50 protein-coding genes and 1 pseudogene (1 of these 51 running past the window's edge) are annotated in these 57,671 nt (G+C 72.6%); 38 read left to right on the top strand and 13 right to left on the bottom strand.

The features are described from left to right. From nuoN to ABD352_RS57915, 5 genes are all read left to right on the top strand, one after another. A protein-coding gene (gene nuoN, locus ABD352_RS48515; protein ID WP_344619433.1) for an NADH-quinone oxidoreductase subunit NuoN crosses the window boundary here: on the top strand, nt 1-1,086 show its 3' portion. Its footprint begins 450 nt before the window's first position; the window shows 1,086 of its 1,536 coding nt (coding positions 451-1,536); the start codon falls outside the window, past its left edge; the stop codon is at nt 1,084-1,086. 99 nt (nt 1,087-1,185) lie between these two features. Beyond that, nucleotides 1,186-2,208 (top strand): polyprenyl synthetase family protein, encoded by a 1,023-nt coding sequence (locus tag ABD352_RS48510; RefSeq protein ID WP_425553947.1) that lies wholly within the window; start codon nt 1,186-1,188, stop codon nt 2,206-2,208. 436 nt (nt 2,209-2,644) lie between these two features. Continuing rightward, nucleotides 2,645-3,421, top strand: coding sequence for an IclR family transcriptional regulator (locus ABD352_RS48505; protein WP_344619432.1), 777 nt, complete (start codon nt 2,645-2,647; stop codon nt 3,419-3,421). A 441-nt stretch (nt 3,422-3,862) separates the two neighbouring features. Next, entirely contained in the window at nt 3,863-4,378 is a 516-nt protein-coding gene (locus tag ABD352_RS48500; protein WP_344619431.1) for a sigma-70 family RNA polymerase sigma factor, read from the top strand. Then, nucleotides 4,375-5,445, top strand: a complete 1,071-nt coding sequence (locus tag ABD352_RS57915) for an anti-sigma factor family protein (RefSeq protein WP_425553946.1) — start codon at nt 4,375-4,377, stop codon at nt 5,443-5,445. Before ABD352_RS48500 ends, ABD352_RS57915 begins: the two co-directional genes overlap by 4 nt. Before the next feature lie 205 nt (nt 5,446-5,650). Here the strand turns inward: ABD352_RS57915 and rarD are convergent, their stop codons facing one another. The 3 genes and pseudogenes from rarD to eccE all read right to left on the bottom strand — a co-directional run bounded on the left by rarD (nt 5,651) and on the right by eccE (nt 9,844). Next, nucleotides 5,651-6,637 (bottom strand): EamA family transporter RarD, encoded by a 987-nt coding sequence (rarD, locus tag ABD352_RS48490; protein ID WP_344619430.1) that lies wholly within the window; start codon nt 6,635-6,637, stop codon nt 5,651-5,653. 176 nt (nt 6,638-6,813) lie between these two features. Further along, nucleotides 6,814-7,173: pseudogene (locus ABD352_RS48485) on the bottom strand (phage holin family protein); the annotation flags it as partial. Nucleotides 7,174-7,816: 643 nt separating this feature from the next. Next, the gene (gene eccE, locus ABD352_RS48480; protein WP_344619429.1) at nt 7,817-9,844 is read right to left on the bottom strand and encodes a type VII secretion protein EccE; all 2,028 of its coding nucleotides are present in this window, start codon (nt 9,842-9,844) and stop codon (nt 7,817-7,819) included. 67 nt (nt 9,845-9,911) lie between these two features. Between eccE and eccB the strand changes: the two genes are divergently transcribed. Further along, the gene (gene eccB / locus ABD352_RS48475) at nt 9,912-11,258 is read left to right on the top strand and encodes a type VII secretion protein EccB (RefSeq protein ID WP_344619428.1); all 1,347 of its coding nucleotides are present in this window, start codon (nt 9,912-9,914) and stop codon (nt 11,256-11,258) included. Here eccB and ABD352_RS48470 read toward each other — a convergent pair. Further along, complete coding sequence (locus tag ABD352_RS48470) at nt 11,252-12,049, bottom strand: DNA adenine methylase (RefSeq protein ID WP_344619427.1); 798 nt, start codon at nt 12,047-12,049, stop codon at nt 11,252-11,254. The genes eccB and ABD352_RS48470 overlap by 7 nt on opposite strands. A 133-nt stretch (nt 12,050-12,182) precedes the next feature. Between ABD352_RS48470 and ABD352_RS48465 the strand changes: the two genes are divergently transcribed. Together ABD352_RS48465 and ABD352_RS48460 are read left to right on the top strand one after the other, a co-directional pair. After that, the gene (locus tag ABD352_RS48465; RefSeq protein WP_344619426.1) at nt 12,183-12,506 is read left to right on the top strand and encodes a WXG100 family type VII secretion target; all 324 of its coding nucleotides are present in this window, start codon (nt 12,183-12,185) and stop codon (nt 12,504-12,506) included. 12 nt (nt 12,507-12,518) lie between these two features. Next, entirely contained in the window at nt 12,519-12,818 is a 300-nt protein-coding gene (locus tag ABD352_RS48460) for a WXG100 family type VII secretion target (RefSeq protein ID WP_344619425.1), read from the top strand. A 67-nt stretch (nt 12,819-12,885) separates the two neighbouring features. On the opposite strand, the gene mycP is transcribed toward ABD352_RS48460, so the two are convergent. Further along, entirely contained in the window at nt 12,886-14,130 is a 1,245-nt protein-coding gene (gene mycP / locus ABD352_RS48455) for a type VII secretion-associated serine protease mycosin (RefSeq protein WP_344619424.1), read from the bottom strand. 213 nt (nt 14,131-14,343) lie between these two features. Between mycP and ABD352_RS48450 the strand changes: the two genes are divergently transcribed. Together ABD352_RS48450 and ABD352_RS48445 are read left to right on the top strand one after the other, a co-directional pair. Next, nucleotides 14,344-18,630: an SseB family protein gene (locus ABD352_RS48450; RefSeq protein ID WP_344619423.1), complete on the top strand. Its 4,287-nt coding sequence runs from the start codon at nt 14,344-14,346 to the stop codon at nt 18,628-18,630. Continuing rightward, nucleotides 18,627-18,992: a hypothetical protein gene (locus ABD352_RS48445; RefSeq protein ID WP_344619422.1), complete on the top strand. Its 366-nt coding sequence runs from the start codon at nt 18,627-18,629 to the stop codon at nt 18,990-18,992. The genes ABD352_RS48450 and ABD352_RS48445 overlap by 4 nt, the downstream gene beginning before the upstream one ends. A gap of 157 nt (nt 18,993-19,149) precedes the next feature. Here the strand turns inward: ABD352_RS48445 and ABD352_RS48440 are convergent, their stop codons facing one another. Further along, complete coding sequence (locus ABD352_RS48440) at nt 19,150-20,073, bottom strand: alpha/beta fold hydrolase (protein WP_344619421.1); 924 nt, start codon at nt 20,071-20,073, stop codon at nt 19,150-19,152. 38 nt (nt 20,074-20,111) lie between these two features. Between ABD352_RS48440 and ABD352_RS48435 the strand changes: the two genes are divergently transcribed. The 3 genes from ABD352_RS48435 to ABD352_RS48425 all read left to right on the top strand — a co-directional run bounded on the left by ABD352_RS48435 (nt 20,112) and on the right by ABD352_RS48425 (nt 24,887). Continuing rightward, nucleotides 20,112-21,230 carry a C45 family autoproteolytic acyltransferase/hydrolase gene (locus tag ABD352_RS48435; RefSeq protein ID WP_344619420.1) on the top strand — a complete coding sequence of 373 codons (1,119 nt, stop codon included), beginning with the start codon at nt 20,112-20,114 and terminating at the stop codon, nt 21,228-21,230. Nucleotides 21,231-21,487: 257 nt separating this feature from the next. Further along, the gene (locus tag ABD352_RS48430; RefSeq protein ID WP_344619419.1) at nt 21,488-23,491 is read left to right on the top strand and encodes a DUF1800 domain-containing protein; all 2,004 of its coding nucleotides are present in this window, start codon (nt 21,488-21,490) and stop codon (nt 23,489-23,491) included. 22 nt (nt 23,492-23,513) lie between these two features. Beyond that, nucleotides 23,514-24,887 (top strand): DUF1501 domain-containing protein, encoded by a 1,374-nt coding sequence (locus ABD352_RS48425; protein WP_344619418.1) that lies wholly within the window; start codon nt 23,514-23,516, stop codon nt 24,885-24,887. 431 nt (nt 24,888-25,318) lie between these two features. On the opposite strand, the gene acs is transcribed toward ABD352_RS48425, so the two are convergent. Next, nucleotides 25,319-27,283, bottom strand: coding sequence for an acetate--CoA ligase (acs, locus tag ABD352_RS48420; RefSeq protein WP_344619417.1), 1,965 nt, complete (start codon nt 27,281-27,283; stop codon nt 25,319-25,321). Between the two features lie 120 nt (nt 27,284-27,403). On the opposite strand from acs, the gene ABD352_RS48415 reads away from it, so the two are divergent. Then, nucleotides 27,404-28,141 carry a Fic family protein gene (locus ABD352_RS48415; RefSeq protein ID WP_344619416.1) on the top strand — a complete coding sequence of 246 codons (738 nt, stop codon included), beginning with the start codon at nt 27,404-27,406 and terminating at the stop codon, nt 28,139-28,141. Between the two features lie 263 nt (nt 28,142-28,404). Here ABD352_RS48415 and ABD352_RS48410 read toward each other — a convergent pair whose 3' ends face one another. Then, nucleotides 28,405-29,238 carry an HAD family hydrolase gene (locus tag ABD352_RS48410; RefSeq protein ID WP_344619415.1) on the bottom strand — a complete coding sequence of 278 codons (834 nt, stop codon included), beginning with the start codon at nt 29,236-29,238 and terminating at the stop codon, nt 28,405-28,407. Between the two features lie 690 nt (nt 29,239-29,928). Between ABD352_RS48410 and ssd the strand changes: the two genes are divergently transcribed. Genes ssd through ABD352_RS48380 form a run of 6 tightly spaced genes read left to right on the top strand, consistent with a single transcriptional unit; the run spans nt 29,929 to nt 34,386 of the window. Further along, the gene (ssd, locus tag ABD352_RS48405; protein ID WP_344619414.1) at nt 29,929-31,011 is read left to right on the top strand and encodes a septum site-determining protein Ssd; all 1,083 of its coding nucleotides are present in this window, start codon (nt 29,929-29,931) and stop codon (nt 31,009-31,011) included. Then, on the top strand, nt 31,008-32,435 hold the full coding sequence (locus ABD352_RS48400) for a TadA family conjugal transfer-associated ATPase (RefSeq protein WP_344619413.1): 1,428 nt from the start codon (nt 31,008-31,010) through the stop codon (nt 32,433-32,435). Before ssd ends, ABD352_RS48400 begins: the two co-directional genes overlap by 4 nt. Continuing rightward, nucleotides 32,432-33,268, top strand: a complete 837-nt coding sequence (locus tag ABD352_RS48395) for a hypothetical protein (protein WP_344619412.1) — start codon at nt 32,432-32,434, stop codon at nt 33,266-33,268. The genes ABD352_RS48400 and ABD352_RS48395 overlap by 4 nt, the downstream gene beginning before the upstream one ends. Continuing rightward, on the top strand, nt 33,268-33,477 hold the full coding sequence (locus tag ABD352_RS48390; RefSeq protein ID WP_344619411.1) for a hypothetical protein: 210 nt from the start codon (nt 33,268-33,270) through the stop codon (nt 33,475-33,477). Before ABD352_RS48395 ends, ABD352_RS48390 begins: the two co-directional genes overlap by 1 nt. Continuing rightward, complete coding sequence (locus ABD352_RS48385; RefSeq protein ID WP_344619410.1) at nt 33,474-34,175, top strand: type II secretion system F family protein; 702 nt, start codon at nt 33,474-33,476, stop codon at nt 34,173-34,175. Before ABD352_RS48390 ends, ABD352_RS48385 begins: the two co-directional genes overlap by 4 nt. 31 nt (nt 34,176-34,206) lie before the next feature. Further along, complete coding sequence (locus ABD352_RS48380; protein WP_344619409.1) at nt 34,207-34,386, top strand: DUF4244 domain-containing protein; 180 nt, start codon at nt 34,207-34,209, stop codon at nt 34,384-34,386. Nucleotides 34,387-34,393: 7 nt separating this feature from the next. Here ABD352_RS48380 and ABD352_RS48375 read toward each other — a convergent pair whose 3' ends face one another. Then, the gene (locus ABD352_RS48375) at nt 34,394-34,579 is read right to left on the bottom strand and encodes a hypothetical protein (RefSeq protein WP_344619474.1); all 186 of its coding nucleotides are present in this window, start codon (nt 34,577-34,579) and stop codon (nt 34,394-34,396) included. A 151-nt stretch (nt 34,580-34,730) separates the two neighbouring features. Here ABD352_RS48375 and ABD352_RS58035 point away from each other — a divergent pair, with 151 nt between their 5' ends. Together ABD352_RS58035 and ABD352_RS48365 are read left to right on the top strand one after the other, a co-directional pair. After that, nucleotides 34,731-35,015, top strand: coding sequence for a TadE family type IV pilus minor pilin (locus tag ABD352_RS58035; RefSeq protein ID WP_486303857.1), 285 nt, complete (start codon nt 34,731-34,733; stop codon nt 35,013-35,015). Then, nucleotides 35,012-35,359, top strand: coding sequence for an Rv3654c family TadE-like protein (locus ABD352_RS48365; RefSeq protein WP_344619408.1), 348 nt, complete (start codon nt 35,012-35,014; stop codon nt 35,357-35,359). Before ABD352_RS58035 ends, ABD352_RS48365 begins: the two co-directional genes overlap by 4 nt. Before the next feature lie 605 nt (nt 35,360-35,964). Here ABD352_RS48365 and ABD352_RS48360 read toward each other — a convergent pair. Continuing rightward, entirely contained in the window at nt 35,965-38,367 is a 2,403-nt protein-coding gene (locus ABD352_RS48360; protein ID WP_425553945.1) for a DEAD/DEAH box helicase, read from the bottom strand. Between ABD352_RS48360 and ABD352_RS48355 the strand changes: the two genes are divergently transcribed. The 5 genes from ABD352_RS48355 (at nt 38,329) to ABD352_RS48335 (ending at nt 43,265) form a co-directional block, all read left to right on the top strand. After that, nucleotides 38,329-38,691, top strand: a complete 363-nt coding sequence (locus tag ABD352_RS48355; RefSeq protein WP_344619406.1) for an STAS domain-containing protein — start codon at nt 38,329-38,331, stop codon at nt 38,689-38,691. The two genes, ABD352_RS48360 and ABD352_RS48355, sit on opposite strands and share 39 nt — an antisense overlap. A 4-nt stretch (nt 38,692-38,695) precedes the next feature. Continuing rightward, nucleotides 38,696-39,181, top strand: coding sequence for an ATP-binding protein (locus ABD352_RS48350; RefSeq protein ID WP_344619405.1), 486 nt, complete (start codon nt 38,696-38,698; stop codon nt 39,179-39,181). Nucleotides 39,182-39,382: 201 nt separating this feature from the next. Further along, entirely contained in the window at nt 39,383-41,746 is a 2,364-nt protein-coding gene (locus ABD352_RS48345) for a sodium-translocating pyrophosphatase (RefSeq protein WP_344619404.1), read from the top strand. A gap of 89 nt (nt 41,747-41,835) precedes the next feature. Next, nucleotides 41,836-42,360, top strand: a complete 525-nt coding sequence (locus ABD352_RS48340) for a hypothetical protein (protein ID WP_344619403.1) — start codon at nt 41,836-41,838, stop codon at nt 42,358-42,360. Beyond that, on the top strand, nt 42,351-43,265 hold the full coding sequence (locus tag ABD352_RS48335; protein ID WP_344619402.1) for a hypothetical protein: 915 nt from the start codon (nt 42,351-42,353) through the stop codon (nt 43,263-43,265). Before ABD352_RS48340 ends, ABD352_RS48335 begins: the two co-directional genes overlap by 10 nt. A 30-nt stretch (nt 43,266-43,295) precedes the next feature. Here ABD352_RS48335 and ABD352_RS48330 read toward each other — a convergent pair whose 3' ends face one another. Continuing rightward, on the bottom strand, nt 43,296-43,433 hold the full coding sequence (locus ABD352_RS48330; RefSeq protein WP_344619401.1) for a hypothetical protein: 138 nt from the start codon (nt 43,431-43,433) through the stop codon (nt 43,296-43,298). A gap of 119 nt (nt 43,434-43,552) precedes the next feature. On the opposite strand from ABD352_RS48330, the gene topA reads away from it, so the two are divergent. Further along, nucleotides 43,553-46,351, top strand: a complete 2,799-nt coding sequence (gene topA, locus ABD352_RS48325; protein WP_344619400.1) for a type I DNA topoisomerase — start codon at nt 43,553-43,555, stop codon at nt 46,349-46,351. Between the two features lie 3 nt (nt 46,352-46,354). Here topA and ABD352_RS48320 read toward each other — a convergent pair whose 3' ends face one another. Continuing rightward, the gene (locus ABD352_RS48320; RefSeq protein ID WP_344619399.1) at nt 46,355-47,644 is read right to left on the bottom strand and encodes a D-arabinono-1,4-lactone oxidase; all 1,290 of its coding nucleotides are present in this window, start codon (nt 47,642-47,644) and stop codon (nt 46,355-46,357) included. Between the two features lie 242 nt (nt 47,645-47,886). Between ABD352_RS48320 and ABD352_RS48315 the strand changes: the two genes are divergently transcribed. From ABD352_RS48315 to ABD352_RS48275, 9 genes are all read left to right on the top strand, one after another. Further along, nucleotides 47,887-48,432, top strand: a complete 546-nt coding sequence (locus ABD352_RS48315; protein ID WP_344619465.1) for a TetR/AcrR family transcriptional regulator — start codon at nt 47,887-47,889, stop codon at nt 48,430-48,432. Between the two features lie 91 nt (nt 48,433-48,523). After that, a complete protein-coding gene (locus ABD352_RS48310) occupies nt 48,524-49,420 on the top strand; it encodes a Rossmann-like and DUF2520 domain-containing protein (protein ID WP_425553951.1) in 897 nt (298 codons plus the stop codon). Beyond that, on the top strand, nt 49,417-50,193 hold the full coding sequence (panC, locus tag ABD352_RS48305; RefSeq protein WP_344619397.1) for a pantoate--beta-alanine ligase: 777 nt from the start codon (nt 49,417-49,419) through the stop codon (nt 50,191-50,193). The genes ABD352_RS48310 and panC overlap by 4 nt, the downstream gene beginning before the upstream one ends. Further along, nucleotides 50,190-50,612: an aspartate 1-decarboxylase gene (panD, locus tag ABD352_RS48300; protein ID WP_344619396.1), complete on the top strand. Its 423-nt coding sequence runs from the start codon at nt 50,190-50,192 to the stop codon at nt 50,610-50,612. The genes panC and panD overlap by 4 nt, the downstream gene beginning before the upstream one ends. A 58-nt stretch (nt 50,613-50,670) precedes the next feature. After that, nucleotides 50,671-51,576, top strand: coding sequence for a septum formation family protein (locus ABD352_RS48295; protein WP_344619395.1), 906 nt, complete (start codon nt 50,671-50,673; stop codon nt 51,574-51,576). A gap of 50 nt (nt 51,577-51,626) precedes the next feature. Beyond that, complete coding sequence (locus ABD352_RS48290) at nt 51,627-52,496, top strand: septum formation family protein (protein ID WP_344619394.1); 870 nt, start codon at nt 51,627-51,629, stop codon at nt 52,494-52,496. A gap of 79 nt (nt 52,497-52,575) precedes the next feature. After that, nucleotides 52,576-54,201: an L-aspartate oxidase gene (locus ABD352_RS48285; protein WP_344619393.1), complete on the top strand. Its 1,626-nt coding sequence runs from the start codon at nt 52,576-52,578 to the stop codon at nt 54,199-54,201. A 7-nt stretch (nt 54,202-54,208) separates the two neighbouring features. After that, nucleotides 54,209-55,087 carry a carboxylating nicotinate-nucleotide diphosphorylase gene (gene nadC, locus ABD352_RS48280; RefSeq protein ID WP_344619392.1) on the top strand — a complete coding sequence of 293 codons (879 nt, stop codon included), beginning with the start codon at nt 54,209-54,211 and terminating at the stop codon, nt 55,085-55,087. Nucleotides 55,088-55,116: 29 nt separating this feature from the next. Beyond that, the gene (locus tag ABD352_RS48275) at nt 55,117-55,878 is read left to right on the top strand and encodes a type III pantothenate kinase (protein ID WP_344619391.1); all 762 of its coding nucleotides are present in this window, start codon (nt 55,117-55,119) and stop codon (nt 55,876-55,878) included. Here the strand turns inward: ABD352_RS48275 and ABD352_RS48270 are convergent. Next, a complete protein-coding gene (locus ABD352_RS48270) occupies nt 55,875-56,597 on the bottom strand; it encodes a class I SAM-dependent methyltransferase (RefSeq protein ID WP_344619390.1) in 723 nt (240 codons plus the stop codon). The genes ABD352_RS48275 and ABD352_RS48270 overlap by 4 nt on opposite strands. Before the next feature lie 245 nt (nt 56,598-56,842). Between ABD352_RS48270 and ABD352_RS48265 the strand changes: the two genes are divergently transcribed. After that, a complete protein-coding gene (locus ABD352_RS48265) occupies nt 56,843-57,199 on the top strand; it encodes a histone-like nucleoid-structuring protein Lsr2 (RefSeq protein WP_344619389.1) in 357 nt (118 codons plus the stop codon). Nucleotides 57,200-57,671: the final 472 nt, after the last annotated feature.

Raw genomic sequence — 57,671 nt, 5'->3', positions numbered from 1 at the left:
ACGGCCAACGACCTGCTGACCATGTTCGTCGCGCTCGAGGTCTTCTCGCTGCCGCTGTACCTGCTGTGCGCGCTGGCTCGCCGCCGGCGGCTGCTGTCGCAGGAGGCCGCGATGAAGTACTTCCTCCTGGGCTCCTTCGCCTCGGCGTTCTTCCTATTCGGCATCGCGCTGGTCTACGGCTACGCCGGACAGGTCGACTTCAAGGCGATCTCGACGGCCGTGCACGCCGGGGGCAAGGACGACATCCTGCTGTACGTCGGCCTGGCCATGCTGGCGATCGGCCTGCTCTTCAAGGCGGCCGCCGTGCCGTTCCACGTGTGGACGCCCGACGTCTACCAGGGCGCCCCGACGCCGATCACGGCGCTCATGGCCGCCTGCACCAAGGTCGCCGCGTTCGGCGGGCTGCTGCGGCTGGTCTACGTCGGCTTCGAGGGCACCAAGTGGACGATCCAGCCGGTCCTCGGAACGATCGCGGTGCTCACCATGATCGTCGGGGCGATCCTTGCGGTCACCCAGACCGACATCAAGCGCCTCCTGGCCTACTCGTCGATCGCGAACGCCGGATACCTGCTCATCGGCGTCATCTCGCTCAACGACAAGGGCCTGTCCAGCTCGCTGTTCTACCTGGTGGCGTACGGCTTCACCGTGCTCGCCGCGTTCGGCGTGGTGACGCTGGTGCGCGACGCCGACGGGGAGGCCACCCACCTGTCGCGCTGGGCCGGGCTCGGGCGGCGCTCGCCGCTGTACGCCTCGCTCTTCACCTTCATCCTGCTGGCCTTCGCCGGCCTCCCGCTGACCAGCGGCTTCACCGCCAAGGTGGGCGTGTTCGCGGCGGCCGTGGACGGCAACCAGACCTGGCTGGTGATCGCCGGCGTGGTGAGTTCCGCCATCCTGGCCTTCCCTTACCTGCGGGTCGTCGTCATGATGTGGCTGTCCGAGCCGGGTGAGTCGACGCCGGCCGTGTCCATCCCGGGCGCCATGACGGCGGCCGCGCTGGTCATCGGCACGGTGGCGACGCTGGTGCTGGGCGTGGCGCCGGGCGCGCTGCTCGAAGTGACGCAGAACGCCGGTAGATTCCTCAGCTAGGTAGGCTCTCAGTACGACAGTGACGTCCCCCGTGGGTGCCCACGTGGGGACGTCCCTGTATCAGCAGTCGGAAGTTCGTATGGCATCGTTGGAGCTGTGGTGAGTACGGGAACCGTGCAGTCGAGCGCCTCGGTCGGGCTGACCCTTGCCGACCCGCAGCTGGAGGCCGGCATGGCCGCCTACCTGCGTGACGTCGAGGTGGTGCTGATCGACTCGGTCCACAGCGCCAACCCGCTGGTCACCGAGGCGGCCAGGCACCTGATGGACGCGGGCGGCAAGCGGGTGCGGCCGCTGCTGGTCGGTCTGGCCGCGCAGTTCGGCGACCCGACCGCCCGCGAGGTCGTGCTGGCCGGCGCCGTGGTCGAGCTGACCCACCTGGCCACGCTGTACCACGACGACGTCATGGACGAGGCCCCCGTGCGCCGCGGCGCGCCCAGCGCGAACTCCCGCTGGGGCAACGCGCTGGCCATCCTCGTCGGCGACTACCTCTTCTCGCGCGCCGCCGACCTCGCCGCCGAGCTCGGCGTGGAGGCCGTGAAGATCCAGGCGAGCACCTTCTCGCGGCTCGTGCACGGCCAGATCGACGAGACCGCCGGCCCGCTGGACGGCGAGGACGCGATCCGCCACTACCTGCGGGTCCTGGAGCACAAGACCGGCTCGCTGATCTCCACCAGCGCCCGCTTCGGCGCGATGTTCGGCGGCTGCCCGCCGGAGCAGGTGGACGCGCTGGCGACTTTTGCCGAGACCTTCGGCATCGCCTTCCAGCTCTCCGACGACCTCATCGACATCGCCAGCGACGCCACGGAGTCCGGCAAGACGCCCGGCACCGACCTGCGCGAGGGCGTGCCGACCCTGCCGGTGCTCTACGCGCTGGCCTCCTCGGACAACGACGCCGCGTCCGTGCGGCTGCGCGAGATCCTGGCCGCCGGCCCGGTCACCGACGAGGCCCTGCACGCCGAGGCTCTCGGCCTGCTGCGCGACTCGAGGGCCCTCAAGCAGGCCCGGGAGACCGTGCGCGGCTACGCCGACCGCGCCCGGGCCTCGCTGGCCGTGCTGCCGGAGGCCCCGGCCCGCGCGGCGCTGGAGTCGCTGTGCGACTTCATCGCCGACCGGACCAACTGACCTAAGGCCGATCGCCACCTTTCACATTGACCCATGTCGGTCAATGTTTTCACGATTCGGTACGTGATGTGCCGTTTTCTGCCGCCAGGGTGCACATTGCTCAATGCAAGGTGGGCAGATACCCGGACCGACGACGTGTCGCGATGGCGTGATGACGGGCCGTCTTGGCCCATGCGCACTTGCGCGCTAAGTACTCGTCGGGGATCCAATTACTTACTCAGGCTGGAAGACCCGTCGATACCGATTACTTATGTCACATGGCGTGTCGCAACAGGTGCGTCACGATCATGATGTCCAGTATGGTGCATTCATCGCTATGTGCTGAGGGTCGTAATCCCCCCACCTGGCGCCATAGCTGATCAGAATGTTCCCTCGACCCTCTCTAATTTCATATGGTGTGACTCCAGTTAGTGCTGCGGCTGGGGAGGGCGGCGGGGTGCGGGATCCACAAGCCGAACCCTCGGATCTCATCCGAAGCGTTTCGAGGGCCTTACGAGTGTTGGAGGCGGTCGGTCAGTCGCCCCGCGGTCTGACAGTCAAGCAGATCGCCAGGCGGTGTGACTTCACCGTCGCCACGACCTATCACCTCGTCCGGACGCTCGCGTACGAGGGCTACGTCATCCGCCGGGAGAACGGCACCTACGTCGTCGGCCTGGAGATCGCCGACCGCTACCGGGAGTTGGTGCTCGCCTTCCGGGGCCCGGGCGCGGTCATCGACCGGCTGCGCCGCGCCGCGGCCGAGACCGGGTACAGCCACTACCTGGGCCGCTTCGTCGCCGGCCGGGTCGCGGTCACCGCCATGGCGGAGGGCCCGCGCACGCCGCCCCTCGACGACCTCGTGCCCGGCTACGACGAGGCCGCGCACGCGACGGCGCTGGGCAAGGCGCTGCTGGCGACCCTGAGCCCGGACCAGCGGTTCCGGTTCCTCAAGGAGTACGGCATGCGCGCCTACACCTCGGCCACCCTCACCTCGCCGGAGGCGCTGGACTCGGACCTGGCGGCGGGGGAGCGGCGCGGCATGCAGATCGAGATCGGGCAGTTCCGCCAAGGCCTGGCGTGCGCCGCGGTGACCGTGGTGGCCGACCGGGACCCGGATCGGCGGGTCGTGCTGGCCTGCGCGCTGCCGCCGGCCGAGCTGATGTCGTCGGCCAAGGTGGTCCGGACCCGCCTGCTCGCCACTGCCCACCACCTGGCCGCGGTCCTCGCCGAGTAGCCGGCCCGCTCGTCCTCGGCCTCTTGCCGGTGTTCCGCCCGCTCGCCCTCTCGGCTTGCGTCCGTGGCTCGCCGCTCGCCTTCGGCCTCTTGCCGGTGGCTTGCCCGCTTGCCTCGGCTTCGTGCCCGTGGCTCGCCGCTCGCCTTCGGCCTCTTGCCGGTGGCTTGCCCGCTTGCCTCGGCTTCGTGCCCGTGGCTCGCCGCTTGCCCTCGGCTTTGTGCCCGTGGCTCGCCCGCTTGTCCTCGGCCTGCCCGCCGCCCTGCCTGCTTGCCGCTGGCCGATTTGTCCGTTCTTGGCTTCTTGCCGGGTGGCCGATCCGCCTGTCTCGGGCGCACCATCGGTTGAGATGCATGTCGCATCGCCGACATGTGCTCCCGGGCTGAACCTCTCTGCGTATAAGTGCGTAGAAGGTGGTGGAAGGGATCGGAAACATGTCCAGGCGTGAGTAGAGACGATGCTGACCTGCTGAAGGCGCTCCATGCGGAGCACGGAGACGCACTGTTCTCCCATGCCTTGCGACTGACCGGCGGCGACCGTCAACGGGCCGAGGACCTCGTGCAGGAGACCCTGCTGCGGGCCTGGCAGCACCCGGAGGCGCTCGACCCGGCCCGTGGCTCGGTCCGTGCCTGGCTCTTCACCACCGCCCGGAACCGCGCCATCGACGCGTGGCGGCGGCGCTCCGCGCGGGTGGGCGAGGTCTTCACCGACCAGATGCCGGAGGCGCCGGCGGTGGCCGACGAGACCGAGCGCGCGGTGGAGTCCTGGGTCATAGCCGAGGCGTTGACCCGCCTGTCCCGACCGCACCGCGAGGTCCTGGTCGAGTGCTTCTACCAGGGCCGCTCCGTCGCCGAGGCGGCCGAGCGCCTGGGCGTGCCGGCCGGCACGGTCAAGTCGCGCACCTACTACGCACTGCGTTCGCTGAAGGTTGTCCTGGAGGAGTTGGGGGTGACGCAATGAGGTGTGAGCGCCTCCATGACTCGGCCGTCTACGTGCTGGGGGCGTTGCCGCCGCCCGAGCGCGAGGCATACGAGCGGCATCTCGCCGATTGTGCGCAGTGCCGAGCGGAGGTGGCGGAGTTCTCCGACCTGCCGGGCCTGCTCGGCCGGCTGGATCCGGAGATCGCCGCGCAGCTAGCCCTGGCGTCCGACCTGCCCGACGAGCCGAACCCCGGCTGGGCCGGCCCAACGGCCGCCCCGCCCCCGCCCATCCCGCCCACCCAGCCCACCCCGGCGGCCTGGGCCTGCCCGACCGCCGCGCCGTCCCCGTCGACCCCGCTTTCCCCGGCCGCCTGGCCGGGCCCGGCCGCCGTGCCGACCCCGCCTTCCCCGAGCGCCGCGCCGACCCCGCCTTCCCCGAGCGCCGCGCCGACCCCGCCTTCCCCGAGCGCCGCGCCGACCCCGCCTTCCCCGAGCGCCGCGCCGACCCCGGCCTCCCCGGCCGCCGCGCCGACGCCGCCTGTCCCGGCCGCCTGGGCCGGCCCGACGGCGACCAACCCGACCCTCGACCCGTCCCTGGGCCGGCTGAACGGCTCGACGCCGGCGTCCGGCGACCCCCTGCTGCCACGGGTGCTCGACCGGGCCCGCAGCGCCCGGCGCACCGACCGCCGCCACCGTCGCTGGCGCACCGCCGGCACGGCGCTCGTGGCCGCCTTCCTGGGCGTCGTCGCGGTCATCGGCGTACGCGCCGCCGGCATCGGCCAGCCCGACTACGTGGCCATGCAGGAGGTGGCCGCCACGGTCCCGGTGACGGCGTCGCTGGCGCTGGACTCGGACTCGGACTCGGACGGCACCGTCGTACGGATGCGCTGCGCCTACAAGGCGGGCGAGGGCGACGAGTACGCCAAGTGGACCTACACGCTGGTCGTCGTACCGAAGTCCGGGGACCCCGAGGAGATCAACACCTGGACCGCCCGCTCCGGCGACGAGATGCAGCTGACCGCGCACAGCCACATCCAGCGCTCCAACATCCAGCGCATCGAGATCCGCAAGGGCGACGGCACACCCGTGCTGACCCTCGCCGCCTGACCAGGCGCCGCTCTACTCACACACCGGCTCGGCGGTCGTCCGCATCCCAGCGACGACCGCCGAGTCGCAGCTCCGGCAGCATCGAGCCAGCCGCGTCCCCAGCCGCTGCTCCCGGGTCGGGGCCTGCCGCGTCCACTGTGCTGGCCGCGCCGGCCTTTCTCCGGGCGGCCGGTGTCGACCTCAGCCACGGCTGCGGTGCCGGCGTTCACACCGCGGGCGTCGGGGCCTCGGCTTCGGTTGCCGCGGGGCTGGCCGTCGGCGCTGCCGCCCTCGGGCTGGTCGGCTCGGTGTCCCTGATCGCCGCGCGTTCGGCCCGGCTGCGGCGGGCGGCACGGAAGGCGTCCCAGCTGAAGATGGCCAGCGCGCACCAGACGATGGCGAAGCCGGCCAGCCGCGCGGGCGGGAGCGGCTCGCTGAACACCGCGACGCCGATGAGCAGCTGCAGCATCGGGGTCAGATACTGCAGCATGCCGAGGCCGGACAGCGGTACCCGGTTGGCGGCCTCCGCGAAGAGCAGCAGCGGCACGGCGGTGAGCACCCCGCTGCCGGCCAGCAGCAGCGAGTGCCCGGTCGAGACGGTGCCGAAGGTGGAGTGGCCGCTGACGGCGAGCCACGCGAGGTACCCGAGCGCCGGCAGCGTCAGCACGCCCGACTCCATGAACAGCCCCTCGGCCGCGGGCAGCCCGAGCCGCTTCTTGATCAGCCCGTACGAGCCGAACGACCCGGCCAGCGTGAGCGCGATCCATGGCAGCTGCCCGTAGTCGATGCTCAGCACGACCACCGCGACCGCACCGACGCCGAGCGCGACCCACTGCGCGGGCCGCAGCCGCTCGCGCAGCACGAGCACGCCGAGCAGGATGACGAAGAGGGGGTTGATGAAGTACCCCAGGGAGGCCTCGACGACCCGATCGGTGTTCACCGCGAAGATGTAGACGCCCCAGTTGACGGCGATGAACACTGCGGCGACTGCGATGCCCGCGACGAGCCGCCTGTTGCGCAGCAGCTCCCCGAGCCGGCGCCAGCGACGCACTACGGCGAGCAGTACCGCGATGCTGACGAGCGACCACACGATCCGGTGCGCGAGGACCTCGACCGCGCCGGCGGCCCGCAGCGCGTGGAAGTACAACGGAAAGATGCCCCACAGCACGTTGGCGGTGAGCGCGGACAGATATCCGCGGCGCAGTGGATCCACGCCCTACACCGTAAGGCCCCGATCGTAAGGGGCGGGTGGGATGCCCGCCCCTCACATCATGGCGTTCGTCACCGGTAGCCGCGGTAGTTCTGCTGGTACCCGCCCCCGTACTGCTGCCGAGGCGGCGCCGGCGGCCGACGGTCGTTGCGCTTGCGGTCCTTGTCCCCGCGGTCGGGGATGAGGAAGTTGAGGAGCCAGCTGACGATGCCGATGAACAGGGCCCCGAGCACGGCGGACGGCCAGAACTTGTCCACGTTGAACTGCAGGTCCAGCGCCCCAGCGATCTTGCTGGTGAGCAGCAGCAGCGCCCCGTTGACGACGAGGGACACGAGCCCCAGCGTGAGCACGTACGCCCAGCACCCGATCGTCTTGATAATGGGCCGCAGCACGGCGTTGATGACCCCGAAGATCGCCGCCACGACCACCAACGTGAGCACCTTGTGCCCGGTGTCGCCCCCAACGGTGATGCCCGAGATCACCAGCGTGGCCAGCCAGACCGTGAACGCACTCACAGCGAGCCGGATGAGGATTCCCATGTGGGTGATCGTGCCATGTCCTCGCCAGCCCGGGACACCCCGCCATCACCTCTTCTTCACCCGATCGCCCTAACCCACCTAGGACAAACGTCCACCCCCGAACGAGCGCAAGACACCCGGCTCGCAGAGGGCGTGCGAGATGGCGTCGTGCGGTGAGTAGCCGCGCGGTGCGTCGCCCAAGCAGGCAGAGGGCCTGCGGTGCGACGCCCGGCGGGAAGTGTGGTGCGGCGCGCGGGCGGCCGGCGAGCGGACAAGCGGCGTCCGAGCAGGCAGAGGGCCTGCGGTGCGACGCCCGGCGGGAAGTGTGGTGCGGCGCGCGGGCGGCCGGCGAGCGGACAAGCGGCGTCCGAGCAGGCAGACGGTGCGACGCCTGGCCGCCAAGGTCGCGGCGCGACGCGGGGGAGCCCGGCGATCGAGCAGGCGGCGCCGCCGTGCTCGGCAGCGCGCCGCGCCGCCCCGCTGGGACCCGGCGAGCTGCGCCGGAGCTCGTTGCTGCCGGCGGCGGAGCACCGCGGTCGTGGCGGCCATGTCGTGTTGCGGGTTCCCAGGCGAGGTGCGACTGCCGGGCGGCAGGGCGCCGCAGTCGTGGCGGACGTGACGTGCCGCCAAGCGGCGCGGCGGGTGGGCGGTGGCGGAGCGTGGGTCAGCGGGCGGGACCTCCCGTGAGCTGGAGTTCGAGCGGGGTCGTGGACAGCTGGGTCCAGCGGACGGTCTGGCGGTTGATCACGACGCCGAGCATCTCCGGGGAGATGCGGGTCAGCCAGCCGCGGGAGTCGCCCAGGCCCAGGGCGTCGCCGGCCAGGGTGGCCTCGTGCGGGGTCAGGGGCTGCAGCAGGGCCAGGTCGGAGCGGGTCAGCAGGTCGGTGTCGGCGGTGGTGAGGTCGTCGCGTACGTAGAGGATGGTGCGCCAGGCGCTCTCCTGGACGGGGGCGGCGCGGCCCGGGATGGCGCCGACGTCGAGGACCAGCAGCTGGGGGCGGGTGGCGGTGGCCGGCGGCGGGTCGCCCAGGCGGCCCGGGGGCACGACCGACAGGGGCTCGGCGGTGCCCAGGCCGCGCTGGAACGGCTCCCAGGCGTGCGGGCGGGCCGACTGGACCAGCACGCGGGCGCCCGTGGCCAGGGCGCGCATCACCACGACCTGGGCGCAGCGCACGCCGCCGATCAGGGTGGCCCGGGTCGGCTCCGGGCGGAACAGGCGGATCACCACCGGCTCGCCGCGGCGGTTGACGCCCAGCATGATGCCCTCGCCGCCGACCGGCGGGGCGACGGCGGACAGCCGCGGCGGCGTCACGGTGGCCGGGCGGGCGCCGCCCAGCGCGAGGCCCTCGTGGCCCGAGACCAGGCCGGCCAGGACCGCGTCCTCCATGGCGGCGCCGCCACCCAGCGGCAGCGTGGCGGCCAGGCCGTCGAGCTGGGCGCCGTCGAGCCGGGTGACCTTGGCGTCCAGGCTCTCCACCAGGCGACGCAGGGCGGTCGTGGCCTGGGCGAGGGTGGCCGCCGAGGGGGCCGCGAGGCGCACCACGAGCTCGGCCTGCACCGCAGGGCCTCCCGCCGGCCCGGCGTCGAACGGCAGGAAGTCGTCGACCGCCCGCCGCGGCGAGGGGATCGCCGCCCGCTGTCCCGGGTCGGCCTGCGGATGAGCGGCGGGCCCCACACCCGGGCCATACGCGGCCGCCGGGCCGGGAACGTAGGAGTAGACCGGGGACACCACGCCGTTGGCCGGAACTCCGAGCGGCGCCGAACCCGGCGGCGGGGCCGCCGCGGCGGCGCGGTCCGGGGCGGCCGCCGACGGGACGGGGGACTGGGCGGTCAGCGACAGGGTGGTGACCGACGTCGGCAGGGTCAGCAGGCGGCTCATCAGCGGGCCCTGCTCCGGCCAGCGGCGCAGGCGGAACGTCGCCTGGTGCAGGCCGCCGACCCGCACGCCCGTCCACGTCTCGCGGATCGGGTGGGACGGGTCGTGCTGGGCGGCCTCGGTCACCGCGGCCAAGGCCGACGTCGCCGACAGGGGCAGCGCGGGCAGGCCGGCCTTGGCGAGGAGGCGGCTGACGCGCCGTACCGCAACAACGAGCGACTCCTCCAGATCGGCCCGCCGGTAGCCGCCCGCCCGGCGCACCCGCACGGCGACGAGGACCCTCTGGTGCGCGAGCACCCGGCCGTCCGTGAGCTGCCGATATGAGGTGGCCGACGGCGTCGCCGAGGGCGACGGGGCGGTGACCGCGCTGACCAGCAGCTGGACCCGCACCTCCGGCACGTCTCGGGCCGGCGCCGGCAGCAGCGCGCTCAGCGGCGGCAGGGCCGGCAGGGCGGCACCGAGCAGGGTGGACAGGTCGCCCACGCGCACCACCGCGACCAGGCCGTCGGTGTCCTCGAGCACGCCGACGTCGGCGCCGTCGATGTCCAGCGTGGAGGTGGCCGCGCCCGGGCGGACCAGCGCGAGCAGGCCCGCGCCGCCGACGCCGGCGGGCACCGTGCGGCGCCGGCCGAGGTAGCGGAGGCCGTCGCCGATCCACCGTGCGAGCGGGCGGTGGCGCACCCGGCCGGCCGCGAGGAGCAGGACGAGCAGGGCGAGCGGCGCCGCGATCATCGCCCAGACCGGTCCCGCCGCCCAGGCCGCGACCACGAGCGCGATAGCCGCCTGGGCCAGCACTATCCGCGTCCGCGTCGCCATATCGCCCCCCGCCGATGAAGTTGACGGGCTTATCGTAGGGCGCCGGTGTGACATTTTTGGGGGGCGGATGGCGTCGCGGCAGGACCAGCTGCACTCGTACCAGTTCACGGTCCAGCGGGTGGTCTCGGCTCTGGTGACGCGGGACACCGATCCCGCGCAGCCCCCGTTTCGCCGGGTCGCCGGCGCGACCCTGGTCGGCGTGCTGCTCGCGGCGCTGGGCGTCGGCGGGGCGGCCGCGCTCGGGGCACTGCGCCCCGGGACGTCCGGCAAATGGCGCAACGACAAGGCGATCGTGGTCGAGCAGGAGTCGGGGGCCCTGTTCGTGTACCGCGACCAGGTCCTCCACCCCGTCCTGAACCAGGCATCGGCGCTGCTCATCCTCAACTCGGCCGGCGCGCCGACGGTGGTCGTGTCGCGGGCCGCCCTGGCCGACGCGCCGCGCGGCGAGACGCTCGGCATTCCCGGCGCGCCGAGCTCGCTGCCGCCCGCGTCCGGGCTGCGCAAGGCGGCGTGGACGGTCTGCTCCACCCCCGAGGGCTCGGTGCTGTTCGTCGGTGGGGGACCTTCCGGCGGTACCCCCCTGGGCGACAAAGGCGTGCTGGTGACCGGCCCCGGATCGCAGACCTACCTGGTCTGGCACGGGCACAAGCACCTGATCCGCGAGCCCGGTGCCGCGCTGGCCGCCCTGGTCTGGTCGGGCCGCCCGCAGGTGGCTGTCGCGCAGGCCCTGCTCCACGCGATCCCGTCCGGCACCGACCTGGTCACCCCGCCGGTGCCCGACCGCGGCAAGACGGTCCCGGCCGGCAAGATCGGGCAGCTGTACGGCGTGACCTCCGGCTCCCGCACCGACGCGTTCCTGGTCACCGGCGACGGCCTCGCCTCCGTCACGCCGATGCAGGCCGCGCTGCTGCTCACGGCGCCCGAGACCGCGGCCGTGCAGGGCGGCGGCCAGCTGCTGCCGCTCACCGCGGCCGAGTTCTCGGGGCTGGTGCAGGGCAAGCAGGTCAAGCCCTTCGCGCCCGACCCCGGCGGCGACGGCGCGCTGCCCGCGGCGCCGCCGGAGCTGCTCGACGGCCAGCCCGACGAGGTGTGCACCGCCGACGGGGTCACGGTCGGCTCGGCCCGCCCCGACCTGACCCGCGCGCTCAAGACCGCCTCGGCGACGGCGGAGGGCGCGGTGCTGGCCGACCGGATCGTGGTGCCCCCGGGCTCGGGCGCCCTCGTGCGGACCGAGACCGGCGTGCTGACGCTGGTCACCGACCTGGGTCGCCGGCACGCGCTGCCGGTGCCGGACGCCTTGGGAGCGCTGGGCTACGGCGGCCAGGAGCCGGTCGCGGTGCCCAGCCAGATGGTCGCGCTGCTGCCCGCCGGCCCGGCGCTGGACCCGGCGGCCGCGGCCCAGCCGGCTCAGTAGTTGGTGACGACCAGATCGAAGCTCGCCCGGGCGGCGGCGCGCAGGTTGATGTCGCGGCGCGTCGCCATCCGCGTGGTGCGGAAGCCGGCGTAGATGCGCCGCGTGGCCTCCGTGTCGCTGTTGGTCATGGTCAGCAGTACGCCCCGGGCCGACGCGTCGCGCATCTCGTCCGCCAGCCGTTGGTGGTCGTCGTCGCGGAACTGCCCGGCGGTGTACCGCTTGAAGTCCGCGAACCCACCCTCCGGCAGGTACGGCGGGTCGAGGAACACCCAGTCCCCGGCCGCCGCCTCGCGCAGCGCGTCGGCGAAGTCGCACTGCCGCAGGTCGACCCCCGCGAGCGCGCGCGAGGCATCCAGCAGCGTCTCGCGGCGATAGTACGGCCGGTCATAGGCGCCGTAGGGCGCGTTGAACGCCCCGCGGCGGTTGACCCGCCACAGCCCCCGGAACGCCGTCTTGTTCAGGTAGATGACCCGCGCGGCGCGGGCCACGTCGTCCAGCCCGGCCGGGTCCTGGCGGCGGACCAGCGCGAACTGCTCGGGAGTGTTGGGCATCGCGTCGAGGCGGCCCATCACCGCCTCCGGGTCGGCCGCGACCGCGCGGAAGCAGGCGACCAGCTCCGGATTGGCGTCCGACAGCACCGCCTTGGCCGGCCGGAGCTCGAAGAACACGGCGGCGCTGCCCATGAACGGCTCCCAGTAGCGCCCCGTGAACGACGGGGCAGCGGCGACGAGGGCGGCCGCGTAGCGTGTCTTGCCGCCGGCCCACTTGATGAATGACCGGCCCTCCGCCATGCCCGACATCATAAAGGCGAAATGCCGGAAGTTATCCACAGCGCGGGAATGGGTCTGGTGGTCGATCGGCATCTGCCGATACGGTCGGCCTGACCGCGACAACGTCCACTAACGAGAAACGGGGTGATCGCCGGTGGCTCAGACAACGCAGGCCCAACAGGCCGAACTCAATTCCGCGGCGCAGCGGTTCGAGCAGGTCAACGCGGAGCTGCAGAGCATGCTCAACACGCTGATGCGGGAATTGGAAGTGACGCGCGCGGGCTGGCAGGGCGCCGGCGGCCGCTCGTTCGAACAGGTCAAGGCCGCATTCAACAACGACCAGGGTGTGCTGAACCGCAACCTGATGGATACGGCCGAGGGGCTGCGCACGGCGGGCCAGAACTACAACGCCACCGACACCGAGGCGGCCAGCACGCTGCGCCGCACCGGCCACACCGACCTTTCCGCCCTCGGCTGACCGGAGGACCTCATGGACGACACGCTGGTAGTCGACTTCGGCGCGCTCGATCACGCGAGCGCCTCCATCCAGTCCGCGCTCAACACGCTGCACTCCCGCCTTGAGGAGGTCTCGTCGCTGGGCAAGCGATTGACCGCCAACTGGCAGGGCGACGCCAAGGACGCCTACGCGGTGCGCCAGGACAACTGGGAGCGCGCGGGCGCCGACCTGGCCCAGATGCTGCGCGACATCAAGGTGGGCGTCGAGGACTCCATGCAGCGCTACCGCGAGACCGAGGCACGCAACACGCACCTGTTCCCCGGCAGGGGCTGACCGGCCCGCCCACCTGGAACGCGCCGCGGCGCCCTGCCCACGCCTCGCGGGGCGGGGCGCCGCTCGCCTAGGAGCCGCCGAACGCGGGGGCCGCCGGGTCCCCGTCCGGGGGCGTGGGAGGCGGGAGCTCGCGCAGGCCGGGGCGCCAGCGGCGGCGACGGCCTGCCGGAAGTACCGCCGCGACCAGAAACGCGACGAGCACGATGGACAGCCCGCCCAGCGCGATGAGCACGGTCCGGCGGCGGGCGGTCGACTCCCGGGTGCCGGCCCGCGGATCGCGGGCGGGCTGGGCAAGGGCCTGCGCGGCCGGCCCGGGGGAGGCGCCGAGGCGCTCGGTCAGCGCGCGGTACGGGTTGAGCACGCCGGCGCCGTAGCCCGGCCCCGCGCGTCCACCGTCCGCCGTTGCCGTCAGCTGCGCGGCGACCTGGGCGGCGGTGAGATCTGGGCGGTACTGCCGGATGAGGGCCGCCGTCGCCGCGACGAACGGGGCGGCGAAGCTGGTGCCGTCCACGACCGCCAGGCCGCTCGGAGTTGTCGTCGTCACAACCTGCGCGCCCGGTGCGACGAGGTCCACGTACGGGCCGGTCTGCGACGAGGGGACCCGCTGGCCGTCCGGCGCGACGGCGCCGACGCCGATCACACCGTCGTACGCGGCCGGGTACGGCGTCCGGTTGCCCTGCTCGGCCCCGTTGCCCGCCGCCGCGACCACCACGACGTCGCTGCCCACGGCGGCCGCGACCGCGTCGCGAACGGCCGGGTCGTCGCGGTAGCTGACCAGGGAGAGGTTGATGACCTTGGCGTGCCGGGCCACGGCGTCGCGGATGGCGTTGGCCAGGCCGGCGGGGGTGCCCTGGCGGCCGGACGCGGTGCCGTTCTCGCCCTCGATCAGCTCGCTGACCCGCAGGGCCAGGATCGTCGCCCCCGGCGCCAGGCCCCGGAACGGGGAGTCCTTGGCCGGGCGGGCCGCGATGATGCCGGCCACACCGGTGCCGTGGCCGACGCAGTCGAGCACCGAGTTGCCGCCGTCGAGCTGGTCGGGGCCCGGCTGCACGGCGCCCTGCAGCTGCGGGTTGCGCCCGTCCACGCCCGAGTCGATCACCGCCACGACGATTCCGCGGCCGTCCGCGAGGGCGTTGAGCTTTGTCTGGTCGTACCGCTGCAGGGGCCACGGCGTGCCGGAAGGGACCGGCGCCGGCTGCCGGACCGGGCCGGGGCAGGCCGCGGGCGCCCGGGCCGAGGCGGGCACGCCGACGAGAAGACCCGCAAGGCTCACGAAAACCGCCAAAGCGGACATCACGTACCGGCGCGGCATGGGCATCATGCTAGGTGGAGGACCGATCGACGGGCTGCCCCGTGAATCCACCCCCGTGTGGGTGCCGCGAATGAGACAGCGCTGTCAGCGGACCGGCTTCGATCGCTATGCTGGCCGGAGCGCTTGCCCGCGTCGCACCCCTCGAATTGCCCTGGCCGTATAGGTTAGGTTTCGGCGACGCGGCGGTTTCCGAGCCCGAAGAGGGGGTGGCCGTTGAGCGAGTGGGAGCCGGCCACCGAGGCCGAGGTCGCCATGCGTGACGCGCTGCGCGCAAACGACCAGGAGCAGTACTTCCGCATCCTGGCGCGCACGGACGTCCTGCTGCCGATCTCCCCCGAGAGCTCACCGTCGAGCGACGGCGGATGGGGCACGTGGACGACCGAGGGTCGCACGCACGTGCTCGCGTTCACGTCGCCGTCGGCGCTGCACGAGTGCCTCGCGGGCCACCCGGGCACGCACCGCAGGGTGCCTTTCCAGGACCTCGCCGGCATCTGGCCCAACGTCGACTGGTGGCTCGCGGTCAACCCGGGACTGCCCATCGAGGGGTACCTCCCGTCGTGGTTCGTCACCCAGATCAGCCGCGGCGACGTGCGACTGCCGGGTCGCACCCTCGGCGCCCGGGCCCGCATCGAGCAGGCTTCGTCGCGCACCCGGGCGGTGGCCCAGGTGCCGCTGCGCAGCGTGCCGAACCAGCCCGCGCCCACGCCGATCGAGCGCCAGCGGATGCGATCCGACCAGGGCGGACCCTCCGGCCCCGGGCAGGGCGGATTCGCCGGCCCGGCCGTGCCGCCCCCGCCGGCCGTGCCCCCTTCCGCGATGCCCCCGGCCGGCACGCCGCCGTTCGCCGGCATCCCGCCGACTTCGAGTCCGCCCAGTTCGGTGCCGCCGTCGGCCGGGTCGCCGTACCCGGGGGCGGGCGGGTACCCCGGCTCCGGGCTGCCGTCCTCGCCCCTGCCGCCGTCGACCGTGCCGCCGCGCCGCGAGGTGCCGCCGCCCGATGTGGCGCCGCCCGGGGCGTTCCTGCCGACCCGCGCCGATCGTCCCGTGAACTTCGAGCGGACGATGGGCCGGTCGTCGTACGCGTCGCCCGCCACCCCGCCGGAGAACGGCGCGCCCACCTCGGGCGCCCCGACCTCGGGCGCGGGGGCCGCGCGCGGCCGGGCCTCGTTCCCGGGCGCCGGCCCGCGCGGGCTCTTCGACGACTCGGACCGCAAGTCGCTGGACGTGCCGGGCGAGCGCGAGCTCTTCTCCGGCGCGGAGCGCGGCGCCCCGGCGGCCCGCACTGACATGCCGCCCCGGCCGCAGAACCCGTTCCGCCAGCCGACCCCGCCGGTCGGCTCCTCCGGCCTGCCGTCCCGGCCGCTCGGCGGCGGCGGTGCACCGGACCTTCCCACCCGTCCCCAGGGCGGCTCGGATCTGCCCATGCGCCCGCAGCAGGGTGGCGCGGACCTGCCCATGCGCCCGCGGGGTGGTTCGGACCTCCCGGGCCGGCCGCAGGGCGGGTCGGACCTTCCGGGTTGGCCGCAGGGCGGGTCGGACCTTCCGGGTTGGCCGCAGGGCGGGTCGGACCTTCCGGGTCGGCCGCAGGGCGGGTCGCTAGGCGGCGCCGAGGACCCGAACGGCGACCCGCGCCGGTACTGGCCGCGCCGCGAACCGGCCCGCAGCCTGGGCGAGATCTACACCGAGCACGCCGAGCCGGTCATCCCCGCCGCGTGGCAGCCGCCGCCGGACCTGCCCCTGGCCTCGGGCCCGCCGCTGCCGACCCGTCAGCCGCAGGCCAGCCGCCCCGACGCCGACCCGCCGGCCTTCCGCCCGGGCGGCACCCTGCCCCAGCGCCCGCCCGGGGACGCGCTCCCGCAGCGCCCGGCCGGCGATGCCCTGCCCCAGCGCCCGGCCGCCGCCGAGCCGCCGTCCGCGTTCCTCGGAAGCGACTCGCTGCCCCAGCGTCCGGTCTCGGGCGATCCGTCCCCGTTCCGGCCGGTCGGCGAGTCCCTGCCGCAGCGTCCGGCGCAGGGCGAGCCCGCCGCGTACCGTCCCGCCGGGGATGCGCTCCCGCAGCGTCCCGTCTCGGGTGAGCCCTTCCCGCAGCGTCCGGTGTCGGGTGAGCCTGCCGCGTACCGTCCCGCCGTCGACGCGCTCCCGCAGCGCCCCGTCTCCGGTGAGCCCGCGCCCTTCTTCTCGCCCGGTCTCGACGAGGACACCCAGCCCGTCAACCCCGGCTGGACCGGCTCCGCCGACGTCCGCCCCGGCCGTCCCGGTCTGGCCGCCCGCAGCGGCGACCCGTTCCGCGACGACGACCCCGCCGCCCCGCTGCCCTTCGACCGCCCGGTCTTCGACCGTCCCGGCTTCAGCCGCCTCGACGTCGAACACCCCGAGGTGGACGAGACCCCGAAGCCCTTCGGCGGCGTCGCCGCGGGCGCCCGCAGCGCCGGCTTCGGCAAGGCCGACCTCGACGACCACCCCTTCTTCGCCGACGAGCCGGCCCCGTCCTACGACCCGTTCGCCCCGCGCCAGGAGCAGGAGTCGCCGCGCGATCCGTTCGCTCCGCGTCAGGAGCAGGAGCCGTCCCGCGACCCGTTTGCCCTGCGCGAGGAGCAGGCCCCGCCGCGCGACCCGTTCGCTCCGCGTCAGGAGCAGGAGCCGTCCCGCGACCCGTTTGCCCTGCGCGAGGAGCAGGCCCCGCCGCGCGACCCGTTCGCTCCGCGTCAGGAGCAGGAGTCGCCCCGCGACCTGTTCGCTCCGCGCCAGGAGCAGGAGCCGCCGCAGCCCGAGGTCCGCGAGAACAGGGAGCACCTGTTCAGTGGCAGGGCCGAGGTACAGTCCGCGTTCTTCCAGGAGACCGCGGAGCCGCAGCGATCCCTCTTCGGTGACCCCCGCGATCCCGAGCCGCCCCGCCGCGAGGAGGAGCAGCGCCCGTTCTTCGACGACGAGCCGGCGCTGCGCCCGTTCGACGCCTTCGACGCCTTCGCCGACTCCCGGCCGCCCGCCGCCGCGGAGCCGCAGCCCAGGGACCCCTACGCCGCCCTGGCCGACCTCGGCCCGGACGTGGCCGAGCGGAGGGACCCGTACGCCGCCCTGGCCGACCTGCGATCGGACGAGGCCGAAGAGGCACGGCAGGCCCCGGAGGCCCAGCCCGTCGCGGAAACCCAGCCGGTCGCGGAGGTCCCGCCCGCTGCGGAGATCGCGCTGGTTGTGGAGATCCCGCCCGCCGCGGAGGTCCCGCCGGCCCCGCCGGTCGAGGAAGAGGACTCCAAGGAGAACACGGGCTCGTTCTTCCTCATCGGCGCCCGCGAGGAGAAGCCGTCCACCCCGGACCCGTCCCCCGAGCTGCGCTCCTTCTTCGAGGACGGCGCCGCCGAACGCCCCGACTTCCAGCAGGCCGCCGCCGAGACGTCCTGGGAGTACGAGCCGGCGACGTACCACGTCGAGCCCACCAGGGAGCCGACCCGCGAGCCGGTCTACGAGCCGGAGGTCGTGGAGGAGACCCCGGTCCGGCTGCGCGAGGACATCGTCGACGCCGAGGTGGTCACCCCGGCCAAGGCCGCCGACTTCGCCCCGGCCAACAACGTGGAGCGGGACCTGTTCGAGGCGGTCCAGGCCAACAGCACCGACCGGTTCCTGTCGACGCTGCTGCTGGCCAAGGTCCTGATCCCGTTCTGGACCGGCGACGGCCCGGTCGAGCCGGCCAACTGGCGCACCGAGCACATGAACGGCCTGCCCCACCTGGTCGTCTTCACCTCGCCGGAGCGCATGCGGGAGCGGCTCGGCGAGGAGGCCGAGGGCAGCTGGATCAAGTTCACGCGGCTGATCCGGAACTGGCCGCCCGGCGACCAGCTGGCCTTCGCCATCAACCCGGAGTCCCCGGCCGGCGCCGTCCTGCCCGGCACCGAGGTCGTCCAGCTCGCCACCTGGGCCACCGAGCTCGGCCTCGGCGTCGATGACCCCGAGGACCAGCCGGTCGAGGCGCACCGCGAGGAGCCCAAGCCCGCGCCGCGCCCGACGTACGAGCCGCCGACGGACCGCGAGCAGGTTATGCAGAAGCCGATCTCGCCCGAGCAGCTCTCGCACTACCTCGAGCGCAACTACGACCGCGTCTCCGGCTTCGTGCACCGCGCCGGCGAGGTCGCCCACCTCGAGACGCCCGAGCAGCTGTACAACGCGCTCGGCCTCGGCTACGCCGGGTCGTCGTTCAAGCCCGACGCCGAAGAGGCCTACGTGCTGCGCTGGATCGCCTACCGCGGCGACCTCTACCGCATCCCCTACGGCGGCCAGTCGCACGACGCCATGCGGGCCATGGAGGGCTGGGTCATCGAGCGCCCGCCGTTCCGCGGCAACGGCTTCGCCCCGAGCGAGACCGGCGACGTGATCGCCGAGTTCAAGGTCGACAGCGCCCGCCTGCCGCACCACGCCGAGCTGTGGCGCGTGCGCCGCGACGGCCGGCAGGAGCTCATCGCCCGCCTCGACGCCGACGGCCCCCTCTGGCGAAAGAACAACTTGTGATCCGCGACGGCTACGCGGCCCGCTGGCACGGCGCCGAGTACGAGGCCAGCCCCGACGGCGACGACGTGCGCCTCTACCGCCCCGACGCGAGCGACGGCTTCGACGAGGTGCGCCCCGGGCGGTACCGCCGCATCGTCCACCGCACCGAGGTCGACGACCTCGTCTACGTGCGCACCACCTGCTTCTGGCGCGACCAGCCGTTCATCGTCCTGGGCGAGCACGACGGCTGGCTGCGCGTGGAGTACACCGGCGGCCGCGCTCCCGTCGCCGCCGAACTGGGCCTCGAAGAGTTCGACTACGGCGTCTACCAGGGCTGGGCGCCCCGCGCCGAAGTAAGTGAGCTGCGCGAATACCGAGTTTGAAGCCATGTATGGCTCCGGTCCGCGTCACTTGCGGACCGTTGCTCCCGTCAGCGCCTGGTCTGGGTCGATCAGAGCGAAGCCTTATCGAGCCAGACTGGGCGAATCGGTCGGCCCCTGGGGGCCTCCCTGCCAGCTTCGCGGTGCCAAGAACACACCGCTATCCGGCCTTGGCCCACCGGAGGATCTCGCCGGTGACCAGGTCCGGCTGCTCCAGGTGCGGGAAGTGCGCGGCGTTCGGCAGCAGCCGCCACTCGTACTCGGCCAGCACGTAGCGCCCCGAGCCCTGCGCGGTGCGTGGCAGTACCGCCGGGTCGAGCGCGCCGTGCAGCTGGAGCGTCGGCGCCGTCACGGGCTGCTGCAGGAGCTTCACGAAGCGGTACCCCTGCAGCCGCAGCGCCGAGCGCACCGCCCACCGGTACGTTTCCATCGCACAGAAAGCCGCCTGCGGGATCTGCATCGCCGCGCGGCAGCACCCCTCGTAGTCGCGGTACTCCTCGCGGGTGACCCAGTCCGGCGCCCCCCAGCGCCGCAGGTACCCGCCCACCAGCTCGGCGTCGTCCCGGGTCAGCACGTGCTCGAAGCGCGGCACCTGGAAGCGCAGCACGGGCTTGGCCGCGGCCAGCTGCCCGCGCGGGTCGGCGGCAAGGCCCGCCCGCAGCCGCAGCGGGTGCGCCGCGCCCATCACGACCAGCCGCCGGACCATCTTCGGGTGGAAGGCGGCGGTGGCCCAGCCGATCATCCCGCCGTACCCGCCGCCGACGAGGATCGCGCTGCGCTCGCCCAGCGCGCGGATCAGCCCGGCGACGTCGCCGGCCATCGTGTACCCATCGTAACCACGCGGTGGCTTGTCGCTGGCCCCATAGCCGCGCAGGTCCACGGCCACGGCTCGGAAACCGGCGTCGGCCACGGCCGGCAACTGGTTGTGCCAGGCGTACCAGAACTCGGGGAAACCGTGCAGGAACAGCACGAGCGGCCCGGTGCCCGCCTCCACCACGTGGAAGCGCGTGCCATTCGCGCTGACGAAGCGGTGCGACCACGGCCCGTCGATCATGACGCACGTGTCGTCAACCGAGCGGTTCATGTCGCTCAGCGTAGGGCTTTTGCCGTCGAATTCCCGCCATGCGACCGGCTAACGTTCAGCTCATGGCGCCGCCGATCCCCCTAATCGAGGTATCCGGTACTCCCCGTGACTGCGGCATCGCGTACGGTGCCGCCGCGGCCGGCCTCATCGCCGCCAATACGGTCAGTTATATGGCCCGCTTCGCCGCCGTCGCCGGCCTCGGCGCCGACCGCGTCCGCGAGTACGGAGCGTTGTTCCGCGCCGCCTCCCACCGTCACGCCCCACGGGTCGCCGAGATGCTCGACGGCGTGGCCGAGGGCGCCGGCGTCCCGGCCGAGGAGATCTACGCCCTCAACGGCCGCACCGAGCTGATCTACGGCGCCACCGGGGCCTCCGAGTGCACCGCCATCGGCGTGCTCGACGACCGCTCCGCCGACGGCCACACCACCCTCGCGCAGAACTGGGACTGGCACCCCGACCAGCGGCCCTTCGCGCTGCTGCTGGCCACCCGCGACGAGCTCGGCGCCGAGGTGCTCGCCCTGACCGAGGCCGGCATGCTGGCCAAGGCCGGGATCAACGACGCCGGCCTCGGGGTGTGCGTGAACATGCTCACGAGCGCCCAGGACCGTCGCGACGGCGGCGTGCCGTACCACGTCCTGCTCCGCGCCACCCTGGAGGCCCGCCACCTCGGCGCCGCCGTCAAGGTCGTCTGCGCCACGCCGCGCGGCGCGAGCATCAACCTGCTCGTCGGGCAGGCCTTCGGCGACGGCACCCCGGGCGAGGTGATCGACTTCGAGGTCGCCCCGGACGACGTCGGCTTCCGGTACCCGGTCGACGGCATCCTCACGCACACCAACCACTTCGAGGAGCCGGCGCTGGCCGCGATCGACACCCTGCGCGCGATCGGCGGCTCGTCGTTCTTCCGCGCCGCCCGGGCCCGCCGGCTGCTCGGCCCCGGCCCGATCGACGAGGCCCGGCTGCACGCCGTGCTGCGCGACCACGGCGGCCACCCGCAGTCGATCTGCCGCCACGACGAGCCGGGCGCCGCCGAGGCGGACCGCACCGAGACCCTGTTCTCGCTCGTGCTCGACCTGGACGAACGCCGTATGTCGATCGCCGCCGGGCCGCCGTGCGGCGGGGCGCCGTACCACGACCTCTGGGTCGGCAAAACCGGCTGAATCGGGGCGCGTCGGCAACTGCAACGCAGCCTTAAATGTATCTGTGCTGATGTCTGCCCCCGGGCCTGTTGTTACAAATGTTTCAGCAGTTCAATGACGGCTTACACGCTTCGGCGCAGACACTGGTGACCTTGGGTCACCGGCCGAGTCTTAAGTCTCGATCAGCGCGCTTCAGTCATGGGTTGAAGGCCTCCTGAGCAGCCACTACCTTCCGGTGACGACACCGCCCGCCCCCTTGCGCTGATCGGGACCTGTAGATGAACGAGCGTTACGACCCGTACGTCGACTCGTACTACGAGGCCGGCTACGAGGACCAGACCGGTCGCTACGACCGGCGGGGCCAGGGTGACCCCCGCACCGGCGATCCCCGCTCCACGGGCGGCCCGCGCGGCTACGGCGCGATGCCGGCCGACCGCGGCGGCTCCGGTCCGCACTTCTACGACCCCAGCGCGATGCCCCGCGGCCGCGGCGGCCTGCCCGACCTCGACGATGACGACGACTACGACGACGAGCCGTCGAACTGGCGCCGCCGCACCGCGATGATCGCCATCGGCGGCGGCGCGGCCGCGCTGATCGGCGGCGGCGCCTACGCCGTCACCCAGTTCTTCGGCAAGGGCGCCCACCCGGCCGGCACCAGCGCCGACGCCGCCGACGCGGTCGCCGACAACACCGTGCCGGCGTACGTCGACCAGAACCAGAGCCTCATGAACGGCAACGCCGGCCTGGGCATCCGCAAGAACACCCCGACCACCGGCTCCTCGTTCGGCACCCCGTCCGACGCGGCCAAGAACGCCACGGTCAAGGCCAACACCGTGCTGCCGAAGAAGGACCCGGCCCGCCACCTGGCCAGCCGGCTCACGTTCGGGCCGAACACCAAGGTCATCAGCGATATCAACAAGCTGGGCATCAACGGCTGGATCGACAAGCAGCTCAAGCCGGAGACGATCCCGCTGACCCGGGGCGAGCAGAAGGCCGACGCCGAGCTCGTCACCTACAAGCTGAGCTACGACCAGCTCAAGGCGCAGCGCGATGACCTCGACAAGAAGGGCATCCACGCCGACGACGAGAACGTCCGGTACACCATCGCCAAGCAGCTGTTCTCCGACCGGCAGCTCTTCGAGATGATGTGCGACTTCTTCAACGACTACCTGCACGTCGCGGCGTTCCACGACGGCAACGAGCTGACCCGCGCGTCCTTCGACCGCGACGTCATCCGCAAGTACGCCCTGGGCAACTACGTCGACATGTTCGTCGCCGCGAACAAGCACCCCGCGCTGCTGCGCTACCTCGACCAGCAGGACTCGACCAAGGACCAGATCAACGAGAACCTGGCCCGCGAGAACCTCGAGCTCTACACGGTCGGCGCGTTCAACGGCTACAACGAGACCGACGTGCGCCAGGCGGCGATGCTGCAGACCGGCCGCAGCATCCGGGACAACCAGTACATCTACCGGCCCGAGCAGCACTACGTCGGCCCGGTGAAGATCATGGGCTTCTCCCACCCGAACGGCGACGCGGCGGGCGGCGAGGCGGTGCAGGAGGCGTACTTCCGGTACATCGCGCTGCACCCGAACACCGCGCGGTACATGGCGCAGAACCTGGCCACCCGGTTCGTCTCCGACGTCCCGCCGAAGACCCTCGTCGACGCCATGGCGAAGACGTACGTCGACAAGAAGAGCAACATCCCCGCCGTACTGATGACGATGCTTTCCCGGACGGAGTTCTGGGAGTCCGTCGGCCAGAAGGTACGCCGGCCCGGCGAATACCTGACCGCCACGTACCGCGCGCTCGACATCGGCGCCGACGCCCCGGCGAGCTTCACGTCCAACAACACGAACATGAGCCCGATGGCCCAGGGCCTCGGCGACATCATGCGCAAGCTGGAGGAGTTCGGCCACGCCCCGATGGAGCTGCCGACCCCGAACGGCTACCCCGACGTGTACGTCGCGTGGACCTCGGCCGGCACGATGGTCAACCAGTGGAACGACGCCTACACCGCGATCACCGGCGGCCGGCGCCAGTTCACCTGGCAGAAGCCCGAGGCGCTCATCGCCAACCCGCCGGCCACCGCGGGGGCCTACCTCGACGCGCTCACCAAGAAGCTCATCAACGTGACCCTCGACAACGATCGCAAGACCGCGATCCTGCACATCGTCAGCCCGACGATGACCGCCACCACCCCGGTGGACGCCACCTTCAACGGCGGTATCGCCGCGGTCGTGCGCGCGATCTTCGCCACTCCCCACCACCACCTCCGGTAGGCGGCACATCATGGAGAAGCCAGTGCGGAAGCAGAAGTCGCTCCACCCGGAGTGCCCGGACCTGCTGCGGCTCGGTCCCAACCGGTTCGAGGCCGCGCTGCGGGCCGAGGCGGTCGCGGTGCAGGAAGAGCAGAAGAGCGTCCGGAATCGGTACCTCGACCTCTCCCGCGAAGAGGACGCGCAGGAGGACGGCCGGGGCGTGACCCGGCGCCGCTTCGTCGTCGGCGCCGCGGCCACCACCACGGCCCTGGCCACCAGCCAGTTCCTGACCACGCAGGCGTCCTTCGCGGCCACCCCGACGGGCACCCTCATCCACGTCTTCCTCTACGGCGGCGCGGACGGGCTGTCCCTCTTCGCTCCGATGAACGACGCGACGCTGACCCGGGTGCGGCCCAGCTTCACGCTGCCGGAGAACACGTCGATCCCGCTCGACCGCGGCTTCGGCCTCAACGAGTCCTTCGCCCCGCTGAAGAAGTACCTCGACGCCGGCCAGTTGGCGTTCATCCCCGCCGTCAGCGACCGCCGCCTCGACCGCAGCCACTTCGCCGCGACCGACATCTGCCAGCTCGGCGGCCTCCCCGCCGAGACCGGCGGCATGGGCTGGCTGACCAACCTGGCCGACAAGCTCGGCCCGGGCACGGCCTTCCGCGCGGTGGGCATCGGCTCCACCCTGCCGAGGTCCCTGGTCGGCGGCGGCGGCGCCCTGGCCCTCAACAGCGTGGCGTCCCTGAACGTCAACGGCGACGGCAAGTTCAAGCAGCCGACCGTCGACGCCATCAAGTCCCTCTTCACCGGCGTGAACCACCCGATCGAGGCCCCGGTGAAGGCCGGCATCGACGCCCTGACCCTGGCCAGCAAGCTGGCGCAGGAGGGCTACACCCCGGCGAACAGCGTCAAGTACACCGGCGTGGGCAACGCCTTCAAGGAGCTCGCCCAGCTCATCAAGGGCGGCGCCAACGTCCGCATCGCCACCGTCGGCATGGGCGGCTGGGACACCCACGAGAACCAGGGCACCCGCGGCGGCTACGTGGCCCAGCACTTCGGCGAGCTGGCCACCGGCATGGCCGCCTTCTTCGACGACCTGGGCCCCGACCTCTCCCAGAACGTCACCATCATGGTCTCGAGCGAGTTCGGCCGCCGCGTCGCCGAGAACGGCGGCGGCACCGACCACGGCCACGGCGGCGGCGTCATCGTCCTGTCGGGCAAGAAGCTGGCCGGCAAGCTCCTCGGCACCTGGAACGGCCTGGATACGCTGGTCAACGGCGACCTGCCGGAGATGAACAACATGTTCTCGGTCTTCGGCTCGGTCGCACAGGGCCGCTTCGGCCTGACCGATGCCGAGGTCGGCCAGATCTTCCCGCGCCAGACCTACACACCGGTAAAGATCTACGCGTAGCTCCACCTACGCGTACCAATAGGGGCGGCCCCGGTCCCGGGGGCCGCCCCTATTTTTCCAGCTCGCTCCGCTCGCGCCGGGGGAGCTTCGCTCCACCCGAACCCCCTCAAAACCTGCGGCGGCGTTTCCCAGGCACGAATGAGTGCTCTGTGCCCCGGGCGGTGTTCCCTCCCGCGGAGCAGGCAAGACCGCACCTTTGCGCGTGCAGTCGCATGATCTCGGAAGCGCTGTTGCGCTCTGCGTCGGCGCTGCGTGTGACGGCCGTTGTGTGCGGCAGCGCGCCCCGCCCCGCGTGTTGGTCGAGGCGACTTAGCTCGCCGCGCGTTGTCGGCGCCGGTATGGCGTGATCGTGGTTCGTGGTCCTGGTGCAGGCGTGCTGCGCGGTCGTGGTGCGGAACCCGGCGCAGGGCCGGGTTCCGCGACCGCGGGGATCAGTCCTCCGACTTGCCCGACTGCAGGCCGGACGAGATCAGGTCCATGACCGTCGAGTCCTGCAGGGTGGTGACGTCGCCCAGGCTGCGGTTCTCGGCGACGTCGCGGAGCAGGCGGCGCATGATCTTGCCGGAGCGGGTCTTCGGCAGCTCCGCGACGAGCATGATCTGGCGGGGCTTGGCGATCGGGCCGAGGGTCTTGGCGACGTGGTTGCGCAGCTCCTGGATCAGGGCCTCGCCCGCCTCGCCGTCGGTCTCGACGCCGCCGCGCGGGATGGTGAAGGCGACGATGGCCTGGCCGGTGGTCGGGTCGGTGGCGCCCACGACCGCCGCCTCGGCCACCTTCGGGTGGCTGACCAGGGCCGACTCGACCTCCGTGGTGGAGATGTTGTGGCCCGAGACGAGCATGACGTCGTCAACCCGGCCGAGCAGCCACAGGTCGCCGTCCTCGTCCTTCTTGGCGCCGTCGCCCGCGAAGTACATGCCGTCGAAGCGCGACCAGTAGGTCTCCTTGAAGCGCTGGTCGTCGCCCCAGATGGTGCGCAGCATCGAGGGCCACGGCTCGCGGAGCACGAGGTAGCCACCGCCGCCGTTGCCGACCGAGCTGGCCTGGTCGTCGACCACGTCGGCGCTGATGCCGGGCAGCGGGCGCATCGCGCTGCCGGGCTTGGTCGCGGTGACGCCGGGCAGCGGCGAGATCATGATCGCGCCGGTCTCGGTCTGCCACCAGGTGTCGACCACGGGGCAGCGGTCGCCGCCGATGTGTTCGCGGTACCACATCCAGGCCTCGGGGTTGATCGGCTCGCCGACCGAGCCCAGCAGGCGCAGCGAGGACAGGTCGAAGCCCGCCGGGATGTCGTCGCCCCACTTCATGAAGGTGCGGATCGCGGTCGGGGCCGTGTACAGGATCGTCACCCCGTACTTCTGCACGATCTCCCAGAACCGCCCGCGGTGCGGGGTGTCGGGCGTGCCCTCGTACATGACCTGGGTGGCGCCGTTGGACAGCGGCCCGTAGACGATGTAGCTGTGCCCGGTGACCCAGCCGATGTCGGCCGTGCACCAGTAGACGTCGCTGTCCGGCTTGAGGTCGAACACCGCGTGGTGCGTGTAGCTCACCTGGGTCAGGTAGCCGCCCGTGGTGTGCAGGATGCCCTTGGGCTTGGCCGTGGTGCCGGACGTGTAGAGGATGAACAGCGGGTGCTCGGCGTCGAAGGCCTGCGCGGTGTGCTCGGCGGAGGCGGTCTCGACGACCTCGTGCCACCACAGATCGCGCGAGCCGTCCCAGTCGATGTCCTGGCCGGTGCGGCGCACCACGAGGACCTTCTCCACGCTCGGCGTCCTGACCACGGCCTCGTCGACGATGCTCTTGAGTCCGCTGGGCTTGCCCCGGCGGAAGCCGCCGTCGGCGGTGATGACGACCTTGGCGCTGGCGTCGTCGATGCGGCCGCTCAGGGCGTCGGCGGAGAAGCCGCCGAAGACTACGGAGTGGGTGGCGCCGATGCGGGCGCAGGCCAGCATCGCGACCGCCGCCTCGGGGATCATCGGCAGGTAGATCGCGACCCGGTCGCCGGCGACGACGCCGAGGTCGGTGAGCGCGTTGGCGGCCTGGCAGACCGAGCGGTGCAGGTCGGCGTAGGTGATCGTGCGGGTGTCGCCCGGCTCGCCCTCGAAGTGGATGGCGACCTTGTCGCCGCGGCCGGCCTCGATGTGGCGGTCGAGGCAGTTGTACGCCACGTTGAGCTGTCCGCCGATGAACCACTTGGCGAACGGGGGGTTGGACCAGTCGAGCACCTGGTCCCACTCCTTGGCCCAGCTCAGCCTGTGCGCCTGCTGCTCCCAGAACGCGAGGCGGTCAGCTCGGGCCTCGGCATAGGCCCCCTCGGTGACGTTGGCGGCGGCAGCGAACTCGGCAGGCGGCGGGAACTGCCGTGTTTCGTTGAGAAGGTTTTCCAAGGTCTCGCTCATCGGTGATGGCTCCTCGATGTGGTCCAGCTCTCGCAAGCAGGCTAGTTCGGGGGTACGACAGAAAAGAAGCGGCCTCTTCTCTAAACTTTGTTCACAGTAGTGGCACGATACCGTCTTGGGGTGCCATCCGACCCGCTCGCACCGTTGCTCGACCTCGCCGACGTGGCCCCGGCCCTCGAGAAGGCCCGGGCGGCCGTCGACGCCGCCATGCGCCACCGCGCCCTGCGCCGCTCGGGCGGCCCGGTCGCCGCGGAGGTCGCCCTGCGCACCTCCGTCGCCAGCGCCGCGCTGGACACCCACGGCTTCGACCTGGAGGGCGTGCGGGCCGGGGTGGTCACCGACCCCGTCGTGCACGGCGCGCTGCGCGCCACGGCGGCCCTGGACGGCCTGACCGGCACCTGGCCGAAGGCGCCCCGGCAGGTGCTGGCCAAGCTGCACATCCTGGTCGCGCGGGACGTCGTCGCCCCCGCCGAGCTCGGCCGGCCGCTCGACCCGGGCGCGGCGCCCCGGCTGGACGGCCTGGCCGCCCTCGTCTCCGGCGGCACGAGCGCTCCGGTGCTGTTGCAGGCGGCCGTGGTACACGGGGAATTGCTGGCCCTGAAGGCCTTCGCCGGTCCCAACGGCGTGGTGGCGCGGGCCGCGGCCCGGCTGACGCTGGTGGCCGGCGGGCTGGACCCGCGGGGCCTGCTGGCGATGGACGTGGGGCACCGCAGTCGCGAGCCGGAGTACGTCGGCGCGGCCAACGCCTTCGCCACCGGCACCCCCGATGGCCTGCGGTCCTGGCTGCGTCACTACGCGGCGGCGGCCGAGCGGGCCGCGGAGGAGCTCGGCGAGATCTGCGAGCAAATCACTGCCTGAGCACAGAGACGGCGCCTCGATGGGAAGAGGCGCCGTCACCCACGTCCGTCCGGGTTACCAAGCGTGCACCTCAAGTCCGTTGGCAGCGGTCCTTGCGGATCCGCTGTAACGCGCCTTACCGCGGCTGATCGCTCGTGGGTGCCCGGCGGCCGTGCACGAGGTTTTGACCTCGCTCTTCTTTTCTACGCCGGACAGGCCACGATCGGAACCCCTGCCTTGCAGAATGTGACTGTTGGGGCTCGCGTGGCGACGCAGCGTGAGCGTCAGCCCGTGGCGGCCGCGGCGAGTTGCGCGGTGCGGGCCCGGCGGTACTTGCTGTAGATGGCCAGCCCGATCGCGACCGCCGCGCCCAGGCCGAGCGCGGCCGCGGCCATCGGCACGGCGGGCCGCTCCCGCAGCCGGCGGCCCAGCGGGATCGGGTGGCGGAAGTCGAGCATCGGCCAGCCGCGCTCGACCGCGATGCGCCGCAGCCCCCGGTCGGGGTTGACCGCGGTCGGGTGCCCGACGAGGCTGAGCAGCCCGGCGTCGGTCACCGAGTCGGAGTACGCGTAACAGGCCGCCAGGTCGTAGTCGCGCTCGGCGGCCAGCTCCTTGACCGCGACGACCTTGTTGGGGCCGGCGGCGTAGAAGTCGATCTCGCCGGTGTAGCAGCCGTCCTCGCCGACGTTCATGCGCGTGGCGATGATGTCGGTGATGCCGAGCTGCTCGCCGATGGGTCGGACCATCTCGTCGCCCGAGGTCGAGACCAGCACTACGTCGCGGCCGGCCGTCCGGTGCTCCTCGATGAGCGCGGCCGCCTCGGCGTAGATGTACGGGCTGATCAGCTCGTCCAGCGTCTCCCGCACGATCTGGCGCACCTGCTCGGCCCGCCAGCCTTTGACCAGCGCGGCGAGGTAATCCCTGGTGCGGGCCATGGACTGCTCGTCGGAGCCGCCGCCCACCCGGAAGATCAGCTGCGCGTAGGCGCCCTTGATGACGTCGCGGCGGCTGATCAGCCCGTCGCGATAGAACGGTCGACCGAAGGCCAAGGCGCTTGACTTGGCGATCACCGTTTTGTCCAGGTCGAAAAACGCGGCGCTACGCCCCACGGCGGGCAAGTGTAGCGTTGCGAGAGGCCCTGTGGCGCCAAGACTTGACCAAAGACCGTCCAAAGCACGACTGGATCACGCTGGGCTCGCGGCCCGTCACGCCAGCGTTACCCCAGAGTGAAATATTGATTGGTGTCCTGGGCGTGTTGTCGGCCGGTCCTACTCGACGTATGCCGGTCGACTCAGGCATGCTTATGTTTGCGACGCGGTTTCATGTCGGCTAGACGGAGACCTCGTTATTGACCCTCGGCGGTTGCACCCCCCGTGACCGCTGAGAGGGTTCGGCTCGACCCCCCCGGAGCCGAACCCCCGGCGACCCCCGTCACCCCCCGGCGGGGGTCGTCCCCTCTGTAGGGCGTTTCCGTGCAGGTTGCCGGATTTCTGCCACCTGGCCTTTCGATCGTGGTCGGCGGCTTTCCACTAACGGCGGCAGATAGCCAGCATTGACGCCCGATGCTTTGTTGAGCGTTCACGGTTGCGCGTGCACGCCCCGACTTTTTTCATTCGGTACCGCCGCAAGTCCATGCCCGTCATGGGCGGATTTGTCGCGGTTTTCATAGCAGATCAACTTCGCCTGTGGAGGTTATCCACAAGCACTCGGTTATCCACAGATCGGGCCCCGACGGCGAGCGGACGACCGCCGGATGGCGTCAGGGTGGGCGCGCACTTTGCCGAACCGCTCAGACCGTGGAGCCTGCCGTGCACCGACCTTTGCTCGTCTGCGACGACCCCGACCTGCTCGACGAGGTCGTCTTCCTGGCCGCCGATTTCGCGCTCGAGCTCGACGTGGCGCCCGGCCCGGAGGCCGCCCGCCGCCGATATCCGGGCGCCCCGCTGGTGCTCATCGGGGACGGGTCCGCCCCGGCCTGCGCCCGGGCGCGGCTCCCCGAGCGCCCCAACGTGATGCTGCTGAGCCGCAGTCATGGGATGGATCGGCTCGTCGCGCTGGCCGAGGCGATCGGCGCCGACCACATCGTGCGGTTTCCGGACGGGGTGCGGTACCTCGCGGGACAGCTCCTGCGCGTCTCCACCGACACGGCCATGGTCACCGCCGCCCAGGGCCGCGTCCTGGCCGTCGTCGGCGGGCGGGGCGGCGCCGGGGCGACCGTGCTGGCCGCCGGCCTCGCGATGACCGCCGGCGCCGCCGGCCTGCGCTCGCTGCTCGTCGACGCCGACCCGCTCGGCGGCGGCGCCGACCTGGTCCTCGGCTGGGAGGACGTGGCCGGCCTGCGCTGGCCCGCCCTGGTCGGCGGGCGGCCGGCCGCACCCATCGACCCGCCCGCCCTGGACCGCGCCCTGCCCAGCCGGGGCCCCGTGGCCGTGTTGTCCTGCGACCGCAACGCGCCCGCCGGCCTGCCCGGCGAGGCGATGGCCGCCGCGCTCGAGGCCGGCCGCCGCGGCCGCGACCTCGTCGTCGCCGACCTGCCGCGCCGCCTCGACGAGGCCGCGGTGCTCGCGCTGCGGGCCGGCGACCGGGAGCTGCTGGTCGTGCCGGCCGAGCTGCGGGCCTGCGTGGCGGCGGCCCGGGTGGCCGCGACGCTCACGCCGCACACCGACGCCCTGCACGTCGTGGTGCGCGGGCCGGCGCCCGGGAAGCTGCGGGCCCGGCACGTCGCCCGGTCGCTGGGGCTGCCGGTGGCCGGCACGCTGCGCGCGGAGCGCTCGCTGCCCCGCCGGCTCGAGCGCGGCGCCCCTCCCGCCGCGGGCGGTCGCGGACCGCTCGCCGCCCTGTGCCGCCGCATCCTCGGCGACCTCGGCCTGAAGACCGGAGCGGCGGCATGAGCACCGGTGCCCGCGCGCGCCGGATAGTCCCGCCACGCGACCCGAGCCGGCGGCCGCGGATGGCCACGGCGTCCGCGCTGGACGGCCCGCCCAACCCGTGGGCCTTCACCGAGGCCGGTCCGGACCAGGTCCTGACGCCGGACGCGATCCTGCCCGCCGACCGTCCCGACGACGACCTCCGGCTCGGCCCGGACGACGCACAGGGCCTGCCGTACGGCAGCGCCGCGCGGAACCTGACCGAGCGGGTGCAGGCCCGGATGGCGGCCGACGGTATCGAGATCAGCCCGGAGGCGGTGGCGGCCGCGGTCCGGCTGGAACCCAGCGCGGCCGAGATCCCCGCGCGCTCGCTGCGCGAACTCGCCTCGCGCCTCGCCGGCGAGATGACCGGGGCCGGGCCGCTGGCCCCGCTGCTCGCCGACCCGGACGTGACCGACGTGCTGGTCAACGGCGTCACCGTCTGGGTCGACCGCGGCGGCGGCCTACGCCGGGTCCTCGGCACGCTGCGTGACGAGGCGGAGGTGCGCAAGCTCGCCAAGCGGCTCGCCTCCAACGCCGGCCGCCGCCTCGACGAGGCGAGCCCGTTTGTCGACGCGTGCCTGCCCGACGGCACCCGCATGCACGCGGTGCTGCCGCCGATCGCGATCGGCGGGCCGTATCTCTCGCTGCGCACCTTCCGCCGGCGCGCCTTCACGATCGACGAGCTGGTCTCCTGCGGCACCGTCGACCCGGGCGCGGCGAACCTGCTGCGGGCGGTGGTGGCGGCGCGGCTGCCGTACCTGGTGACCGGCGGCACCGGCACCGGGAAGACGACGGTGCTGGCCACGCTGCTCTCGGCCGTGCCGCCGGGCGAGCGCCTGGTCGTGGTGGAGGACGCCGCCGAGCTGCGGCCGGCCCACCCGCACGTGGTCTGCCTGCAGAGCCGCGCGGCCAACGTCGAGGGCGCCGGCATCGTGACCCTGCGCGACCTGGTCCGTCAGGCGCTGCGCATGCGCCCCGACCGCCTGGTCGTCGGCGAGTGCCGCGGCGCCGAGGTAGTGGACCTGCTCGGCGCCCTGAACACCGGCCACGAGGGCGGCGCCGCGACCCTGCACGCCAACTCCCCGGCCGACGTGCCCGCCCGCCTGGAGACCCTGGGCCTGCTGGGCGGCGTGCCGCGGGCCGCGCTGCATGCGATGGTCCTCTCCGCCCTGCGGGTCGTCGTGCACCTGCATCGCGACCGCTCCGGGCGCCGCGAGCTCACCGAGGTCTGCGTGATCGCCCCCGACCGGGACCGCCACATCGCGGGCGTGCTGACCGCCTGGCGCCGCGGCAGTGGGCCGGGCCCGGGCGCGGGCGAACTGGGCGACCTGCTCACCGGGCGCGGCATCGATGTGCCGAAGCCCGAGGTGTACCGGCGCTACAACCCGGCTGGAGGTTGGACATGACCCCTGTCGACCTGGCCCTGACCGCGGGCGCCGCGCTCACGGCCGGCTGGGCGGTCTACCTGCTGCGCCGCCGCGGTGCCGCCCGGCGGCTCGCCCGCCTGACTCGCGCGGCCGTCACGGCGGAAGAGTCCCCGACTCGCGGCTCGACCTCCGGCTTGACCGGCGGTCGGCGGGCCGAGCGGGTGCTTCTGCGCCGTCCGGTGCCGGCGACGGCCGCGGTCGTCGCGCTGCTCGCTGGCCCGGCGCTCGCGCTGGCCGGCCCGGTTGCCGCGCTCGTGGCCGCCCTGTATGCGCTGATGGCACTGATCGCCCTGCGCCGCCGCCTGGCCCGGCGGGAGGCCGAGCAGCGCGTGGCCGCCCTGCTCGACGCGCTCGACACCACCACCGAGGAGCTGCGCGCCGGGATCATCCCGGACGGCGCCGCGGCGGCGAGGGGCGCCCGCGGCCCGCACCCGATGCGTCGGGCCAGGCGGGCCGGGGCCGCGGTGGAGGTGGCCGGGGCGCGGCTCGACGCGGCGTGCCGGCTGAGCGAGGCCCTCGGCGTACCCCTCGCCGACCTGCTGGACCGGGTCGACGCCGACCTGCGCTCCGGGCAGGCGTTGCGCATCGCGGCGGCGGCCCAGCTGTCCGCCGCCCAGGCCACGACCGTGGTCCTGCTCGCACTGCCGCTGGCCGGCCTGTGGGTGGGTGCAGCCATCGGCACCCACCCGGCGCGGCAGCTGCTCCACACCCCGCTGGGCGCCGCCTGCGCCGTGGTCGCGGTGACCCTGCAGTGTGGCGGGTTCCTGTGGACCGGCCGGATGGTTCAAGGCGCGACCGCGGAGGTGCGCTGATGCTCGCCTGGCTGCGCCGGCCGCAGGAGATCGCGGCCGGTCTCGGCGTGGAGCTGGCGGGCGGCGGCCGGACCACGTACACGGCGGTGCTCCACCTCCGCCTTCCCGGCGCCCACCTGTCCCACCCCCGGTCGCTGACGGTCGGCCTGGCCCTCAGCACGGCGCGCGGCAGCCGGACCTTCACCGCCGTAACGGAGGTGTCGGAGTGATTGCCCGTAGCGGCGAGGTGGGCGTCCCCAGCCGCGGCAACGACCTCGCGCCCGGCCCGGGCGGCGGCGCCGGCGGGGCCGGCGGTGCGGCGATCGGGGCTTGGGTGCGGTGGCCGGTGGCGGTGCTCGCCGGACTCGTCATCGCGCTCGCGATCGGCGGAGTGGCCGGCGTGGTGGTCGGGCTGGTCGTGGCCGGCGGGTGCGGGGCGCTGCTCGGGCGGGTCGAGCCGGCCCGGGTGCGGCGGGAGCGGGCGGCGGCGCGGGCCGACCTGCAGATCGCGGCCGGCCTCCTCGCGGCGGCGCTGCGGGCCGGGGCCCCACCGGATCGGGCCGCGGTCGCGGTCGGGGAGGCGCTCGGCGGGCCGGTCGGGGCGCGGCTCGCCCGGGTCGGGCGGGCGCTGCGGCTCGGGGCCGAGCCCGGGGCGGCGTGGGGGCACCTGGCCGACCTGCCGGGCGGGGCGCGGTTCGCCCGGGCCGCGGCCCGCAGCGCCGAGCACGGGCTCGCGCTGACCCGGACCCTCGACCGGCAGGCGACGGACCTGCGCGTCGCGAAGGCGGCCGCCGCCGATGCCGCGGTCCGCCGGGTGGGGGTGCTGGCCGTGCTGCCGGTCGGCCTGTGCTTCCTGCCGGCCTTCGTCCTCACCGGGGTCATCCCGGTGGTCATCGCCGTGGTCCACGACGTGCTCGCGGCGCTGTGAGAGAAACCGTTCGAGAAGGAGACAAGCATCAATGTTCAACATCAAGTCCCGCCTCCTGGCCGTGCGTCGCGGCGAAGAAGGGTCGATCAGCGTCGAGTACGCCCTGGTGATGGTCGTCTGTGTCATGCTCGCCGGCCTGCTGCTGGCGATCGTCACCTCCGACGACATGCGCGCCCACCTGACCGCCCTCGTGATGCGGAACGTCGGATGAGCGCCCGTCACCGTCGCCCGGCGGGGGTGTCGGCGCCGGCGGGAAGGGCCCCGGCCTCGGTCGCCGGGCGGCGACGGCGGCGGGCGTCGTCGTCCTCGGCGAGGGCGCAGGAGGTGACGTACCTCGCGAAGATGGCCGCGGGCAGGGCATCGCGCCGGTCGGCGTCGGCCGCGATCGCGGTTGCCGCAGACACCGGCGAGGTCGCGAGCTCGGGTGAGGGCCGGGCCGCCGGTGAGGATTTGGCGGGTGAGATCGTCGCGGCGTCTCTGGTGCGGAGGCGGCGGTGGAGTTCGAGGCATCGCCAGGGCCGCGACGGCGGATCGGCGGCGCTCGAGGTCGCGCTCATGGTGCCGGTGGTGCTGGTGTTCCTGGTGGTGTGCGCGTCGGCGTACACGGCGCTGTTCACGAAGCTGGACTGCGTCGACGCGGCCGGCACCGCGGCCCGGGCGGTGGCCCGCGGCGAGCCGGTGCCCGATCTGGGCAAGGACGCCGAGGTGGCGGTGGTGCGCGACGGGGATCTGGTCCGGGTGACGGTGCGGATGAGGGTGCCCGCGCCGATGCCCTCCGGGTTCACCGTCCAGCAGGAGGCGGTGGCGATGGCGGAGCCGCCGGTCACGGTACTGCCGTGAGCCGGGTCAGCGGCGACCGCGGCTCGGCGTCGATCCTGATGCTCGCCGTCGTCCTCGCGATGGTGCTGCTGACGGTGGCGACCCTGGCCGCGGGCGGGGTGATCGTCGCGCGGCACGTGGCCCGGAACGCGGCCGACGCCGGGGCGCTCGCGGGGGCGATGTCCGCGGCCGGGGGTGAGCGGGCGGCGTGCGCGGCGGCCGGGCGGCTGGCGGCGGAGAACGGGGGGCGGCTCGCCGCCTGCAGCGTTGCTGGGCCCATCGTCACGGTGACCGTCGAGGTACGGGCACCCACCGGCTTGGCCGCCCGAGCCAGGGCACGCGCCGGCCCGGCCGCAACCGCATGACATCCGCACCCACGCCGACCGGGTGAAAAGGCCGGCCCGAGTGAAAGGCGGAGCCGTGCCGACGGAACGGCCGGCCCGAGTGAAAGGCGGAGCCGTGCCGACGGAACGGCCGGCCCGAGCGACATGCGGGGCCGTGCTGACCAGGTGAACGGCCAGCCCGAGCGACATGCGGGGCCGTGCCGACCAGGTGAACGGCCAGCCCGAGCGACGGGCGGGGCCGTGCCGACCGGGTGAAGAGCCGACCCGAGTGAGAGGCGGGGCCGATCGGGTGAAAAGCCGGAGGACTTCGGCGGCGGCCACGTGGCGGGCGGACCAGCGCCCGACCAAGTGAGACACCGGTCCGGTGCCGACCCGGGTGACGAGCTACGTCCGGCGGCGGCCGAGTGACCGGCGGATCGGCGCCGACCGGATGGCGCGCCGGTCCGGCCACCCCCGAGCACGAGGGTGGCCGGACCGAGGCGACGAGCCACGAGATGAGGAAGGAGGTGAAACCCAAGTAGGTGAGGCCGGGCGCTGTAGGGGTCGTCGTTGGGCACACAGGTTGCCCCCGCGGCGCTCGGCCGAGCCTTGATGCCCCGAAGGGCCCGGGAAGAGGGGGAGAGGCGTCAGGCCGGGTTCGGCAGGTGGGAGAGGACCAGGGACAGGAGGCGAGCGGCCTCGGGCTTGTTCAAGGGGTTGTTGCCGTTGCCGCACTTCGGGGACTGCACGCACGACGGGCAGCCGGTGTCGCAGCGGCAGGAGGTGATGGCCGAGCGCGTGGCGGTCAGCCAGGTCGCGGCGGTCTCGAAGGCGCGTTCGGCGAAGCCGGCGCCGCCGGGGTGGCCGTCGTACACGAAGATCGTGGGCAGGGCGGTGTCGGGGTGGGCCGCGGTCGACAGGCCGCCGATGTCCCAGCGGTCGCAGGTGGCGACGAGGGGGAGGAGGCCGATGGCGGCGTGCTCCGCGGCGTGCAGGGCGCCCGGCCACTCGACGGAAGGGATGCCGGCCTCGTCCAGGGCCGAGGGGTCGATGGTCCACCACACCGCCACGGTGCGCAGGATGCGCTCCGGGAGCTCTAGCGGGCAGGTCTCGATGACCTCGCCCGAGATCAGGCGGCGGCGCTGGTAGCTCACCACCTGGTTGGTCACCTCGACCTCGCCCAGCGACAGCGTCACCGGGCCGGCTTCGAGCGAGGCGCGCACGCCGAGGATGGTCAGCGAGGTCACGTCGCGCGGGTGGGTGCTCCAGTCCGGGTCCTCGGCGTGCACGAGGGCGGTGGAGTCGGCGAGGTCGAGCTTGTCCACCACGTAGGTGCCGCCCTGGTGGAGGTACACGGCGCCGGTGTGCACCTGGTGGTGCGCCGAGCCGGAGTCGACCGTGCCCAGGAGGCGGCCGGTGGAGGACTCGACGACGGAGACGGGGCCGGCGCCGTCGCCGCGGATGTCGACGTCCGGGCGGGTGCGCTCGGTCCAGTACCAACCGGTCGGGCGCTTGCGGAGGAAGCCGGCGGCGACCAGGGACTCCAGCACGGCCTCGGTGCCGGGCGGGAAGATGTCCAGGTCGGAGCGGGTGAGCGGGAGGTCGGCGGCGGCGCAGCACAGCTGCGGGGCGAGGACGTGCGGGTTGGCCGGGTCGAAGACGGTGGCCTCGACCGGGCGGGCGAAGAGGGACTCCGGGTGGTGCACCAGGTAGGTGTCCAGGGGGTCGTCGCGGGCGATGAGGGTGCAGGTGGCGGCGCGGCCGGCCCGGCCCGCGCGGCCGGCCTGCTGCCACAGCGACGCGAGGGTGCCGGGGTAGCCGGCCATGAGCACCGCGTCGAGGCCGGTGAGGTCGACGCCCAGCTCGAGGGCGTTGGTCGAGGCCAGGCCCAGCAGGCGGCCCTCGAGGAGGTCCCGCTCCAGGGCGCGGCGGTCCTCGCGCAGGTAGCCCGACCGGTAGGCGGCGACGAGGGAGCCGCTGCCGGGGACGGCCTCGTCGAGGTGGCGCCGGGCCATGGTGGCGACCAGCTCGGCGCCCTTGCGCGAGCGGACGAACGCCAGCGTGCGCACGCCCCGGGCAACGGCGTCGGCCAGGAGGTTGGCCGTGTCGCTGAGGGCCGAGCGGCGCGGGCCGTCTGGGGTGATCAGGGGCGGCTCCCAGAGCTTGAACGTCACCTCGCCGCGCGGGGAGGCGTCGTCGGTGAAGGCCGCCGCGGGCAGCCCGGTCAGGCGCTGGGCCGACTGCGCCGGGTCGCCCGCCGTGGCCGAGGCCAGCACGAAGCACGGCGTGGCGCGGTAGCGGGCGGCCAGGCGGCGCAGCCGGCGCAGGATGTGGGCCACGTGGGAGCCGAAGAGGCCCCGGTAGGCGTGGCACTCGTCGACCACGACGTAGGTCAGCCCGCGCAGGAAGCGGGCCCAGCTCGCGTGGCCGGGCAGGATGCCGTGGTGCAGCATGTCGGGGTTGGTGAGCACCACCCGGGCGTGCTGGCGGACCCAGTCGCGCTCCTCGCGGGAGGTGTCGCCGTCGAAGGTGGCCGGGTACACGCCGGGCAGGCCCAGCTCGGTGAGCACGCGCAGCTGGTCGGCGGCCAGGGCCTTGGTCGGCGCCACGTACAGCACCGTGGCTCGCGGATCGCCCAGCAGCCGCGACAGGGCGGGCAGCTGGTAGGCCAGCGACTTGCCGGAGCCGGTCCCGGTGGCGACCACGGTGTGGGTGCCCTCCCAGGCGGCCGTCGCGGCCTCGGCCTGGTGCCGCCACGGCCGGAACCCGAACGCCGCACGGACCGGCTCGGGCACCCACTCCGGCCAGGGGACGACGACGCCCTCGCGGCGGGGCAGCGTTTCGGTGTGGAGCAGCACGCCCAGAACTCTAAAACACCTGTTCGAACCGAGATATGTGGTACACGCCAGCGCGATGTGGGAAAGGGGGTGGAGCGTCGCCTGACTCGGGCGTCGATGGTTAGATGCCCGTGGAGGGCATGCACGTTCTGGCCGCCAGAGGAGGAGGTCCGCATGGAGCTGTCGTTGTCGACGTACGACTCCGGCGACCATAAGGTGCTCGAGGTCGGCGGCGAGGTGGACGTCTACACCGCCCCGCGCCTGCGCGAGAAGCTCGTGGAACTGTCGGAGCAGGGCGCACGGCACGTCGTGGTCGACCTCAGCCGGGTCGAGTTCCTCGACTCCACCGGCCTGGGCGTGCTGGTCGGCGCGCTCAAGCGGCTCCGCGCGGTGAACGGCTCGTTCGGGCTGGTGTGCTCGCACGAGCGCCTGCTCAAGATCTTCCGGATCACCGCCCTCGACCGGGTGTTCTCGCTGTACGACACCGTGGACGCCGCGACCGCCGCGAGCGGCGCGGGCGCCGAACCCCCGGTGTAGGTCCATGCCGACGGTACGACTCTCCTTCTCGCCGGCGCCGGCCCACGTGCGCACGGCCCGCCTCGTCGGCGTCGCCGTCGCCCGGCGGGCCGGCGTGGCCGAGGAACTGCTCGAGGAGGTCCGCCTGGCGATCGGCGAGGCGTGCTCGCGGGCCGTGGCGCTGCACCGTTCGCACGGCCTCGACGCCCTGGTCGACGTCGCCATGGCCGACGGCGACCGTTTCACTGTCCGGGTGGTCGACCGGGCGGCCAACGGCGCGACGGTGAGCCGCGAGCCGCAGGACGAGGCTGTTGTCCTGCTGTCCGACCCCGCCCTGCCGCTGACCACCCCGCCCGACCTCCTCGCGGAGGAGGCGGTGGCCGCCCGCATGGGCCTCGCCCTGCTGGCGGGTCTCGTCGACGACCTGAGTGTGTCCGAATTATCCGAGGGTGTCGGAACCGAGGTCCGGATGTCCTGGCCTCTGGAGCACCCCGGCGATCGACCTGCGTGACCAAATCGACAGAATGCGATTTGTATAAACGCGCAAGTCGGTGTGACCACTGACACGCCTGACGGCTAGAGTACGGCGATCGTGTATGACGCCCCAGGTCACTGGGTACCTCGGTCGTCCAACACGGGCTCCCCGAGTGGAGAACCGCCGCCGGCCTGACCGCTCGCGGCTATGTCATGTGTCGGTACAGGAGGACAACGAATGTCCGTATCACTCGTCGCAGGCGGCGAGATTTCCCTTTCCGGGAGCAACCTGACCTACGTCGTCGTCGCGCTCGTCATCGCCTTCGTGGCGTTGGGCTTTGCCGCGGCGCTCGTCAGGGCGGTACTCGCGACCGGTCGGGGAACCCCCAAGATGCAGGAGATCGCCGGGGCGGTGCAGGAGGGCGCGTCCGCGTACCTGACGCGCCAGTTCAAGACCCTGGGCATCTTCGTCGTCATCGCGGTGGTGCTGCTGTTCCTACTCCCGGTGAACGACGCCGGGAACAACGAAACCATGATCAAGATCGGCCGGTCGGCGTTCTTCGTCGTCGGCGCGGTCTTCTCGGCCTTCATCGGTGGCGCCGGCATGGCGCTGGCCACCCGCGCCAACCTGCGCGTCGCGGCGGCGGCCCGAGAGGACGGCGGCCGGGAGAAGGCGATGCAGATCGCGTTCCGCACCGGTGGCGTCGTCGGCTTCCTCACCGTGGGTCTCGGCCTCTTCGGCGCGGCCCTCGTGGTGCTCATTTTCAAGGACAAGGCGCCGATCGTCCTCGAGGGCTTCGGCTTCGGCGCCGCCCTGCTCGCCATGTTCATGCGGGTCGGCGGCGGCATCTTCACCAAGGCGGCGGACGTCGGCGCCGACCTGGTCGGCAAGGTCGAGCAGGGCATCCCCGAGGACGACCCGCGCAACGCGGCGACCATCGCCGACAACGTGGGTGACAACGTGGGTGACTGCGCCGGCATGGCGGCCGACCTGTTCGAGTCCTACGCGGTCACGCTGGTCGCGGCGCTCATCCTGGGCCGCGCCGCCTTCGGCGAGTCCGGCCTGGTCTTCCCGCTGATCGTGTCGACCATCGGCGTGATCATCGCGATCCTCGGCGTGGCGCTCACCCGCCTGCGCAAGTCCGACCGCAACGGGCTGGTCGCGATCAACCGGGCGTTCTACATCTCCGCCGTCGTATCGGCGATCCTGGTCGCCGTGGCCGCGCTGTTCTACCTGCCGACGACCTGGACGAAGCTGCTCGGCGACGGCTGGCGCGCCACGCTCAAGCTCGGTGAGGGCGACAACCCGCCGTTCGGCCCGCACGTCACCGCCATCATCGCGGTGATCATCGGCATCGCGCTGGCCGCCATTATCCAGGCGCTCACCGGGTACTTCACCGAGACCGAGCGCCGCCCGGTCAAGGACATCGGCAAGAGCGCCCTGACCGGCCCCGCCACGGTCGTCCTCGCCGGCGTCAGCGTCGGCTTCGAGTCGGCCGTCTACTCGGCCATCGTCATCGGCGCGGGCGTCTTCGGCGCCTTCCTGCTCGGTGGCGGATCGATCACCCTGTCGCTGTTCGCGGTCGCCATGGCCGGCACCGGCCTGCTCACCACCGTGGGCGTCATCGTCGCCATGGACACCTTCGGCCCGATCAGCGACAACGCGCAGGGCATCGCCGAGATGTCCGGCGACATCGACGAGACCGGGGCCCGCACCCTGACCGAGCTCGACGCCGTCGGCAACACCACCAAGGCGATCACCAAGGGCATCGCGATCGCCACCGCCGTGCTCGCCGCGACGGCGCTGTTCGGTTCCTACACCGACACGATGCAGAACGCGCTCAACGACGCCAAGTCGAAGCTGTCGATCGACAACCTGCTCAACGTGGCCAACCCGAGCAACCTGGTCGGCCTGCTCATCGGCGCCGCCGTCGTGTTCCTGTTCTCCGGCCTGGCGATCAACGCCGTGGCCCGCTCGGCGGGCGCGGTGGTGTTCGAGGTCCGGCGGCAGTTCCGGGAGTTCCCGGGCATCATGGACGGCACCCAGCGGCCGGAGTACGGCAAGGTCGTCGACATCTGCACCCGCGACGCCCAGCGCGAGCTGATCACCCCGGGCCTGCTCGCGGTGATGGCGCCCATCGCCGTCGGCTTCGGCCTCGGCGTCGGCCCGCTGGCGGCGTACCTGGCCGGCGCGATCGGCACGGGCACGCTCATGGCCGTCTTCCTGTCCAACTCCGGTGGGGCGTGGGACAACGCCAAGAAGCTGGTCGAGGACGGCGTCCACGGCGGCAAGGGCTCGCCCGCGCACGCCGCGACGGTCATCGGCGACACCGTCGGCGACCCGTTCAAGGACACCGCCGGCCCGGCGATCAACCCGCTGCTCAAGGTGATGAACCTGGTCGCGCTGCTGATCGCCCCCGGCGTGGTCACGCTGACCGTCGGCGACGGCAACCACGCGTTCCGCTACGTCATCGCCATCGCCGCGGTGGCCGTCATCGTGGTCGCGGTGCTGGTCAGCAAGCGCAAGCCGGTCGCCGTCGACGCCGGCGAGGGCAATGGCACCGGGGCGAAGGAGAGCACCCCGGAGAAGGTCACCGCCTGACGCATCGAACCAAACGCGCGACGCTCCGGCCGGTTTCGGCCGGAGCGTCGTGTTTTCTCGAACAGACGATCGGTTCTACGCTGCACACCATGCGTGCCGCCCGCCTCCTCGCCGCCGCCCTCCTGCTGTGCGCCGTGGCCGGATGCGGTGGGGACGGGGTGGAGCCGAAGCAGTGGGCCAAGGTGGTGTGCACCGCGCTCGCCCCCTGGCGCAACGACATCGCCGGCCTGACCGCGAAGGCGCAGCAGCAGTTGGGGGCGGCCAAGACCCCCGAGGCGACCAAGACCAACATCGTGGACCTGCTCTCGGGCGCGGAGACGGCCAGCGAGAAGGCCCGCGCCGGAGTGGATGCCGCCGGTGTACCGCGGGTGGCGGACGGCAAGAAGGTCGCCGAGCAGTTCACGGCGTCGCTGACGAAGGCTCGCGACGCGTACGGCAACGCCAAGCGCACCGTCTCCGGCCTGCCCACGGCCGACGCGAAGACCTTCTACGGCAAGGTCACGGCGGCGTTCGCCACGCTCAAGGACGAGTACGAGCACAGCGCGATCGACCCGGCCCACGTCGGCCCGGCCGAGCTGCAGCAGGCCTTCGACGAGGTGCCCGAGTGCCGGTGACGCCGGCCCGCGGCCGGCAACTGTCGCTCTTCGGGGTCGAGGCCCGCGCACCGGCGCCGGTCGACCTGGAGGGCCTGCTGGCCGGGGCCGGGCAGATCGGCCGGATGGGCGGCACGGGCCGGGTGTCGATCGTGGTCAGCGACGCCTGGCGGTGCGCCGTGCTGCGGACCGAGCTGGAGGCCCGCGGCCTGGTGGTGAGCTGCGAGCCGACCGGCGAGGAGGACCGCTGGCACCTGCGCACCGCCTACTCGGCCGCCCTCGCCCCGCTGGCCGGCCGCTGGCTGGACGACGACGGCGGCAAGGTGGCGCCCCGCCGGCTGGTGCTGGACGGCCGGGCGCTGCGGCTGTGGGTGGCCGCCGCCGGCGAGTACGACGGCCAGCGCGCCTACCTGCTGCGCCTCGCCCCGCGGCCGCTGCCGGAGCCTCCGGAGCCCGAGGAGGAGGAGCCCCCGGCGGTGGAGCCCCTGTTCCCGGAGGAGGAGCCCGCGCCCCCGCCGGTGCCGGTGAAGGCGCCGCGGCCCGAGCAGCCGAACGTGCGGAGGCGCAAAAGCGAGAGCAAAATCACAGCCTTCGATCCCGGCCCGGACGAGTTCGCCGACGCCGAGGACTTCTACGTGGACGAGTGGGCAGATTCCGCCGACGCCGACCTGCCCACGGTCGAGCTCGAGAAGGCGCCCGAGCAGGAAGCGCCGCAAGAGACGCCGCCCGCCATCGACCGGCAGGCCGCCGACAACTGGATCGCGGTCGGTGACGCGCTGGAGGCGGTCGGTCTACCCGCCGTGCTCGTCGGCGCGGAGACGGGCGGTCCCGCGTACCGCATCGTGGGACCGCGGCGCATCACCCGCCTCGCGGAGCTCGTCGGCGAGCCCCCCGCGGCCGCCCCGACGGGCGCCTGGCCGGCCTGAGAATCCGCGGCCGTGCAGCCGGCGGCCGGACTACGGCGAGTAGGCCGGCGGCTTCACTCCGGTGACGTGATTTGTCTCCGAGCGAAGCGCTGGACGGGCGACAAACCACCACAAAAACGGCAGGCGATGCGACACGTTCGCAAGATCGGGCAGGTCGCGGTTGTGCATGGGTGTACCGTGGCGCCGATCGGCGTGTCGCGTGCCGACTGCCGGGGCGCCCCATTGCGCAACTCGGCGCGGGGGCGCGCGTTACGTTTGACGTCTGTCCGTCCATACCGGGGAGAACAGTGCCGACCTCCGCCAACACGAAGCGGCTGGTGATCGTGGAGTCGCCGGCGAAGGCCAAGACGATTTCGGGCTACCTGGGCCCGAACTATCTCGTCGAGGCGAGTTTCGGCCACGTCCGCGATCTGCCGGTAGGTAAGAAAGACATGCCCGAGGCGCTCAAGAGCGAGCCTTGGGCGTATCTCGGCGTGAACGTCGACAACAATTTCACCCCGGTCTATATCATCTCGCCCGACCGGCGCCGCCAGATCACGCGCCTCAAGGACCTGCTGAAGCAGGCGAGCGAGGTCTACCTCGCCACAGATGAGGACCGCGAGGGCGAGGCCATCGCCTGGCACCTGCTCGAGACGCTCAAGCCCAAGGTGCCGGTCAAGCGGATGGTCTTCCACGAGATCACCCGGCCGGCGATCCAGGCCGCGGTGGCCAACCCGCGCGAGATCAACCGCTCGCTGGTCGACGCCCAGGAGGCCCGCCGCATCCTGGACCGCCTCTACGGGTACGACGTCTCCACCGTGCTGTGGAAGAAGGTCAACCCGGGCCTGTCGGCCGGCCGGGTGCAGTCCGTGGCCACCCGGATCGTGGTCGAGCGGGAGCGGCAGCGGATGAAGTTCCGCTCGGCCGACTACTGGGACATCCTCGCCCGCCTGCTGGCCGAGAACGACCCGCGGCCGTTCAACGCGACCCTGATCGCGATCGACGGCGACCGGGTCGCCACCGGGCGCGACTTCGACCCCGAGACCGGCCAGGTCCGCCCCGGCGCTGGGGTCATCCACCTCGACGAGACGGGCGCCCGCGGCCTCGCCGCGCGCCTGGAGGGCCGGCCGTTCACGGTCACCCGGGTCGAGGAGAAGCCCTACCGGCGCAAGCCCTACCCGCCGTTCATCACCTCGACGCTGCAGCAGGAGGCGGCCCGCAAGCTGCGGCTCTCCTCGGCCAACACGATGCGCGTCGCGCAGCGGCTGTACGAGAACGGCTACATCACCTATATGCGTACCGACTCGGTGAACCTCTCCGAGGCGGCCATCGCGGCGGCCCGCCAGCAGATCCACGACCTCTACGGGCCCGGGGCGGTGCCGGCCCAGCCGCGGCGGTACACCGGCAAGGTCAAGAACGCCCAGGAGGCCCACGAGGCGATCCGCCCGGCCGGCGACAGCTTCCGCACCCCGGGCGACGTGGCGAACGAGCTCAACGCCGACGAGCGGCGCCTCTACGAGCTGATCTGGCAGCGGACCATCGCGTCGCAGATGAACGACGCGGTCGGCAACTCGACCTCGGTGCGGATCAACGCGGTCACCGCCCAGCAGGAGTCGGTCGACTTCGCCGCCACCGGCAAGACCATCACCGACCCCGGCTTCCTGCGCGCCTACGTCGAGTCCAGCGATGACGAGTCGGCCGAGGCCGACGACGCCGAGCGCCGGCTGCCGGTGCTGGTCAAGGGCCAGCCGCTGACCGAGCAGGGGCTGACCCCGGCCGGCCACACCACCCAGCCGCCGCCCCGCTACACCGAGGCCTCGCTGGTCAAGGCGATGGAGGAGCTCGGCATCGGGCGCCCGTCGACCTACGCGTCGATCATGGAGACGATCAACAACCGCGGCTACGTGTTCAAGCGTGGCCAGGCGCTGATCCCCTCGTTCCTCGCGTTCGCCGTGGTCGGCCTGCTGGAGCAGCACTTCCCGCGGCTGGTCGACTACGACTTCACCGCGTCGATGGAGAACGTGCTCGACGAGATCGCCAACGGCGACGAGAGCACGGTGGCCTTCCTGCACCCGTTCTACTTCGGCGGCGACAACGGCGACGAGGGCTCGGTGGCCCGCCAGGGCGGCCTCAAGCGGATGGTGACCGAGCGCCTCGGCGAGATCGACGCGCGCGGCGTCAACTCCATCCCGCTGTTTCGCGACGACGAGGGCCGCGACGTCGTGGTGCGGGTCGGCCGCTACGGGCCCTACCTGCAGCGCACCACGCCGGGCGCGCCGGAGGGCGAGGAGGGGGACCGGGCGGCCGTGCCCGAAGGCATCGCCCCCGACGAGCTCACCCCGGAGAAGGTCAACGAGCTGTTCGTCGGCGGCGCCGGCGGCGAGCGCAAGCTCGGCGAGCACCCGGAGACCGGCGAGCCGATCGTGGTCAAGTCCGGCCGCTTCGGGCCGTACGTCTCCTCCGGCGAGCGCACCTCGTCGCTGCTGTCCAGCCAGAAGCCGGACGAGCTGACCCTGGACCAGGCGCTGCTGCTGCTCACGCTGCCGCGGCTGATCGGCCTGGACGCCGAGGGCCAGGAGATCCTCGCCTCGCCGGGGCGCTACGGGCCGTACATCAAGCGCGGCACCGACACCCGCTCCATCGAGAGCGAGGACCAGCTGTTCACGCTGACCCTGGAGCAGGCCCTCGCGCTGCTGGCCGCGCCCAAGGTGCGCAAGACGGCGGCCGCGAAGCCCCCGCTGCGCGAGATGGGCAACGACCCGGCGACCGAGAAGCCGCTGGTCATCAAGGACGGCCGGTTCGGCCCCTATGTGACCGACGGCGAGTTCAACGCCTCGCTGCGGCGCAGCCAGAGCGTGGAGACCCTGACCGTGGAGGAGGCCAGCGAGATGCTGGCCGAGAAGCGGGCGAAGGGCCCGGCGCCGAAGAAGGCCCGCGCGGCGAAGAAGACCGCCGACGCTCCTGCCAAGAAGACGGCGGCGGCGAAGAAGACGACGGCCACGGCGACGGCGGCGAAGAAGACGACGGCGGCCGCCAAGAAGGCGACCCCCGCCAAGAAGGCCGCCCCCAAGAAGGCGACCACCGCCCGCAAGAAAAAGGAAGAGTAGGCCTCAGCCGAGGACCCGCTCGGTGTACGCATTCGCGAACAACCGGTGCGGGTCCAGCTTGTCGCGCAGCGCGGTGAAGTCGGCGAAGCGCGGATAGGCCTGGGCCAGCGACTCCGCGGTGCGGAAGTTCATCTTGCCCCAGTGCGGCCGGCCGCCCAGCGGCGTGGTGAGCGCCTCGAACCGGCGGAAGTACTCCTCGAAGGGCGCGCCGGCGTACTGGTGAATGGCGATGTAGGCGTTGTCGCGCCCGTGCCCGTGGGACAGCCAGATGTCGTCCGCCGCCGTGAAGCGCACCTCGACCGGGAACTGGATTTTGGTCGGGCTCGAGTCCACGATCGCCCGAAGCCCGTCGAACGCCTCGCGCAGCGCCTCGCGGGGCAGGCCGTACTCCATCTCCACGAAACGCACCCGCCGGGGCGTGCAGAACACCTCGTGGGAGGCGGCGGTGTACGTGCGCGCCGAGAGCGCCCGCGCCGAAATGCGGCTGATCGGCGGTACCGTCGCCGGAAATGCCTTTCCGAGAGCGCAGGCGGCGCCGAACACGGAATTGGACAGGAAGTCGTCGTCGAGCCAGCGCCGCCAGCCCGGCAGCGGCGAGTCGGCCGCCGGCACCCGGTTGTTGCGCTTCATCTGGACCCGGTCGGTGTACGGGAACCAGTAGAACTCGAAGTGGTCGTTCTGCCCGACGTGCTCGGCCAGCCCGGCCCACACGTCGGCGAGGGTGGCCGGGCGCTCGTCGGCCCGCAGCGTGAACGCCGGCACGCAGCGCAGCGTCACCGTGCTCAGCACGCCCAGCGCCCCGATGTTGACCCGGGCCGCGTTGAACAGGTCCGGGTTGTCCGTGGCCGAGCAGGAGAGCTCCCTGCCGTCGGCGGTGACCAGCGTGAGCCCTGCAATGAAGGTGGACAGGCAGCCGTAGCCGGCGCCGGTGCCGTGGGTGCCGGTGGACAGCGCGCCGGAGATCGTCTGCGCGTCGATGTCGCCCAGGTTGGGCATGGCCAGGCCGTGCGCGGCCAGGGTCGCGTTGAGCACCTTCAGGGTCATGCCGGCCTGCACGGTGACCAGGTCACCCTCCACCCGCACGAGGGACGCCATCCGGTCGAGCTCGACCCGCACCCCGTCGGTCACGGCGGCCGGGGTGAAGGAGTGGCCGCTGCCGACCGCCTTGACCCGGAGCCCGTCGGCGGCCGCCGCGCGGAAGACTTCGCCCAGCTCAGCCGCGCTGGAGGGGTGCGCGACGCGGGCGGCGTTCGCGCGCTGGTTGCCGGCCCAGTTGGCCCACGGAGATGTCACAAAACCTGAGTACCCTTCACGTATGCCCGTCGTCAATCACAAGGGTGAAATGGGCTATCCGTCGATCGTGCCCGCTCGTTGACGTGAGTAGGTTTCAAAGGCGGGCCAGGATGGGATCTCCCGCCTGATCCGACGAGGCAGAGGGGGGAGACCGGGTGGCGACGCAGACTGTGGCCCGCGCCGGGACGAAGCCGCTGCGCCGGGTGCCGGTGCAGGGGCGCAGCGTGGCGCGGGTCGGGCGGATGCTCGACGCCTGCGCCGAACTCGTCGACGAGGTGGGCTACGACGGGCTCACCACGACCCTGCTGGCGGAGCGGGCGGGGGTGGCGATCGGCTCGGTCTACCAGTTCTTCCCGGACAAGCGGGCCATCGTGCAGGCGCTCACGCTGCGCAGCCTGGAGGGCTACCTGGAGCGCCTCGGCGCCCGGCTGGCCGACGAGGGCATGGCGCACTGGTGGGACGCCGTCGACGCGGCGATCGACGAGTACATCGACATGCACCGCACCGTGCCGGGGTTCCGCACCCTGCACTTCGGTGACGTGGTCGACATCCACCTGCTCGACGACGAGCGGGACAACAACGACGTCATCGTCTCGCAGCTGTCCGCGCTGCTGACCGAGCGGTTCGGCATCGACGACCCGCAGCGGCTGCAGTTCGTGCTGGCGATCGCGGTCGAGGCGGCCGACGCGCTCATCAAGCTGGCGTTCCGGCGCTCCGTCGACGGCGACGCCGTGGTCCTGGGCGAGGCCAAGGCGCTGATCAGGGAGTACCTGCACCACCGCCTGTGACGTTTTCGACAGCGGGCGGAGCGGGCGGAACCCTGTCCGCTTTGCCCGCGGTGCCGCATACTTCTGATCGACCGGTACCCCACCACGAGGACTGGATCATCAGATGAGCAGGCGAAACATCGGCATCATCGGGGCCGGCCGGGTCGGCGCGGTCCTCGGGGCCGCCCTCGAGCGGGCCGGGCACACCGTGGTCGCCGCGGTGGCCGTCTCCGCCGCCTCCCGCGCCCGCGCGGAGCAGCTCCTTCCCCACGCGCGCCTCCTGCCTGCCGACGAGGTGGCCGCCGCCGCGGACCTCGTCCTGCTGGCCGTCCCCGACGACGTGCTCGGCGGCCTGGTGACCGGCCTGGCCGAGACCGGCGCCCTGCGCCCCGGCCAGATCGTCGCGCACACCTCCGGCGCACACGGCCTCGCCGTGCTCGCCCCGGTCGTCGCGGCCGCCGCCTTCCCGCTCGCGCTGCACCCCGCCATGACGTTCACCGGCACCGAGGCCGACCTCGACCGGCTCCCCGGGGTGTCCTTCGGCGTGACCGCCCCCGACGAGCTGCGGCCCGCGGCCGAGGAGCTGGTCGCCGCGTTGGGCGGGATCGTCGAGTGGATCGACGAGCAGAAGCGGCCGCTGTACCACGCGGCGCTGGCCCACGGCGCGAACCACCTCGCCACGCTGGTGAGCGAGGCGATGGACCGGCTGCGCGACGCGGGCGTGCACGAGCCCGAGCGGGTGCTGGCCCCGCTGCTGGGCGCGGCCCTGGACAACACGCTGCGCCTCGGCGACGCGGCCCTCACCGGCCCGGTCTCCCGCGGCGACGCCGGGACCGTGGCCAAGCACCTGCGGGCCCTCGACGCCGTCGCACCCGGCTCGGTGCCGCCGTACCTGGCGCTGGCCCGCCGCACCGCCGACCGGGTCATCGCGGCCGGCCGGCTGCGCCCGATCGACGCCGAACCCCTGCTCGACGTGCTGCGCGAGGCTGCGAAGGAGCGAGCCGTATGAAGGTGGCAACCACCCGCGAGGAGCTGAACGCGGACCGGGCCGGCCTCGCCGGGCCCGTCGCGGTCGTGATGACCATGGGCGCGCTGCACGCCGGGCACGCGGCCCTGCTACGCCGGGCCCGCGCCGAAGCCGGGTCGCTGCTGCTGACGATCTTCGTCAACCCGCTGCAGTTCGGGCCGGCCGAGGACTTCGACCGCTACCCGCGCACCATGGAGGCCGACCTCGAGCTGGCCCGCGAGTGCGGCGTCGACCTGGTCTTCGCCCCGGCCCGGGAGGTCGTCTACCCGCACGGCGAGCCCGACGTCCGGGTCGCCCCCGGTCCGTTCGGCGAGCAGCTGGAGGGGGCCAGCCGCCCCGGCTTCTTCCACGGCGTGCTCACCGTGGTCAACAAGCTCTTCCAGCTGACCCGGCCCGACCTGGCGTACTTCGGCGAGAAGGACTTCCAGCAGCTGACCCTGATCCGCGCCATGGTCCGCGACTTCGACCTGCCGATCGACGTGCGCGGGGTGCCGACCGTGCGCGAGCCCGACGGCCTGGCCCTGAGCAGCCGCAACCGTTACCTCTCGCCGGCCGAGCGGGAGCAGGCGCTGGTCCTGTCCCGGGCGCTGGCGGCGGCCGCCGCGGCCGGCGACGTCGAGGCCGGGCTGGCCGAGTACGCCAAGGTGCCCGAGGTGAAGCTGGACTACCTCGTGCACGCCCACGACCGCTACCTCACCGCCGCATGGGTCGGCGGCACGCGACTGATCGACAACCTCGGAGTGGACCGACCGTGATCCGTACGATGCTCAAGTCCAAGATCCACCGCGCCACCGTCACCCAGGCCGACCTGCACTACGTCGGATCCGTGACAGTGGACGAGGATCTGATGGACGCCGCCGACCTCCTCGCCGGCGAACAGGTCGCGATCGTGGACGTGACCAACGGGGCGCGGCTGGAGACGTACGTGATCGCCGGCCCCCGCGGCTCCGGCGTGATCGGCATCAACGGCGCCGCCGCCCACCTGGTGCACCCGGGCGACCTGGTCATCCTGATCTCGTACGCCCAGCTCGACGACGCCACCGCCCGCACCTACCGGCCGCGGGTCGTGCACGTCGACGCCGACAACCGGGTGATCGAGCTCGGCGACGACGCGGCGGACGCGGTGCCCGGCATGGTTGGCTCGCCGGTCCGGGGTGACCTCATCCGTCGTTAGCAGGGCTTGCCGGTCCGGTCTATGGTGTGGGCAGACTGCCCCGGGAGGACGGACGAGGATGGCGCGCAAGCTGACCGCGGCGCTGGTGCCGGTGATGGCCATGGCCCTCCTGGCGGGCTGCGGCGCGCCCGCCGGCACCGACAAGGATCTCATCGACGACTGGGCGATGCTCGGCACGCCGAAGGTCCCGTCCCCGCCGGTCGGTGCCTGCTACACCACCACGGCCGACACGTTCCAGACCGAGAACATCACGCAGTTCTCGTTCAAGCTGGCCGATTCCTGCACCGCCACCCACGCGTCGGAGACCTTCTACGTCGGCGACCTCACCGGCTCCGCGGCGAGCGCCACCGCCCCGCCGAAGGGCGAGGCGCTCAAGGACGGCTGGGCCAAGTGCGGTAGCGAGGCCGAGAAGTTCCTCGGCGGCGACTACCACGACGGGCGCCTGGAGATGCTGGTCCTGGTTCCGTCGGCCACCCAGTGGGCGGCCGGCGCCCGCTACCTGCGCTGCGACCTGGCCGAGGTGGTCAGCGACGGCGACAAGCCGGTGAACCGCTCCAGCAGCCTCAAGGGCGGGCTGAGCGGGGACAAGCCGGTCGCGCTGACCTGCGCGGCGGAGGTCTACGACACCGACGGCACGTCCTGGCTGGACTACACGCCGACGTCGTGCACCTCCACCCACAACATGGAGTACGTCGGCACCTACATCGCCAACGACCAGCCGTTCCCGGACACCCAGGACGCGCGCAAGAAGTCGATCAAGCCGGGCTGTGAGGCCATCGGCGCCAAGTACCTCAACCTCACCGCCACCCAGTTGACCAACCACACGCAGGTCGGCATCGGCTACTGGATGGTCGGCCAGGAGGACTGGGACCGCGGCAACCGGGCCGCCCGCTGCTACGCGATGCTGTTCGACAAGAAGACGACCAGCAAGTCGATCAAGGGCATCGGCACGGCCCAGATCTAGCGACCGCCGGCGCTGGACAGTTACCGGCCGGTAACGCAGACTGCTTCCTCATGAAGCGGGTGGCCATCATCGTCGCCGTCGTGGCGCTGCTCGGCGGCGGTGTCTACTGGATGTACGAGCGCGGGCAGGGCCGGGACATCCCGAGCACCCCTCCGGCATCCGCGCCCAAGGCCGGGACCTGCTACAACGTCGACGCCAACGGGGCGAAGGCGGCCCTGCCCTGGGCCGGCGACCCCGTCGACTGCGCCGGCGCGCACACCGTCGAGCTGTTCTACGTCGGCCAGGCGACCAGGGACCAGTTGCACCGGCTCGACGACGCCACGGGCGACGACGTGAAGGTCGCCCAGGCGCTGCTCTACGCCCAGGCCCGCCGCGCCTGCCTGGTCCAGGGCCCGCTCTTCCTCGACGGGGCCTGGCACGCCTCGCGGGTGCAGATCCTGGCGGCGTGGATCAAGCCGGCCACCGACGGCTTCTTCGGGTGCGCGGTCGCCGAGGTCACCGGTCCGACCGGCGACCAGTTCGCCCCCCACACCGGCTCGCTCAAGGGCGCGCTCGGCAGCGATCGATCGTTCGACATCGCCTGTGTCAAGAGAACCGGAGATTCGCTTCGGTACGTCCAGTGCTCCGACCCCCACGACGGTGAGTACACGGGTGTGTACATCATCACTCCGCCCGAGGCGCCCTTCGACCAGGCGGCGGTGGCGTCGGCGACCAGCAAGGGGTGCACGACGGTCGGGCTGAAGTACCTGGGCCTTCCCGACGACGGCTCCCGCGACGACCTGGCCCCGGGCTCGGTCGGGCCCAAGACGGCGGACGACTGGCTCGGCAGCGACCAGGCCTTCGCCTGCTACCTGATGAGCCCGAAGCCGCTGAAGGCCACGGTCAAGGGGCTCGGCAAGGACCCCCTGCCGGCGGCCTGAGCGCCCGGCGGAGCGCAGCGACGAGCATCACCACCCGCCGTACGGGCGAGTGATGTTGACTGTAGGGATGACAGTGGGCATGAACGGGCCGATCGTCCCGCGCCGCCTCGACGGGCCACCGCCCGGCTGGGCGGAGCCGACCGACGTGGTCGTCATCGGATCCGGGGTGGCCGGGCTGACCGCCGCGCTCCACCTCCGCGAGGCCGGGCTGCACGTCACCGTGGTCACCAAGGTCAACATCGACGACGGGTCCACGCGCTGGGCCCAGGGCGGCATCGCCGCCGTGCTCGACCGGTCCGACACGCCCGAGGCGCACGCCCAGGACACGCTGGTGGCCGGCGTCGGGCTCTGCGACCCGGCCGCCGTCGACGTGCTGGTCCGCGAGGGACCGACCCGGGTGCGCGAACTCATCCGCTGGGGCGCCGAGTTCGACCGGCACAGCGACGGCTCGCTCATGCTGACCCGCGAGGGCGGCCACCACGCCAACCGGATCATCCACGCCGGCGGCGACGCCACCGGGGCCGAGGTGCAGCGGGCCCTGCACGCCGCGGTGCACCGCGACCCGTGGATCCGGCTCATCGAGCACGCGCTGGTGCTCGACCTGCTCACCGACTCCGCCGGCCGGGCCTGCGGGGTCACCCTGCACGTGCTCGGCGAGGGCGCCGAGGACGGCGTCGGCGCGGTCATGGCCCGGGCGGTCGTGCTGGCCACCGGCGGCATGGGCCAGATCTTCGCGGCCACCACCAACCCGATCGTCTCCACCGGCGACGGGGTCGCGCTCGCGCTGCGGGCCGGGGCCCGGGTCACCGACCTCGAGTTCGTGCAGTTCCACCCGACCGCCCTGGCCCTGGGCAACCACGACTCGCAGCAGCCGCTGGTCAGCGAGGCGCTGCGGGGCGAGGGGGCCTACCTGCGCGACGGCGACGGCAACCGGTTCATGGTCGGCCGCCACGAGCTGGCCGAGCTGGCCCCGCGCGACGTCGTGGCCAAGGGCATCTACCGGGTCATGCGGGCCGAGGGCGCGAGCAACGTCTGGCTCGACGCCCGCCACCTGGGCCGGGAGTTCCTGGAGGCCCGGTTCCCGACCATCGTCGCCTCCTGCCGGGCGGCCGGCGTCGACCCGGCCGAGGACCTCGTCCCGGTCTCCCCGGCCGCGCACTACGCCTCCGGGGGCGTGCGCACCGACCTGCACGGGCGCAGCTCCATCCCCGGCCTCTACGCCTGCGGCGAGGTGGCCTGCACCGGCGTGCACGGCGCCAACCGGCTGGCCTCCAACTCGCTGCTGGAGGGGCTGGTCTTCGCCCGCCGCATCGCCGAGGACATCGCGCGCGACCTGCCGAGCCAGGGCGAGCCGGTCACGGTCGAGCGGCCCACCTGGTCGGCCGACCCGGCGATCCGCCCGCACCTGCAGGCCGCCATGTCGGCCCACGCCTCCGTGCTGCGCAGCGCCGAGTCCCTCGACCAGGCCACGCAGGCGCTCACCAAGCTCTCCGCCGACCGGGCCGAGGCCAACGTGGCCGCCTGGGAGGCCACCAATCTGCTCACCGTAGCCAGTGCCCTGGTCGCCGCCGCAACGCAGCGGCAGGAGACCCGGGGCTGCCACTGGCGCGAGGACTTTCCCGACGCCAGCGACGTGTTCCGGGGGCACTTCCTCGCCGCCCTCGACGACGCCGGCGGACTCACCGAAACCTGGGAGGACGCGTGAGGAACCAGTGAGGATCCAGACCGAGGCCGAGCTGCGCAAGGTCGGGCTCGACCCGGCGGCCGTGGCCGAGATCGTGCGGCGCACCCTCGCCGAGGACCTCGGCCCCGACGGCCTGGACGTCACCAGCGTGGCGACGATCCCGGCCGAGCAGACCGACGAGGCGGACATCGTGGCCCGGGCCGACGGCGTGGTCGCGGGCCTGTGGGTGGCGGCCGCGGTGTTCGAGGCCACCTCAGGAAGTACCGTCGCCGAGGTCAGGAAGCGCGACGGAGAGCGCGTGGCCCGCGGCGACGTCCTGGCCACGGTGCACGGGCCCACCCGGGCGCTGCTCACCGCCGAGCGCTCCGCCCTGAACCTGCTCTGCCGCATGTCCGGCGTGGCCACCCACACCCGCCGCTGGGCGGACCTGCTGGAGGGCACCAAGGCGCTGGTCCTGGACACCCGCAAGACCACACCCGGCCTGCGGATCCTCGAGAAGTACGCGGTGCGCGCCGGCGGCGGCACCAACAAGCGCATGGGGCTCTACGACGTCGCCATGATCAAGGACAACCACAAGCTGGCCGCGGGCGGCATCACGGCCGCCTACCAGCGCGTGCGGGAGGCCTTCCCGGACGTGCCGGTGCAGGTCGAGGTGACCACGGTCGGCGAGGCGGTCGAGGCGGTGACCGCCGGCGCGACGTTCCTGCTGCTCGACAACATGCGCCCGGAGCTGCTGCGCGAGGTCGTCGCCGCGGTCGGCGGGCGGGCCGAGCTGGAGGCGACGGGCAACCTGGCCCTGGCCACCGCGGCCGAGTACGCCGCCACCGGGGTCGACTACCTCTCCGTCGGCGGGCTGACGCACTCCTCGCCGATCCTCGATATCGCAATGGACCTGCGGTTGCATTGATGCAGTGGCACCCCGGATAGGCTTCCGGGGTGCTGCTCTGCATCGACATCGGGAACACCAACACGGTGCTCGCCACGTTCGAGGGCGAGAAGATCGTTCACTCGTGGCGGATCAAGACCGACGCCCGCGACACCGCGGACGAGCTCGGCCTGCTCTACCGGGGCCTGCTGGCCACCGACGCGGTGTCCCTGACCGGCATCGCGGCGTGCTCGACCGTCCCCGCCGCACTGCGCTCGCTGCGCTCGATGCTGCAGCGGTACTACGGGAACGTGCCCACCGTGATCGTGGAGCCCGGCGTGCGCACCGGCGTCCAGCTGGCCATCGACAACCCCAAAGAGGTCGGCACCGACCGGGTGGCCAACACCCTGGCGGCCTACACGCTCTACGGCGGCCCCTCCATCGTGGTGGACTTCGGCACCTCGACCAACTTCGACGTGGTGTCGGCCCGCGGGGAGTTCCTCGGCGGCGTGCTCGCACCGGGCATCGAGATCTCGGTCGACGCCCTCGCCGGCCGGGCCGCCCAGCTGCGCAAGGTCGAGCTGGTCAAGCCGCCGCGGGTGATCGGCAAGAACACCGTGGAGTGCCTGCAGTCCGGCGTCGTCTACGGCTTCGCCGGGCAGGTCGACGGGGTGGTGCGCGGGGTGACCGCGGAGCTGGGCGGCAGCGTCAAGGCGGTGGTGGCCACCGGCGGGCTGGCCTCGATCGTGATCGGCGAGAGCCAGAGCGTCACCCATCACGAGCCGATGCTCACGCTGATCGGCCTGCGTCTCATCTTCGAGCGCAATACCTAGAGTTTCGGTGCGCGATAGGTATACGTGATGTAAGGCATTTCGAACGACTGGTCTTCGGCGAAGGTGCGGCCGGCCAGTTCGCGGACCCGGCGCTCGAGGTCCGCGCGGCCGGCCGCGTCGGCGACGAGGTAATAGGAGCGGGAGCGGATCAGTTCCACCAGCGAGTCGATGGTGTGCGGCGCGCTCCACCGGAAAAGCCCCAGCTCATAGGGGCCGAATGCCGGTCCGAACTGGTCCGCCGGCAGAAGACGCTCGTCGATGACGTCCCGGCCCTTGCTCCCGTCGAACACCTCGGAAAGCTCGGCCACCCAGGGCACCGACTCGTCGCGGACGTTCCAGATCGGCACGAAGAAACCGCCCGGCCGCAGCACCCGGGCGATCTCGGTGTGCGCGGGCTCCCCGGCGAACCAGTGATATGCCTGCCCGGCCGTCACCGCGTCCAGGGCGGCGTCCTCCACCGGAATTGACGAGGCCGAGCCGGATCGGGCATCGCCACCGATCTGCCGGCGCATTTCGTCGTCCGGCTCGACCGCGATGACGCGGTGGCCGAGTTCGAGCAGCAGCCGGGTCAGAATGCCCGTGCCCGCGCCCAGGTCGACAATCGTGCGCGGCCGCTCGCCCAGGGCCCAGAGCAGGGCCTCGCGGGGATAACGCGGCCGGATTCGGTCGTACAGCTCGGCGGCCGGACCGAACGAAGACGCGTGTTTGGCGAAGTCCATCGCCCGACCGTACGTGATCGACCAATTCTGCGGCATCTGTGGTGGCTTGGTCACAGATAGCAAGGCGCTCGACACGGATCTGTACGCGCGCATTGCTGGTGAGCTATTCCGCACACCCGGACCCGGCCGGTATTTGTGCTGGTGTTGGCGGGGTAGTTTCGGCGGACCGTTGACGAGCCGCGCCCTTACTGCGTTATCTTTGCTTTCGCACAACCGGGGCGGGCTTCCTCGAAGGGAATACGACAGTGGCCAAGCGGACCATCCACGTGCTGGTCGACGACCTCGACGGCGGAGAAGCCGACGAGACGGTGAAGTTCTCGCTCGATGGCGTGCAGTACGAGATCGACCTGTCCAAGAAGAACGCAACGAAGCTGCGCGATGCGTTCGGACCCTTCCTGTCCGCCGGGACCAAGGTCGGGCGGGGTGGCGTGGTGGTCGGCGGGCGGGCCGCGAGCGCCCGTGGCCGGGGTGGGGCCGCCGCGGACCGCGAGCAGAACAAGGCGATTCGGGAATGGGCCCAGAACAAGGGCATCAAGGTGTCCGACCGGGGCCGGATCAAGCAGGAAATCGTCGACCGCTTTAACGCCGAAGCGGGCCGATAGCGCCGCTTGACCGTTTCGGGCTTAGCGGGCGTTTTGCTCCCTGCATAGCGATTCGAGAGTTTAGACACCCATCGTAGCGGTTCAGTTACGGTGGGTGTCTTGCGTTCGGAGTCCGATTTCGCTCTTGGCGTACGGGACGGGGTGCTGGAACAGGCCCGCGGGTGCGAACGTTGGGTTCAAGCACCGGGTACACGTGGTCCCCGGGGGGTAGGCAACAACAGACCGTGGGTCTCGGTGCCCGAATGTGGGGTGCGGCAACGCCGCACACCCCGCAAGGTGTCGGCTCGCGGCGATAGAGTGATGGCACGGTCACGTTGGCGTCCGACAGAGCTTCGGCGTGGCGACCTCCTCCCACGGGGGTTCCGCGTAAAAGCGGCGGCGACGGACACGGCACGTGAGGAGCAGGGATGTTCGAGCGGTTCACCGACCGAGCACGACGGGTTGTCGTCCTGGCACAGGAAGAAGCCCGGAT

This window comes from Dactylosporangium salmoneum (genome assembly GCF_039532525.1).
GTDB lineage: Bacteria > Actinomycetota > Actinomycetes > Mycobacteriales > Micromonosporaceae > Dactylosporangium > Dactylosporangium salmoneum.
Note: the sequence above shows the minus strand (reverse complement) of the source record. Positions and strands in the feature narration are given on the sequence as shown.

Bases quoted from the DNA above. Each gene is read 5' to 3' on its own strand.
- ABD352_RS57915 (WP_425553946.1), top strand. From the start codon at position 4,375: ATGAGGTGTGAGCGCCTCCATGACTCGGCCGTCTACGTGCTGGGGGCG.
- eccE (WP_344619429.1), bottom strand. From the start codon at position 9,844: ATGGCGACGCGGACGCGGATAGTGCTGGCCCAGGCGGCTATCGCGCTC.
- eccB (WP_344619428.1), top strand. From the start codon at position 9,912: ATGGCGTCGCGGCAGGACCAGCTGCACTCGTACCAGTTCACGGTCCAG.
- ABD352_RS48470 (WP_344619427.1), bottom strand. From the start codon at position 12,049: ATGGCGGAGGGCCGGTCATTCATCAAGTGGGCCGGCGGCAAGACACGC.
- ABD352_RS48460 (WP_344619425.1), top strand. From the start codon at position 12,519: ATGGACGACACGCTGGTAGTCGACTTCGGCGCGCTCGATCACGCGAGC.
- mycP (WP_344619424.1), bottom strand. From the start codon at position 14,130: ATGCCGCGCCGGTACGTGATGTCCGCTTTGGCGGTTTTCGTGAGCCTT.
- ABD352_RS48440 (WP_344619421.1), bottom strand. From the start codon at position 20,073: ATGAACCGCTCGGTTGACGACACGTGCGTCATGATCGACGGGCCGTGG.
- ABD352_RS48435 (WP_344619420.1), top strand. From the start codon at position 20,112: ATGCGACCGGCTAACGTTCAGCTCATGGCGCCGCCGATCCCCCTAATC.
- ABD352_RS48430 (WP_344619419.1), top strand. From the start codon at position 21,488: ATGAACGAGCGTTACGACCCGTACGTCGACTCGTACTACGAGGCCGGC.
- acs (WP_344619417.1), bottom strand. From the start codon at position 27,283: ATGAGCGAGACCTTGGAAAACCTTCTCAACGAAACACGGCAGTTCCCG.
- ABD352_RS48400 (WP_344619413.1), top strand. From the start codon at position 31,008: ATGAGCACCGGTGCCCGCGCGCGCCGGATAGTCCCGCCACGCGACCCG.
- ABD352_RS48395 (WP_344619412.1), top strand. From the start codon at position 32,432: ATGACCCCTGTCGACCTGGCCCTGACCGCGGGCGCCGCGCTCACGGCC.
- ABD352_RS48390 (WP_344619411.1), top strand. From the start codon at position 33,268: ATGCTCGCCTGGCTGCGCCGGCCGCAGGAGATCGCGGCCGGTCTCGGC.
- ABD352_RS48380 (WP_344619409.1), top strand. From the start codon at position 34,207: ATGTTCAACATCAAGTCCCGCCTCCTGGCCGTGCGTCGCGGCGAAGAA.
- ABD352_RS58035 (WP_486303857.1), top strand. From the start codon at position 34,731: ATGGTGCCGGTGGTGCTGGTGTTCCTGGTGGTGTGCGCGTCGGCGTAC.
- ABD352_RS48355 (WP_344619406.1), top strand. From the start codon at position 38,329: ATGGAGCTGTCGTTGTCGACGTACGACTCCGGCGACCATAAGGTGCTC.
- ABD352_RS48360 (WP_425553945.1), bottom strand. From the start codon at position 38,367: ATGGTCGCCGGAGTCGTACGTCGACAACGACAGCTCCATGCGGACCTC.
- ABD352_RS48350 (WP_344619405.1), top strand. From the start codon at position 38,696: ATGCCGACGGTACGACTCTCCTTCTCGCCGGCGCCGGCCCACGTGCGC.
- ABD352_RS48345 (WP_344619404.1), top strand. From the start codon at position 39,383: ATGTCCGTATCACTCGTCGCAGGCGGCGAGATTTCCCTTTCCGGGAGC.
- ABD352_RS48340 (WP_344619403.1), top strand. From the start codon at position 41,836: ATGCGTGCCGCCCGCCTCCTCGCCGCCGCCCTCCTGCTGTGCGCCGTG.
- ABD352_RS48330 (WP_344619401.1), bottom strand. From the start codon at position 43,433: ATGCACAACCGCGACCTGCCCGATCTTGCGAACGTGTCGCATCGCCTG.
- ABD352_RS48315 (WP_344619465.1), top strand. From the start codon at position 47,887: ATGCTCGACGCCTGCGCCGAACTCGTCGACGAGGTGGGCTACGACGGG.
- panC (WP_344619397.1), top strand. From the start codon at position 49,417: ATGAAGGTGGCAACCACCCGCGAGGAGCTGAACGCGGACCGGGCCGGC.
- ABD352_RS48295 (WP_344619395.1), top strand. From the start codon at position 50,671: ATGGCGCGCAAGCTGACCGCGGCGCTGGTGCCGGTGATGGCCATGGCC.
- ABD352_RS48290 (WP_344619394.1), top strand. From the start codon at position 51,627: ATGAAGCGGGTGGCCATCATCGTCGCCGTCGTGGCGCTGCTCGGCGGC.
- ABD352_RS48285 (WP_344619393.1), top strand. From the start codon at position 52,576: ATGAACGGGCCGATCGTCCCGCGCCGCCTCGACGGGCCACCGCCCGGC.
- ABD352_RS48270 (WP_344619390.1), bottom strand. From the start codon at position 56,597: ATGGACTTCGCCAAACACGCGTCTTCGTTCGGTCCGGCCGCCGAGCTG.